A 57,671-nucleotide genomic window follows, 5' to 3' on the forward strand; every position below is an offset into this window, starting at 1 on the left:
CCGGGGGGGGGGGGTCCGGGGCGGCCGCGGGGACCACGGCGGCGCACGCGTCGGAGGCCGCCAGCGCCAGGGCGGCGAGGAGGGCGGGGATCATCGCCGCCCTCCCTGGAGCGCGGCGGGCTCGGGGCGCGCCAGCGCCGCGGTGGCCTGCGCGACGCCGTGCCGGTCCGGACGCCGGGCCCCGAGGTCGGCCGCCTCGCGGCAGTACGCGGCCGCGAGCACGCTCCGCCGCTGCGCGCGGCGCTCCTCGCACCGGGCGAGGTACCAGTTCACCGACGCGATCGACGGCACCGGCGCGAGCACCCGGTCGATCCGGGCGCGGAGCTCGCGGGCCGCCGCCGCGGTCTTCGGGCCGGCGCCGGTGAGCCGCGCGAGCAGCCGGTCGGCGCAGCCGTACAGCCGCGCGTCGTAGCACGCGAGCGCGCGGTACCAGTCGAGGAGCTCGTCGCCGCCGGGGGGCGAGGACGCGAACGCCTCGAGCGCATCCTCCGGCCGGCCGAGCTTCACGAGCGCCGCCGCCGCGTACGGCGCGGCCTCGGGGGCGCCGAGCTGCTCGGCGACGCGGAACTCGACGAGCGCGGCGTCGAAGCGACCATCGCGGAACGCGCCGGCGCCGGCGAGCAGGTGCTCGTCGGCGGCCGGCCCGGCGGAGATCGCGAGCGCGAGGACGGCGATGGGGAGAACAGTCGCGATCACCGTGGCACCCCGATCACTTCATCATCGAGCCGCCACCGTACGTGCCGGTGGTCGTGCCGCTGCCCGAGGTCATGCCCGTGCCGGTGGTCGTCCCGGTCCCGGACATCGTGCCCGTCCCCGACGTCGTGCCGCTCCCGCCCATCATCCCGCCCGAGCCGGAGGTGGAGCCGGAGCCCGGCATCATGCCGCCCGAGCCGCCGTGCATGTCGCCCGTGCGCATCATCCCCGCGCCCTGGGTGGACCCCGAGTCGCCGCCCATCATCCCGGAGCCCTGGTGCATCGCCCCGGCGTGCATCCCGCCCTGGCCGGGCAGGTCGTCCTGCGCCAGCGCGGCGTCCCGCGCGCCGTGCGCCATCGCCCGGTGGCGGGCGGCGTCGCGGACCTGCTGCATCTGGCGCGCGCGCTGGTGCGCCGCGGTGGCGTCGGCGGCGGCGGCCGCGTCGGCCGCGGCGGCGGCCCGGTCGCCCATCCCGGGCATCTGCGCGGGCGTGGGCGGCGTCGCGAGCTGCCGCTGCATGGCCTCGTGCATCGCGGCGCGGGCGGCGGTGCGGGAGGTGGTCTGCTGCTGGTCGGTCTGCTGGTGGGCGCCGGCGGCCCCGGGCTGCGCCGCCTCCTGCGCCTGCGCCGCGCCCGCCCAGAGGAGGGCGGCGGCGGTGCCGGCGTGGAGCATCTTGCTCTTCATCTCGTTCACCTTTCCTGGCCGCGTCATGCGGCTGCCCGCCCGGAGAGCAACAGCCGTGCCGCACGTATATTCGCGTACTTGCCGAGCTCACGGGGCGCCGGCCTCGTACCGGACGGAACGGGGTGTACGGATCGGTACGCGCTCGCCGAGCCGCGGGAGACTCCATCAGCCGGAGTGAGAGGACGCCCTCCTGGCTTCTCTCGACGGGGCGTGCCGCCCCGCCCCGCCGGCAGAGCCGTCGGGGCCCCACCCCTGCTGCGCGGGGCCCGTGACCGCTCGCGACCCCCGCTTCGCGGGGGATCCGCTCGCGGTCCCCGCGCGGAGGGGCTGTGCCCCTTCCCCCGCCTGCGGCGGGCGCCCGCGGCGATGCCGACGAGACGACGACGGGAACGGCCGGTGCTCGGTTCGCCGTCGCCCGGGCCGCGCCGGCGGTCAGCGGGTTCCGCTCCGAAGACCCGTGCGGTAAATAGCTTCTTCCCTCGCTCCCGGAGCCGCCATGCACGTCATCACCCCCGAGATCCGCAAGCAGATGCAGGAGGCCTCCTGGATCCGGCGCATGTTCGACGCCGGGCTCGAGCTGAAGCAGCGGGTCGGGGCGGAGAACGTCTTCGACTTCAGCCTCGGCAACCCGGACGTGCCGCCGCCGGCCGCCGCGCGCGAGGTCCTGCGCGAGCTGGCCGAGCGCGCCGTCCGGCCGATGGGCGTCGGGTACTGCCCCAACGCCGGCCTGCCGTCGGTCCGCGCGGCCGTCGCCGGCAAGGTCTCCGTGGAGCAGCAGACGGCCGTCGAGGCGCGCCACCTCGTGCTGACGTGCGGGGCCGCGGGCGGCCTCGTCGCCTTCTTCCGCGCAGTGCTGGAGCCGGGCGACGAGGTGCTCTGCCCGACGCCCTACTTCGTCGAGTACGGCGCGTACGCCGGCCACTTCGGCGGCGTGCTCCGGACGTTCCCGACGAAGGCCCCGGACTTCGGCCTCGACCTCGACGCCCTGGACCGGGCGATCGGACCGCGCACCCGCGCGATCATCGTCAACTCGCCGAACAACCCGGCGGGCTGCGTCTACGACGCCGCGACGATGCGCGCCCTGGGCGAGGTGCTCGCCCGCAGGAACGCCGGCCGCGAGCGGCCCATCTTCCTCGTCGCCGACGAGCCGTACCGCGCGCTCGCCTACGACGGCGCCACGGTTCCGCCGGCGCTCCCCGTCTCGCCGTTCTCGGTCGTGATCGGCTCCTTCTCGAAGAGCCTGTCGCTGGCCGGCGAGCGGGTCGGCTACGTCGTCGCGAACCCCGCCATGCCCGACGTCCAGCTCCTGGTGGACGCCCTGACCCTCACGAACCGGACGCTCGGGTTCGTCAACGCGCCGGTCCTCGGCCAGCAGCTCGTGGAGCGGCTCCTCGACGCGTCGGTGGACGTCGCCGTCTACGACCGTCGCCGCCAGGCCATGGCCGCCGCGCTCCGCGGCGCCGGGATCGAGTTCGCGATGCCGCGGGGCGCCTTCTACTTCTTCCCGAAGGCCCCCGGCGGCGACGATCTCCGGTTCGTGGATCTCCTGCTCGAGGAGAACGTCCTCGCGGTGCCGGGCCGCGGCTTCGGCTTCCCCGGCCACGTCCGGCTCGCGTTCTGCGTGGACGAGCGGGTGATCGCCCGCGCCGCGCCGGCGTTCGCGCGCGCGGCCGCGAAGGCGCGCTGAAGAAGGCAGACCGGCCCCGGCGGGCCGCGAAGAGCGTCGGGGGAGACGACCCCCGCCGCCCTCGCGGCCGGCGGCGCTCGAGGCCCGTCGAACAATCGACGGGCCTTGACCATCCAGGAGGGGCGGGCCGTCGCCCGCCCCGCGCGCCCGAAGTGAATTCGGGCGCTTCACCCCACCCGCCGCCCCGCTCACGCGGGTCGGCCTGAGAGCTCGTCGAACTTCTTCGACGAGCTCTCAGTTCCCGACGCGGATGACCTTCACGCCAGGGGTCGGAGCGGCGGCGGAGACGTAGCCGATCGCGCCGCGGGTGGAGCGCACGAAGGCGACGACGTCCTCGTCCGAGTGGCGCACGGCGGGCGGCGTGTCGCGCCCGGAGGCGGCGACGCGCTTCCAGAAGGTGTGGATCAGCGACCCCGGCTTGCCGTGCACCGACTGGCAGAACACCTCGTACGTGCGGCTGTCCTCGGAGAGGTTGACGGGGACCACCTTCCCGCCGCCGGGCCAGGTGGTGGTCCGCTTGAGGAAGAGGTCGGAGAGCTGGCTCCGCGACAGGGCGTCGGTGGAGACCTCGGGGTTCGCGATCACCTTGAACGGCTCCTCCGCGAGCGCGGGGGTGGCGAGGGCGAGGGAGAGGAGGGCGGCCGCGAGCTTCACGATGCGCATGACGTCTCCTCCCTAGAGGCTGAACTGCGCGCCGACGAGGTAGAGTTGGGTCGTCTCCCTGGCCTCCGGGATCGGCGACGGGACGGTGCCGTCCTCGGGGAACGGCGCGAACGCGAACCGGTTCCCGTCCACGAGGTGGTAGGAGGCCTTCAGCACGAACTCGGGCGAGAACCAGTAGTTCAGGCCGACGGCCGCCTCCCGGTGGCGGAGGTTCGGCGACGAGCCGGTGAAGCCGTCGATCTTCGACCAGCTCCCCTCGACGCGCCCGGCGAGTTGGAGGCCGCTGCCGAAGAGCCACGCGGCCTCGACGTAAGCGGCCCGGGTGGTCTCGGTGTTCTGCTCGATCATGTACGCGTACTCGGCGCGGAAGGTGAGCGACTCGCCGAGGTACTCGGTGGAGCCGGCGGCCGCGGTGTGCCGGACGCCCTCGGCCACGGTGCCGTACTCCTCCTCGACGCCAGTGTAGCCGGAGAGCCGGGCGACGAGCCCGCCGGGCATCTCGAGGCCGAGCCGCGCGCCGATCATGTCGCGGGTCTCGATCACGAACCGCTCGGCGGGGTTCAGGGCCGGGGCCGCGATCCGGGCGAGCGCGTTCGAGGTCTCCACGTCCAGCTCACCGCCGTAGAGGTCGTAGGAGAGCCCCCACCGCTCTCCGAGCCGGAAGAAGCCGGTGAGCCCGAGGCCGGTGTAGCCCTCGCCGGCGATGTTGGCGGGGCCGTACATGCTGTGCGGCACGTCGAAGAAGGGCCGCAGCGTCCCCTCCTCGAGGATCTCGCCGTAGTTCCCGAAGGCGTGCTTGCCCATGCCGGCGCGGAGCCGGAGCGCGTCGTTCACCTTCCACTCGGCGAACGCCCAGTCGATCTCGGCCCCGTCCTCCTGGCTCTCGATGTCGAACCGGCCCACGACGCTGAGCTGATCCGACACGTGGCCGATGATGGCCACGGCGAGCGAGGTGTTGTCGTACTGCCCCTCCTTGTCCCCGCGCGCGAACGTGTTGTGGTCCGTCCGGGCGTACGCGGCTCCACCCGTCAAGCCGACGTTGAGGCGTCCGTCGGCCAGCTCGAACGCCGCCGCCGGGGGCGCGACGAGCGCGATCGCCGGGATGAAGAGTGTGGTGAAGAGGAAGCGACGGATCATCGTGGATTGCCTCCGGCGCGCTGCGTGGACCTGATGACGCAGGGTGCGCGCTGAAATGCCGCAGGTCTGAATTGCCGGCCGAGACCAAGCGCGCCCCGCTCTAGCAATGATCACGCCATGAAAGATCAACAGCTGCTCGCGGGCGCGAGCACCGAGGGCGGATGACGCGGAGGGTCGAAGAGGTCCTGGAGAGATTCCGGCACGATGACCGTCGAACGATCGCCGCGAGGCGCCGCGGTCGCGATTGCGTGCGATTGGGCGCCGCACGTTCCATCGACCGCCGAATCGAGGACCTGGCCGCTCCAATTCGCGGGTTTGACGAGTGTTTGACCGTGAGGCGCTGCGTGATTGCACGCACCGACTTCACCCGTGGGGCTGCGAGTACCCCCTATGAGCGCGATTCCGGCGGCAGTAAAAGGGGCGCGCGGTGATGGAGCCGCGCGGGTTCGCCGTGGTTGCGCTCGCACGAGGCGAGCGCCCACCACCTTGCGGCCGATCCGATCGCGCTTGGAAGGGGTCGAACGTTGAAGAACCTCGCCATCGGAGTCCGGCTCGCGCTCGCCTTCGGCGCGATGCTCGTCATCACCGTCGCCGTCGCCGTCGCCGGCTACTGGGGCATCCTCTCCATCACCGACACCACTCGCGAGGCGATGGAGAACGATCTCGCGCGATCGCGGCTCGCGGCGGACGCCTACGACGGCATCAAGAGCATCCGCCGGTTCGAGAAGGACTACCTGATCAACCTCGGCCGCCCGGAGAAGCAGGACCCGGCCCTGGCCTCCTGGCGCGCGGAGATCGAGGCGCTCCGCAAGAAGCTCGACGCGCTCGAGAAGGCGACGGAGACGGCGCAGGAGCAGGCCCTGGTCGCCCAGTCGCTCACGGTGCTCGCCAACTACGAGGCCGGCTTCGCGAAGACGGAGGCGTCCGTCTCGACCGGGCTGGCAACGACCGCCGACGAGGCCAACCGCTTCATGGAGAGCTCGGACGCGGGCATCGGCGAGACCGAGGCCGCGCTTCGCGGCATGTCGGAGAAGCACGCGGGGGACGTGAACGCGGCGAGCCGCGCGGTCGAGGAGGCGGCGGCCAGGGTGCGGAACACGATGCTCCTCATCCTCGCCGTCGCCGTGGGGTTCGGCGTCCTCGTCAGCCTCTACATCACCCGCTCGATCACCGGCCCGATCGCGAAGGTCGTGGAGGTGCTGGAGCGGCTCGCGAAGGGGGACCTGCGCGCGGCCCCGGTCGTGGATCGCCGGGACGAGACCGGCCGGCTGCTCGGCGCGGCGAAGGAGATGGTGGACCGGCTCGGCGAGGTGATCGACGAGGTCCGGAGCGGCGCGGAGGCGCTCAGCGGGGCGTCCTCGCAGGTCTCCGCGACGTCGCAGACCCTGTCCGTCGGGACGGGCGAGCAGGCAGCGAGCGTCGAGGAGACCACCGCCAGCCTCGAGGAGATGACCGCCTCGATCCGCCAGAACGCCGAGAACTCGCGGGCGACGGAGCGGATGGCGACCGAGGGGGCGCGCAACGCCGACCAGAGCGGCCGCGCCGTGGAGGAGACGGTCGCGGCGATGCGCTCCATCGCGGAGAAGATCTCCGTGATCGAGGAGATCGCCTACCAGACCAACCTCCTCGCCCTGAACGCCGCGATCGAGGCGGCCCGCGCCGGCGAGCACGGGCGCGGCTTCGCGGTCGTCGCGACCGAGGTCCGCAAGCTCGCGGAGCGCTCGCAGAAGGCGGCGCGCGAGATCGGCGCGACGGCCTCGGGCAGCGTGCAGATCGCGGAGCGCACGGGAAAGCTCATCGCCCAGCTCGTGCCGGCGATTCGGAGGACCGCCGAGCTGGTGCAGGAGGTCGCGGGGGCGTCGCAGCAGCAGAGCGACGGGGTCGCCCAGGTGGGCAAGGCGATGGGGGTCGTGGATCAGGTCACCCAGCGCAACGCCTCGGCCGCGGAGGAGCTCTCGAGCACCGCGGAGGAGATGTCGGTCCAGGCCGAGAAGCTCCTGGCCGTCGTCTCCTTCTTCAAGACGACCGGCGTGGCGCACGTCGTCGTCGGGCGCGGCTCCACGGACGATCGGCGGGCGCCGCCCCTCCCCCAGCCGGAGCCGCCGCGCGCAGCTCGCGCCGTGCAGGCGGCCGGCGCGCGCTAGGCGGCTCGTCCCCGTCGAGCGCGCGCCGACGCCCTCCCTCGGCGCCGGCGCCGCTCAGCGCGAGCCGGCGCCGCGATCGGTCCCCGGCCACCGCCACCCGACGACGTCCGGCGGATCGATCCCGTGGGCGTGGGCGTACTCGCGGCAGGCGAGCTGCCGGTTCCGGAACCGCTCCTTCGCGTGGGCGCCGGCGGTGCGCAGCCGGGGGACGCGGTCGATCACGTCCATCGCGAGGCTGAAGCGGTCGATCTGGTTCGCGATGGCGAGCCCGAGCGGCGTGTCGATGCTCCCCTTCTCCTTGTACCCGCGGACGTGCAGGTTGCGGTGGTTGGCGCGGCGGTAGGCGAGGCGGTGCACGAGCCACGGGTAGCCGTGGAAGTCGAAGATGATCGGCGCGTCGGTCGTGAAGAGGGAGTCGAAGTCGCGGTCCGGCAGCCCGTGGGGATGCTCCGACTCCGGCTGGAGGCGGAAGAGATCGACCACGTTCACGAACCGGAGCTTCAGGTCCGGGAACTCCTCCCGCAGCATCGCGGTGGCGGCCAGCGCCTCCTCGGTCGGCACGTCCCCGGCGCAGGCCATCACCACGTCCGGCGCCGCGCCCTCGTCGCTGCTCGCCCAGTCCCAGATCCCGACCCCCTTCGCGCAGTGCGCGACCGCGGCCTCCATCGTCAGGTACTGACGGTGGAGCTGCTTGTCGGCCACGATCACGTTCACGTAGTCCTCGCTCCGCAGGCAGTGATCGGCCACCGAGAGCAGGCAGTTCACGTCGGGCGGGAGGTAGATCCGGGTCACCTCCGGGCTCTTGTTCAGCACCACGTCGAGGAACCCGGGATCCTGGTGGGTGAAGCCGTTGTGGTCCTGGCGCCAGACCGTGGAGGTGACGAGCAGGTTCAGCGAGGCGATCTCCGCGCGCCACGACAGCGGGCGCGCGGAGGAGAGCCACTTCGCGTGCTGGTTGAACATCGAGTCCACGATGTGGACGAACGCCTCGTACGACGAGAGCAGGCCGTGGCGCCCGGTGAGGAGGTAGCCCTCGAGCATCCCCTCCAGCGTGTGCTCCGAGAGCATCTCGAGGACGCGCCCGTCGGGCGCGAGGTGCCCGCCGTCGGCGTCCGACGGGAGCTCCTGCTCGAGCCAGAGCTTGCGGGAGGCCTCGTACACCGCGTCGAGTCGGTTCGAGGTGGTCTCGTCCGGTCCGAAGACCCGGAAGTTGTCCGGGTTCGCGCGCACGACGTCGCGCAGGAAGGCGCCGAGCGGGCGGGTGCCCTCGGCCGTCGCGTTCCCGGGCGACTCCACCGGAACGGCGTAGGCCCGGAAGTCGGGCAGGCGGAGCGCCCGCTTGCGGAGGCCGCCGTTCGCGCGCGCGCTGGCGCCCATGCGGCGCGCCCCGCGCGGCGCGACCTCGCGCACCGCCTGCACGGGCGCGCCCGCGGCGTCGAAGAGCTCCTCGGGCCGGTAGCTCCGGAGCCAGCGCTCGAGCAGCGCGAGCCGGGCGGGATCCTGTTTCACCCCGGGGATGGGGACCTGGTGCGCGCGCCAGGAGCCCTCCAGCGCGTGGCCGTCCAGCTCCGCCGGCGCGGTCCAGCCCTTGGGGGCGCGCAGCACGATCATGGGCCAGCGGGGGCGGCCCGGGACGCCGGTCCGGCGCGCCTCGGCCTGCGCGCCGCGGATCGCCTCCACGCACCGGTCGAGGGTCGCCGCCATCGCCTGGTGCATCGACGCGGGCTCGGATCCCTCGACCAGGAACGGCGTCCAGCCGAGGCCGCGCAGCAGGCTGACGAGCTCCTCCGAGGGGACGCGGGCGAGCAGGGTGGGGTTGTCGATCTTGTACCCGTTGAGCGACAGGACCGGCAGCACGGCGCCGTCGCGGATCGGGTTCAGGAACTTGTTCACGTGCCACGAGGTGGCGAGGGGGCCGGTCTCCGCCTCGCCGTCGCCCACCACCGCCGCGACGATCAGGTCCGGGTCGTCGAACGCGGCGCCGCACGCGTGCGAGAGCACGTACCCGAGCTCGCCGCCCTCGTGGATCGACCCCGGCGTCTCCGGGGTGCAGTGGCTCCCGATCCCGCCGGGGAACGAGAACTGCCGGAAGAAGCGGCGGAGCCCCTCCTCGTCGAGGCTCCGGTCCGGGTAGACCTCGGAGTAGGTGCCCTCGAGGTAGACGGGCCCGAGCACGCCGGGCGCGCCGTGGCCCGGGCCCGCCAGGAACAGCACGTCGAGGCCGCGCGCGCGGATGACCCGGTTCAGGTGCGTGTAGACGAAGGCCAGGGCCGGGCTGGCCCCCCAGTGGCCGAGGAGCCGGTTCTTCACGTGATCGGGGCGGAGCGGCTCGCGGAGGAGCGGGTTGTCCTGGAGGTAGATCATGCCGAGCGCGAGGTAGTTGCAGGCGCGCCAGAAGGCGTCGAGGCCGCGCAGCTCCTCCGGGGCGAGCGGCGATCCCTTCACGGTCGCGCGGGCGGGCCCGAACGCGGACGGCACGGCGGTGTGCTCCAGCCCGGCTTCCTTCTCGGTCATGGTCGTCCCCTCCCGCGCGGTCGGCCCGGTCGCCTCCAGGAGCCGGCAGGCCTGCCGCGCGATCGTCAGCTCCTCGTCGGCGTGGACCACCCACGCCGAGACCCGGCTCCGGGCGGCGGTGATGCGCGGGCCGCCCGCGGCGTTCGCCGCCGGGTCGAGCGCCACCCCGAGCCACGCCGCGTCCCGGCAGACGCGCTCCCGGATCGCGGCGGCGTTCTCGCCGATGCCCCCCGTGAACACGAGCGCGTCGAGCCCGCCCAGCGCGGCCGCGAGCGAGCCCAGCTCCCGGGCGATCCGGTACGTGAACAGCTCGACGGCGAGGCGCGCGCGGGGCGCGGAGGAGGCGAGGAGCGTCCGCATGTCGCCCGAGAGGCCCGAGACCCCGAGCAGGCCGGAGCGGTCGTAGAGCAGCCCCTCGACGGCGCGGGCGTCGAGCCCGCGCTCCTGGACGAGCCAGAGCACGGCCCCGGGATCGAGCGCGCCGCAGCGGGTCCCCATGCAGAGCCCGTCGAGCACGCTGAAGCTCATGGTGGTGGCGACGCTGCGCCCCGCGAGCAGCGCGCACATGCTGGCGCCGTTCCCGAGGTGCAGGGCCACCGTCCGGCCGTCCGCCGCGCCGGCGTCGAGCGAGGGCAGGACCGCCGCCACGTGCTCGTACGAGAGGCCGTGGAAGCCATAGCGGCGCAGCCCCGCCGCGTGCAGCTCCTCCGGGAGCGCGAAGCGCTGGGCCACCTCCGGCGCGGCGCGGTGGAAGGCGGTGTCGAAGCACGCGATCTGGAGGAGGTCCGGGGCGAGCTCGCGCAGGAGGCGGATCGGGCGGAGGTTGTGCGGCTGGTGGAGCGGCGCGAGGGGCACGAAGGTCTGGAGGCGCGCGAGCACCTCCTCGTCCACCGGCGTCGGCCCCGAGAACACCGCGCCGCCGTGCACCACCCGGTGGCCCACGCCGCGCAGCCGGCCGCCGTCGAGCGCGCCCCGCACGAACGCGAGCAGGACGTCGAGCGCGCCGTCGTGGCCGAGCCAGGCGTGCTCGCCCCAGCGCCGCTCCGCGACGACGGCGCCGTCGGGCCGGCGCGCCACGAAGCGGGGCTCCCCCTCGCCCGCGAGCCCCTCGAGCTGCCCGCGCACCTCGAGCGCGAGGTCCTCGCCGCGGCCGGCGAAGAGCGAGAACTTCACGGACGACGAGCCCGCGTTGAGGACGAGGAGTCGATCGGGCATGGGCGGGATCCCGGGCGGGCCTCCTCCCTCAGCGCGGCCGCAGCAGCCACCGCTTCGCCTCCGTGAGCCAGAGCACGGACGAGGCGACGGCGGTGCAGGCGAGCCAGTCGCGCGGGGCGAGCGGGACGGTGCCGAAGGCGCGCTGCAGGAAGGGCGCGTGCACCACCGCGAGCTGGAGCGCGACGGAGGTCAGCACCGCCAGCCAGAGCCAGCGGTTCGCGAGGAGCCGGTGGAAGGCGCTGCGGTCCGGGAAGCGGGCGCAGAAGGCGTTGAAGAGCTGGAACAGCACGAGCGTCGTGAACGCCATGGTCTGCGCGTGGCGGAGCCCGCCCCCGGCGCGGAGCGGGGGGACGAGCCCGCCGGGCAGCGACCCGTCGAGGACGAGGAGCGTCCCCGCCGCCATGATCGCTCCGACGAACACGATGTCGGCCCAGGCGCGCCCGCCGATCACGTGGCTGCGCGGGTCGCGGGGCGGCGCGCGCATGACGTCCCGGTCGCCCGGCTCGACCCCGAGCGCCAGCGCCGGGGCGGCGTCGGTGAGCAGGTTGATCCAGAGGATCTGGGTCGCGAGCAGCGGCGCGACGAGGGCCGATCCCTCCTCGGGCACCAGGCCGAGCGGCCCGGCCAGCATCACCCCGAGGAACATCACGAGCACCTCGCCGATGTTCGAGGAGAGCAGGTAGCGCAGGAACCGCTGGATGTTGGCGAAGATCGAGCGGCCCTCCTCGACCGCCGCGACGATCGAGCCGAAGTCGTCGTCGGTCAGGATCAGATCGGCCGCGCCCTTCGCGACGTCGGTGCCGGCGAGCCCCATGGCGACCCCGATGTCCGCCGCCTTCAGGGCCGGCGCGTCGTTCACCCCGTCGCCGGTCATCGCCACGATCTCGCCGTTCGCCTCGAGGGCCCGGACGATCCCGAGCTTGTGCTCCGGCGCGACGCGCGCGTAGACCGGGACCTCCCGGACGGCGGCGCGGAGCGCGGCGTCGTCGAGCCGGGAGAGCTGCGCCCCCGTGAGCGTCCGTCCCCCCCTCGCGGCGATCCCCAGCTCGGCCGCGATCGCCGCCCCCGTCGCGGGGTGGTCGCCGGTGATGAGGAGCACCCGCACGCCTGCGCGCCGGGCGGCGTCCACCGAGGCGCGGGCCTCGGGCCGGGGCGGGTCGATCATCCCGACGACGCCGAGGAAGACGAGCTCATGCTCCAGCTCCTCGCCGGGTGACGCGGGGAGCGCCCCGCGCGCGAGATCGCGGGACGCGACGCCGATCGTCCGCAGCGCCTGCGCCGCCAGCCGCTCGACGGTGCGCGCGAGCTCCTCGCGCCGGGCCGCGGTGAGCGGACGCGTCCCGCCGCCGATCCGCTCCTCCGTGCAGCGCGCCAGCACGACGTCCGGCGCGCCCTTCGCGAGGAGCAGCGCCCGCCCGGGGTGGTCGGCGTCGCCGTGGACGGTGCTCATCAGCTTGCGCTCCGACGAGAAGGGGATCTCGCCGAGCCGGGGGTGGCGCCGCTGGAGCTCCTCCTGCGGGAGCCCCACCTTGCGCGCCGCCACCACCAGCGCGCCCTCGGTCGGATCCCCCTGGATGGCCCAGCGCCCGTCGCGCCGCACCAGCGCCGCGTTGTTCGCCAGGCACCCGGCCGCGAGCGTCCGCCGCAGCTCCTCGAGCAGCGCCGGGTCCGTCGGCGCCGCGCCCGCGCGCCGGAGCTCGCCGGCGGGATCGTAGCCCGCACCGGTGAGCTCGACGTCGCCGCTCGCGGTGACGACCGCGCGGACCGTCATCTCGTTCCGGGTCAGCGTCCCGGTCTTGTCGGTGCAGATGGTGGTCGTCGCGCCGAGGGTCTCGACCGCCGAGAGCCGCCGCACGATGACGTGGCGCGCCGCCATGCGCTGCGTCCCGAGCGAGAGGACGATCGTCGTGACGGCGGCGAGCCCCTCGGGCACCGCGGCCACCGCGAGGGACACCGCGAGGAGCAGCACGGCGACGAGGTCGGACGGCGAGCGCAGGCGCTCGACGAGGAGGATCGTCGCGGCGATGACGACGGCGATGACGACGACCGCGAGCCCGAGCGCCCGCCCGACGCGATCGAGCTCGCGCTGCAGCGGCGTCTGCGAGGGCGCCGTCTCCTGGAGCGCGCCGGCGATCCGGCCGAGCTCGGTCGCGCGTCCGGTGGCGGTGACGACCGCCCGTCCGCGCCCCGCCGCGACCGCGGTCCCCTGGAAGACCATGTCGTCGCGATCGGCGATCCCGACCTCCGCCGCGATCGGCGCGGAGCCCTTCGAGACGGGGGTGCTCTCGCCGGTCAGGGCGGCCTCGGCGGTGCGCAGCGCGATCGCCTCGAGCACCCGGGCGTCGGCGGCGAGGGCGTCGCCCTCCTCGAGCAGCAGGACGTCGCCGGGCACGAGCTCGGCGGCCGGGACCTGCAGCGGGCGTCCGTCGCGCAGCACCCGTGCGGTCGGCGCGGCGAGCGCCTTCAGCGCGGCGGCGGCCTGCTCGGCCCGGCGCTCCTGGACGAACCCGAGCGCGGCGTCGAGGATCACGATCGCGAGGATCGTGAGCGCCTCGTACGGGATCGCGGTCTCGCGCTCCACCGCCCAGACGCCGAGCGAGATGGCGGTGGCGACGAGGAGCAGGATCGTCAGGCCGTCGCGGAGCTGGGCGAGGAGGCGGCGCCAGGCGGGCACGGGCGGCGCCGACGGCAGCTCGTTCCAGCCGTACCGGAGCAGGCGGCGCTGCACGTCGTCGGCAGACAGGCCCTCGTGCGCGTCGCCGTCCAGCGCGGCGACCACCTCGGCCGCGGGGAGCCGGTAGGGCGGGAGGAGCTCCTGTGGGGTGGTCGCCAGCACCGTGCGCCCGCGCCAACGCCGTGACGCGGATCTCCTCGTGGGAAGCGTAATCGTCGCCAGACGCGCGCCCCCCGGGAAGGCGCCACGGCGGGGCGTCGCGTCTTGTCGCGCGGAGGCGGGGCCCCTCGGGCGCCCCGCCTCCCCCGTAGAGCCCGCCTCACCCCCTCGGTTTCCCTTCGAGGTAGCCGCCCGCCGTCTGGACCCCGACCACCGCCTTCTGGTGGAGCTGCGGCAGCGTCGTCGCGCCGACGTACGTGAAGGCCGACTGCACGCCGGTGATGATGTCCACGAGGATCGCCCCGACGCTCTCCCGGCCCTCGCGGATGTAGATGCGCGACGTGGAGATCCCCTCGCGGAAGAAGCCCTTCTTCGCGCGCTCGAACGCGTCGAGGCCGGCGGTGCGATCGCTGACCGCGCGGGCGCTCGCCATGCCGTAGTTCTCCTTGTACGGTCGGCCGTCGCGATCCTCCTTGATGTCGCCGGGGCTCTCGTACGTCCCCGCGAGCGCGGTGCCGATCATGACGCGCGACGCGCCGGCCGCGAGGTAGAGCGCGACGTCCCTCGGGTCGCGCACGCCGCCGTCGGCCCAGACGTGCCGCCCGCGCTGGTGCGCCTCGCGGGCGCACGCGCGCACCGAGGAGAACGTGGGGCGGCCGGCGCCGGTCTGCATCCGGGTGGTGCACATCGCGCCGGGGCCGACGTTCACCTTCACCACGTCGGCGCCCGCGTCGAGCAGGGCGCGGGTGCCCTCCGGCGTGCAGACGTTCCCGGCGACGAGCGGCAGCGACGTCCCGATCGCGCGCCGCACCTCCCGGATCGCCTCGATCATGCGCCGCTGGTGCCCGTGCGCGGTGTCGAGCACGATCGCCGAGGCGCCCAGCTCGGCGAGGCGCGCGGCGGTGGTCGCGGCCGACGCCGAGATCCCCACGGCGGCGGCGACCATCAGCCGGCCCTGCGGGTCGAGCGACGGCTCGAGGAGCTCCAGGCGGACCGCGTCGTCGCGGGTGAGCACGCCCACCACCCGCCCGTCGGCGTCGAGGACCGGCGCGGACTTCACCCGGTGCTCCTCCATCAGGAGGAACGCGTCCCGGTTCGGCGTCCCGGCGGCGATCGTGACCAGCCGCGACGACATGAACGCGCCCACGGGCGAGTACTGATCGCGATCGCGCAGGTCGGCGCGGGTGACGATGCCGAGGGGGCGCTGGGAGTCGTCCACGACGATCACCATGTCGTGGGCGCGCTTGCGGATGATGCCGAGGACGTCGCGCAGGGTCGCGCGCGGCGTCACGAGGAGCGGCGTGTCGTAGCGCGGATCGGCCCCCTTGATGTGCTTGATGATCCGCGTCGCGGTCTCGAGGTCCATGTCCTGGGGCAGGACGCCGAGGCCGCCGAGCCGCGCCATCGTCTCGGCCATCCGCTTGCCGGTGACGGCGTTCATGTTCGCCGAGACGATCGGGTGCGAGCCGCCGGCGAAGTCCACCGGGCGGAGATCCACGTCGAGCCGCGAGCTCCCTTCGAAGTAGCCGGGGACCAGGAACACGTCGTCGAGCGAGAGCTCGAGCGCCTCGTCGTGATCGGGGTGCAGGAATCGCATGGTTCCTCCATAAGCGCCGCGCGCGAAGAGGAACCGCAAACCGCGCCGCCCCGTCACCCGGGCCCCCCGCCGCGCCGCCCGTCCAGTATCCGTCCCCTGCGCCGTCCCCGCCAACGCGCGCCCTCCCGTGGGAGCGCGGCGTCGCCCGGAGACCTCGCGGCGAGGCCCGAAGGGGCCGGGGGACGGCCACGGGACGGGCCGGCCACGCGTGTCCGCGCCACACCGGGGCGGGCCGTGCATCAGGTCCAGGGCAGCGTCGCGCGGTGTGCCCAGTAGCGCGCGGGCTCCTCGGCGAGCTCGCCGAGGCGCTCGAGGCTCTCCGCGGAGAGCGCCAGGCGCAGCGCCTTCACGTTGGAGCGGAGCTGATCGACGGTGGTCGCGCCGAGGAGCACCACGTCGGCCCACGGGTTCGCGAGCGCGGCGGCGATCGCCACCGCGTCCGGCGTGCTGCCCGCGGCGCGGCTCACCTCCGCGAGCGCGCCGGCGGCCGCGAGGTCGCCGCGCGGGGTGAGCCGGCCGTTGGCGAGCGGCTCCTTGACGATGACCAGGCGCCCCTCCGCGTGCGCCTCGCGGAGCCGGTCCCCGGCGGAGCGCTCGAGGAGGTTCCAGGTGGCCTGGATCGAGTCGAAGAGCGGCACGCCGTCTCGCTCGATCTCGAGGGCGCGGGCGATGGCGTCGGCCTGGGCCGGGCTCGTCACCGTGACGCCGATCCGGATCCCCCGGTGCTTCAGGCGCGCGAGCGTGTCGAGCACCGCCGCGTCGCGGAGGACGGGCCCGTCGGCCGTCGCGGAGTGGATCTGGTAGAGCGCGAGGTACGGCCCGAGCGCCGCCTCCGTCTCCGCCGCCTGGACCCGGAGGTTGGCGAGGGAGTGATCCTTGATCTCGTGGCGCTCCGCCTGGATCCGCCATCCGCCGACGTACCGGTAGCCCCACTTCGAGCCGATCGTCACGTCGCGCGGCGTCAGGCGGCGGGCCTCCGCCCACGACCGCACGAACTCCTCCGCCGCGCCGTAGGAGCGGGCCGCGTCCAGGTATCGGATCCCCGCCTCGAACGCCGCGTCGAGCACCTCGTGCGAGCGCCGCCGGAGCTGCTCGAGGGAGCGGCTGCCGGGGAAGTCGGCGCCGTGATCGAGGGTGTGATAGGCGGGGCGCCCCAGCGCGGCCATGCCGAGGCCGAGCCGGGACACCAGGGGACCGTCCGCTCCGAGTCTTCGGGTGTTCACGGCGCTTCCTTCTAGCAGCAGCGAGCCGTCCGCCAAAGCGGATCCGGGCGCCCCGCCGTCCGGCTCGCGCGTGGCGGGCCGGCGGCGCCGCGCCCCCCCGGTCCCCGATGCCGAGGTGACGCCGCCCGGGCGCGCGGATAGGCTGCGCCGCCATGGACGCGCCAGGCACCGCCCTCCTCCGCGCCGAGCGGCTGACGCGGGTCGTCGCCGGCCGCGCCATCGTGGACGGGATCTCCGTCGAGGTGGCCGCGGGCGACGTGCTCGCGGTGGTGGGCCCGAGCGGCTCGGGGAAGTCGTCGTTCCTGCGCCTGCTCGATCGGCTGGACGAGCCGACGGGCGGGACCGTCTACCTCGGGGGCCGGGACTACCGCGCGCTCCCCCCGCGCGAGCTGCGGCGCCGGGTCGGGATGGTGATGCAGGCGCCGGTGCTGTTCCCGGGGACGGTGGCGGAGAACGTCCGGTTCGGCCCGGCGCAGCGCGGGGAGCGGCTCCCGGACGCCGACGTCGCCCGGCTCCTCGCGCTGGTGGGGCTGCCGTCCTTCGCCGATCGCGCCGTGGACCACCTCTCCGGGGGCGAGGCGCAGCGCGTGTCGGTGGCGCGGGCGCTCGCGAACCGGCCCGAGGTGCTCCTGCTGGACGAGCCGACGTCCGCGCTCGACGACGCCTCCAAGCGCGGGATCGAGGCCCTCGTCACCGAGGTGGTGCGGGCCCGCGGCCTGACCTGCGTGGTGGTCACCCACGACCTCGCCCAGGCGGCGCGCCTCGCGCGCCGGGTGATGGTGGTCGAGGCGGGGAGGGTGAGGCGCGTCGGACCGCTCGAGGAGGTGCTGCGTGCTGAAGGGATGGATTGAGGATCCCACGCTCCTGGGGCTCGCCCAGGCCGGGGTCGCCGCGGCGCTGGCGTTCGCCGTGGTGCTCCTCGCGCGGCGGCGGCGCATCCACGTGGAGGCGGACGCGGCCGTCGCGCTGGTCCGGGGGCTCGTCCAGATCGCCCTGGTGGGCTCGGTCCTCGCCGCGCTGATGCGCGGCCCGCGGTGGACGAGCGTCCCGCTCCTCGCGGCGATGATGGCCGCCGCCGCCGCGACCTCCATGCGGCGGGCGGGGCGGATCCCCGGCGCGTTCCGCGCCTCGCTCGCCGGCGTCGTCGTCGGCTCCGGCGGGGTGATCGCGCTCATGACCCTCGCCGGCGTGATCGCCACCGACCTCGGGACCCTCGTCCCGGTGGGCAGCATGCTCGTCGCCAACGCGATGAACGCCAACGGCCTCGCCCTGGATCGCTTCCGCGGCGAGGTCCAGGCGCACGTCGCCGAGATCGAGACCGCGCTCGCCCTCGGCGCCGCCCCGGAGGAGACCGTGGCGCGCTTCGTCCGGTCGTCCTACGAGGCGAGCCTCATCCCCGCCATCGACAGCCTGCGCTCCCTCGGGATCGTCTGGATCCCCGGGCTCATGGCCGGGATGGTGCTCACCGGCGCGCCGCCGCTCGCCGCGGCGATCTACCAGTTCGTGGTCCTCGCGACGATCCTCTCGTCGTCCGCCCTGAGCTGCCTCGTCAGCACCACCCTGATCCGCAAGACCGCGTTCTCGCCCGCCGAGCAGCTCGTGCTCCGGGGGGGCGCCGCCGGCCGGGGGTGAGCGTGCGCGGCGCGACGGGGCGCGCGTCGCGCGCGCCCGGCGCGAGCGGGTGGCGCCATCACTCCGCGTCGGCGGCGTCGCGGGCCCAGGGGACCGCGGCCAGGCGCTCGTACGGGATCGGGTCGCCGGTCGTCTCGCCGATGCCGTAGGTCCCGGCGTCGAGCTTGCCGAGCGCCCGCTCGATCTCGGCGAGCAGGGCGCGCTCCCGCTCGCTCACCCCGAGCTCCTGGTCCGCGTCCGCCGCGCGCTGGGCCGACTCCTCGAGCTCCGCGGGCTCGTCGCGGGGCGGCGCGGGCAGCTCGGCGGTGTCCCGCACCACGCGGGTGAGCCGGGCGCGCTCCGCCTCGAGGCGGCCGCGGAGCGCGTCGAGCTGGGCCTTCGTGAGGTTCGACTGGACGGTGGCCACGTTCCCTCCCGTTCCGCGCCTCAGCGGCCGCGGACCTTGACGAACGTCCCGCGCTCGAGCTCGTCGAACGCGGTCCGCAGCTCCTCCTGCGTGTTCATCACGATGGGGCCGTACCAGGCGACCGGCTCGCGGATGGGCTCGCCGGAGACGAGGAGGAACCGCACCGGCGCCTCCTCCGTCGTGACGTTCACCGAGTCGCCGTCGCCGAACAGCACGAGGTGGCGCGGCCCGATGAGCCGGTCGCGCTCCATGTCGAAGTAGTTGGCGCCCTCCTCGTCGTAGCCGTACGGGTCCTTCTGCTGGCAGAACACGCCCCGGCCCTCGAAGACGTACGCGAACACGGTGTGGCCGCGGGCGGTGCGGTGGTTGAAGGAGGCGGCCGGCGGGACCGTCACGTCGAGGTACTCGGGACCCGTCACCACGTCCCGCACCGGCCCGGTCACGGCGCCGACCCGGCCGGCGACGATCCTGATCCGCGCGCCGCTCCGGTCGTCGGTCACCTCGGGGATGTGGCCGCTCGCGACGCCGCGGTAGCGCGGGTCCATCATCTTTCGCGCGGCCGGCAGGTTGGCCCAGAGCTGGAACCCCTGCAGCGCGCCCTGCGCGTCGCCCCGCGGCATCTCCTGGTGGACGATGCCGCTGCCGGCGGTCATCCACTGGACGTCGCCCGAGGCGATCACCCCGCGGTTGCCGAGGCTGTCGCCGTGCTCGACCTCGCCGCGCAGCACGTAGGTGATGGTCTCCATCCCCCGGTGCGGGTGCCACGGGAACCCCTTCACGTAGTCCGACGGCACGCTCGAGCTGAAGTCGTCGAGGAGGAGGAAGGGATCGTAGAGCTGCGGGGAGCCGAAGCCGATGGCGCGGTGCAGGCGGACGCCGGCGCCCTCGACGGTGGGCCGGCCCTTCACGACCTTTCGGATGTGCCTCGGCTCGATCACGGCGCCCCCCTGGCCGGCGAGCGCGAGCCTTGCGCTCCTGCGGCGCGGGCGACCTCCGGCGCGCCGGCCCTGCTCCGTTCCTATCTCCTCGCCGCTCGGGATGCCGGGGCGCGCGCAGGGGCGCCCCGAGCGAGTCGTCTCGATGGCTAGATCGGGGTGGCGGCCGGCCCGACCGCGGCGGTGCAGTGGGCGCACCGCCGCGCGCCGACGGGGATCTCGCTCAGGCACTCGGGGCACTTCCGCGTCGTGGGATCGGGCGGCGGCTCACGGTGCGACCGGGCGACGAGCGCGTTCACGGGCAGCACGATGAAGAAGTAGACGGCCGCGGCGATCAGGACGAACGAGAGGACGGCGTTGACGAAGTCCCCGTAGAGGAAGCGGCTGCCGTTGAGCTCGAACACGAGCGCGGAGAAGTCCGGCTTCCCGACGATCGCCGCGATGAGGGGCGTGAGCAGGTCCTTCACGAGCGCGGAGACCACGGCTCCGAAGCTCGCGCCGATCACCACGCCCACCGCCATGTCCACCACGTTGCCGCGCAGCAGGAACTGCCTGAAGCCCCTCATGACGCCTCCGGAGGGCGGACGAGCGGCGCGAGGGTAACGCCGCGCAGCGATCCTACGGCCGGCTGGTTGGGTGCGAGCACCGCCCGCACCCGCATGGACGGCGGGCGCGCTTCCTCGGCGCTCGTGCCGCGGCGCCCGGGCGGGGCGCGCCGGCGGCTCCTCGCGCTACGACCTGCGGGACGCGAGGCCGCTCCGGCCGGCCTGGCGAACCGCCATCACGGCGATCCCCGCGAGCGTCGCGCGGGCGGTGGGGCTCGACAGGATCCCGCCCGTCTCCGGCGTGGACTCGCTCGCCGCGAGGAACTGGCGGATCATCCCGCGCCGCTCGCCGTGCATGCGAGAGAGGAGGCCGGCCAGCTTCCGGGGCGCGTCGAGCCCCTCCTCGTGCACGCCGGGGTAGTTCAGATCCTGGCGCCGCCCGTTGGCCTGCATCTCGCTCACGAGGGCGCGGCGCTCCTGCGAGCTGAGCCGGTCGAGGCTGGCGAGCGCCGCCTCCTCGAACGCGGCCGGCCCGATCTCGTCCACGATCCGGTCGTACAGCGAGATCGTCTCGTCGTCCTGCAGCGTGTCCCAGGGAGCGCCCTGCTCCCACCGCCGCGCGAAGTCCTCGAACCGGTCCTTCCCGACCTCCTGGAGCAACGAACCGAGCATCTCCATCGCCGTCTCCTCTCTCTCGATCTCAATCTCGCGAGGGCCGGGGTCGGCGACAACGCTTGGTCGGGACGGGCGCGCCGGGCGCCCGAGGGGGGGACCGAGCGGGAGGGCGCACGCCGAAGCGCCCGGCCGTGCGAGCCTCGTCCGGAGCGGTCTCCCGCCTCCCGGACGAGCGGCGAAACCAAACGGCCGATCACGATTCGAGAACGGTCAGCGGGAGGGGCCCCACCGAAGGCGTTCGCGGATCGCGAACCCTCGTCTAGCGCCGCCAGGCCATCTCGAGCACCGCCGTGATGTCCGCGCCGCGCGACGGCTGGAAGACGTTCTCCACGAGCGCGAAGGTGAGGGAGGTCCGGCGCGAGGGCGCCGCGGACACGCCGGCGAGCACGTACCAGGTCGAGCCGTCGATCTGGTCGAGCCCCGTGCCGCGGAGCGCCGAGGTGTGGACGCTCCCCTGGAGCTGCGCCGAGAGCCACGAGGTGAAGCGGTGCGCGGCGCCGAGCTGGAGCGCCGCGTGGGGCCGGGTCGAGATGCGCGCGCTCGTGTACGTCCCGCGCAGCGGGACCATGAGATCGCCGGTGACGCGCAGCCTGGTGTCGCCGAGGTCCCAGGCGCCGAGGAGCCCGGCGCCGAGCTCGACCCCGCCGCTGCCGAAGGGGACGTCCGCCGTGGGGATCTTCACGGCCGCTCGCCACGAGAGCGCCGTCCCGCCGCGTCCCCCGGCGATCGGCGCCTTCACGGCGGCCCACACGTCACCCGGGCCGCCCTCGGTTCCCGTCCAATCGACCCCCCGGCCGTCGGAGCGGACGACGCGGAAGCGCGCCTCCCCGGGCGGCGGACCCGTGCGGAGCACGTTCACCGAGGCGAAGACCGACTCGACGGCCTTGATGGGCCGCCACAGGAACCCGGCGTAGTCCACGACGCCGGGGACGGCGAGCTGCAGCTCGAAACCGGGCTCGAACCCGCGCCGCACGAACAGCGCGGGCGCGGCCTCCTCGATCGAGACGTCCACCGAGAGCGCCGGGGAGCGCCCGCGCATCAAGCTGTTCGAGTACAGCGTGCGCAGGCCGATCTCGGTCCGCCCCGCCCGGAGCGGCACCGGATCGTCGAACGGGAGCTGCAGGAACGGCCGCGCGAAGGGCGACGGCTCCTGCCAGGGCACCACCCGGGGCGGCGGTGCGTCCTGTCCGGCGGCGGGGAGGGCGAGCAGCGCGGTCGAGAGCGCGCCGAGCGCGAGGACCCACCCCGGCACGCCTCGCCCCGGCTCCATGGACACGCGCACCTCCGCCTCGTCTCGAGATGTGTCGTCACGCGGCCGGTCGGCGGCGGCCCGCCGAACGTGGGAGCCCTGCTCCGCGGACGGGGTTCCCGCGGAGTCACCCGTGTCGCGGGCATCGCGCCGGAAGCCTTCCGCCGCGCGCCGGTTGCCCGCAGGGCGATGGTGAAGCGCGACGGTCGGGAGCGTGCCGCGGATCGCCGCCGGATACACGGGCGGAGACCCCCTGTGCCCCGTCAGGTAATCACTCCGGGTGCGTCTCGCCGTCGGTCGAGGTGTCGCCCGCCGAGAGACGTCGCGATCCCCGAGCGGGGCGGTGTGCGGCGCCTCGCTCGGATCGCCGCTGCCCCGCGCAGGGAGGGTGCGTCGAGGCGCCGCGACGCGAGCGGGGACGCGACGAGTCGTTGGGCCGGTCACCCTCCCGGTCCCGCGTCGCCGCGGCGCGAGGCGCCTACTCTACGTGGGATGCGCTTCACCCACCTGCGGATCCGGTACGGCCGCGCGGTCGGCACGCTCGGCGCCTCCACGTTCTCCGCGGCGTGGTCCGCGCTCTCCACGGCGGTGCCGGTGGCGGCGCCGCTGTGGCGCCCGCCGTGCGACGTGCTCGAGAGCGCCGACGCGTGGACCCTCCGCGCCGAGCTCGCCGGGCTGGCGGAGGAGGAGCTCGAGATCGCCGTCTACGAGGACTCCGTCGTCATCCAGGGGACGCGGCCGTGGCCCGGGGTGGTGCCGGGCGAGCGCGTGCACCTCGCGGAGCTGCGCTACGGCCCGTTCCGCGTCGAGCTCGCGCTGCCCGACGAGGTCGATCGGGACGCGGTGCGGGCGGGCTACGACCGCGGGCTGCTCACCGTGCTGCTCCCCAAGCTCCCGCGGCGGCTCTCGCCATGACCCCCGACCCCGGATCGCAGGCGCCCGGCGGCGCGCCGGAGATCCCGGACCTCCTCCCGGCCATCCCGGTGCGGGGCCGGGTGGTCTACCCGCTGACCTTCCACCCGCTGGCGATCGGGCAGGAGCGATCGGTCCGCGCGCTCGAGGACGTGATGCGGACGCACCGCATCTTCGCGGCGCTCACGGTGCGCGACGAGAAGGCGCCGCCCGAGGCGGGGCCCAGGGACGTGTACGAGATCGGCTGCGCCGCGCTCGTGCAGCAGCTCGCGCGCGCGCCCGATGGCACCTACCGCGTGGTGATCCAGGGGATCGAGCGGATCCGCGTGGCGAATTTCGCCCGGACCGACCCCTACCTCATCGGCCGCGTCGAGCGCCTCGCCTGGCTCGAGACGCCCGGCACCGAGACCGAGGCGCTCGTGCGCACGGTGCGCGACCTCTTCCACCGCGCGGCGGCGCTGGCCGGGCTCCCGGACGAGCTCGTCGGGAGCGTGGACGCGCTCGCGGATCCCCGGGCCGTCGCCTACCTCGTCGGCACGACGCTCCCGTTCCCGCTGCCGGCGCGGCAGGATCTGCTCGAGATCGGGGACACCGCGGGGCTGCTGCGCAAGGTCGTGGAGCTGATGCAGCAGGAGATCGCGGTCGGCGAGACCCAGGCGCGCATCGCCGACGAGACGCGGCGCGAGCTCACCCGCGCGCAGCGCGAGGCGATCCTGCGCGAGCAGCTCCGGACCATCCAGCGCGAGCTCGGCGAGGAGGCGCCCGAGGCGGAGGAGGCGCGCGCGTTCCGCGAGCGGCTCGAGAAGACGACCCTCCCGGCCGAGGCGCGTCGCGAGGTGGAGCGCGAGCTGTCCCGCCTCGAGCGGATGACGCCGGCGTCGCCCGAGTACGGGATGATCCGGACCTGGCTGGACTGGGTGCTCGCGCTGCCGTGGGGACGGACGACGGGCGGGGCCATCGACCTCGTGGAGGCCCGGGCCGTCCTCGACGCCGATCACTACGACATCGACGAGGTGAAGGAGCGGCTCCTCGATCACCTCGCCGTCCGGAAGCTGCGGGCCGAGCGCGCCGCCGCGCCCGCCCCGCCCGCGCCCTGGATGGGGCCGGCCGGCGGGCCGGCGCTCGAGGCGCCCGCGTCGCCCGGCGGGGACGGCGCCGCGACCCCCGCCCCGCTCCCGCCGCTCGGGACGGACGAGGAGAGCCGGCGCGAGCCGATCCTCTGCCTCGTGGGGCCGCCGGGCGTCGGCAAGACCTCCATCGGCCAGTCGATCGCGCGCGCGATGGGGCGGCGCTTCGTGCGCCTCAGCCTCGGCGGGGTGCACGACGAGGCGGAGATCCGCGGCCACCGGCGCACGTACATCGGGGCGATCCCGGGCCGCGTCATCCAGGCCATGCGCCGCGCCGAGGTGGCGGATCCGGTGATGATGCTCGACGAGATCGACAAGCTCTCGGCGAGCTTCCAGGGCGACCCGGCGGCGGCGCTGCTCGAGGTGCTCGACCCGGCGCAGAACCAGTCGTTCACCGACGCCTACCTCGGCATGCCCTTCGACCTCTCGAAGGTGCTCTTCATCTGCACGGGCAACACCGTCGAGACCATCGCGCCGCCGCTCCTCGACCGCATGGAGGTGGTGGCGCTCTCGGGCTACACCGAGAGCGAGAAGCTCCAGATCGCGCGGCGGCACCTCCTGCCGAAGCAGCTCCGCGCCACCGGTCTGCGCGAGGGCGAGCTCGAGATCGACGACGCGGCGCTGCGGCGCATCGCCCGCGAGTACACGCGCGAGGCCGGCGTGCGCGGCCTGGAGCGCGCGATCTCGGCGGTGGCCCGCAAGGCGGCGCGGCGGATCGGGGAGGGCGGCGCGACGCCGATCCGGGTGGGCGCCGAGGCGCTCCCGGAGCTGCTCGGGCGGCCGCGCGTCCACCCCGAGACGGCGGAGCGGATCGACCGCCCCGGGATCGCCACCGGCCTCGCCTGGACGCCGGCGGGCGGCGACGTCCTCTTCATCGAGGCGGCCATCATGCGCGGCCGCCCCGAGCTCGTCCTCACCGGCATGCTCGGCGACGTGATGCGCGAGTCGGCGATGGCGGCGCTCACCTACGTCCGCTCCAACGCCGAGCGGCTCGGCGTCGATTCCGGGGCGTTCGAGCGGCGCACCGTCCACGTGCACGTCCCCGCGGGCGCGATCCCGAAGGACGGCCCCTCCGCCGGCGTCGCGCTGATGACCGCGATCGCCTCCGCCGCCCTCGGCGTGCCGGTCCGCCACGACGTGGCGATGACCGGCGAGATCACGCTCCGCGGCAAGGTCCTCCCCGTGGGCGGGATCAAGGAGAAGGCGCTCGCCGCGTTCGGCGCCGGGGTGAAGACCGTCATCCTGCCGCGCCGGAACGAGGAGGACGTGCAGGACATCCCCGAGGAGGCCCGGCGCGGCCTGCGGATCGTCCTCGTGGACTCCGCGGAGGAGGTGCTGCCCGTCGCGCTGGTCGAGCGGCCCGCCACGCTGGCGGGGGCGAAGGCGGGCGCGCCGCCGGCGGCGTCGTGAGGGCGGTCGAAGCGCGGCGGCGGCCCTGTCCCCGTGGCCGGCTCGCCGGGTCGTGGCCCGGGAGGCCGGAGCGAGGGTCTCCTCTTATTACCCGGCGAATATTGATTTTCGAATTATGCCCGGGTATAACGCGTCTCCCATGGAGAACGACGCGACCTACCTGGTGTTCGCCGGCGCCCGTCGAATCGCCTCCGGCTCGCTCCGTGACGTCTTGCCCGTCCTGAAGCGACGGTTCGACCGGGATCGCTCGGAGCTGGTGCTGGTGTTCGAGGTCGAGACCGGGCGGCAGGTGGACTTCGATCTGCGCGGCTCGCTCGACGACGTGCTCGAGCGCGAAGCGCAGCGATCCCGGCGCGGGCCGGGACGGCCGCGGCTCGGGGTCACGAGCCGGGAGGTGTCGCTCCTGCCTCGTCACTGGGAGTGGCTCGCGGAGCAGCCCAACGGGATCTCGGGGTCCCTTCGACGCCTCGTCGAACGGGCGAGCACGACGCACCCCGGGAAGGAGCGAGCACGGCGGATTCGCACCGCGCTGAGCCGGTTCCTCTCCGCCATGGCGGGGGATCGCCCCAACTACGAGGAGGCCTGTCGCGCGCTCTTCGGCGGCGACACGAAGCGCTTCGAGGCCCTGGTCGAGCGCTGGCCGAAGGACGTCCGGGAGCACGCGCTTCACGGGGCGCGCGAGGCGGCGCGCGCGGACGAGGAGCCGCTCGAAGCCCCTGCGGGCGAGGCGGTCGTCGCGGAGCTCTACCGACTCGTCTGGAGCCAGGGCGACTACCGGGCCATCGGCAGGCTGATCGCTCCGCGCTACGCGATTCACTCCGATCCCGGCGATCCCTGGGACGGGCAGACCCTCGACCGCGAGACCTACGAGGAGCGCGTCGCGTACTCCCGGACCGCGTTCCCGGACCTGGTGTTCACGACGCACGAGCTCGTCGTGGCCGGGGATCGCGTCGCGGTGCGGTGGAGCGCCGAGGGAACCCACGCTGGAGACCTGCGGGAGCTCCCTGCGACGGGCGAGCGTCTCACCTTCGCCGGGCAGACGATGTACGAGCTGAAGGACGGCCAGGTCGCCGGCCACTGGCAGATCGTCGACCGCCTCGGTTTCGTGCGGCAGCTCCGGGGCTCGGCGCCCACGGGGCGAGCGAGCCGGTGAGGCGACACCGGCCGGGAGCCCCGATCAGCTCCGCCCGGACCCGAAGCGCGCCCGGTACTCGCGCGGGCTGAGGCCGATCCGGCGGGCGAAGGCGCGGCGGAGCACCTCGGCCGTGCCGAAGCCGGCGGCGTCGGCGACCTGCTCGACGCCGTCCGTCGTCATCTCCAGCAACCGGCGGGCGGTCTCCACGCGGACGCGCTCCACGAACGCTGCGGGCGAGACGCCCACCTCGGCGCGGAAGACGCGGCTGAAGTGGCGCACGCTCATCCCGGCGCGGCGCGCGAGCGCGGGGACGTCCAGCGCGGCGTCGGGGTGCTCGACGATCCAGGCCTGGAGATCGCGGATCGGCGCGCGCGCGGCGAGCTGGGACGCGAGCTGGGCGCTGAACTGCGACTGCCCGCCGGCGCGGCGGACGAAGACCACGAGCCACCGCGCGACGGCGAGCGCCACCTCGCGGCCGAGATCCTCCTCGACGAGGGCCAGGGCGAGGTCGATGCCCGCGGTGACACCCGCCGACGTCCAGAACCTGCCGTCGCGCACGTAGATGGGGTCGCGCTCGACGCGTACGCCGGGATGCGTCGCGGCGAGCTCGTCGCAGAACGCCCAGTGCGTCGTCGCCCGCCTCCCGTCGAGGAGGCCGGCCGCGGCCAGCACGAACGCGCCCGTGCACACGGCCGCGACGCGCCGGGCGCGGCTCGTCGCGCGCACGACGGTTCGCAAGATCGCTCGGTCCTGCGCCGCGCGTCGCGCTCCGACGCCGCCGGCCAGGATGAGCGTGTCGATCGGGGCGCGGGCCGACGCACGTGCCAGCGCGACCTCCGGGAGGATGCACAGCCCGCTCTCCGTGCGCAGGGCTCCGCTCGTCGCGCCCGCCACGATCGGCTCGTATCCGGGATCGCGCGCGCCTCGCTGCTCGAGCATCTCGCCGGCTGTCGCGAAGACGTCGAGCGGACCCACCACGTCGAGGGTCTCGCAGGCGTCGAAGGCGACGATCACCACGCGACGTCGCATCGGGCATGGAGCATGCCGCGTCGCGCCGCGTGGCGCAACGAGGGTGATCGCGCGGATCGAGCCATCGCGCTCCGCGGTCTCAGCATTCACGAACGGTCGCGACGGGCATCGCGCTGCGTAGCCGAATAGGTCCGATCGCCGTCCTTGTGCCATGCGGACGGAGCGCGCCAGCATCCGGGCGAAGCGGCGACACATGACGCGGGAACGACGACATGGGCACGACGACCACGGGATCACCGACGAGCCGCGCCAGGGCCGGCCGTAGCAGCACCCTGCGCAACGTCGTCGCCTTCTGCTTGATGCTGGCGCTGTCCGCCTTCGGGTACGAGTTCGTCTTCCTGATCCTGACGGTGCACGTCTACGACCTCACCCACCGGGCGTTCTCGGTGGGGGTGTTCACCGCGATCACGTTCCTCCCGAAGATGTTCTCGGCCGTCTACGGCGTGCTGGTGGACTGGTACGACGGACGGTGGATCCTCGCCGTCAACGCCGGGCTGGTCGGGGTCCTGGCCTTCGCGCTCGGGGTCGCGGAGCACGTGACCGCGATCTGCGTCCTCTGGTTCGTAGCCACGATCTTCATCATGTTCATCAACACGACCCGCACGGCGCTGATGGCCGTGATCATGCCCGCCGGCGACTACCCGTGGGGCAACTCGGTGATCCTCGCCATCCTGAACGCGGCGCGGATCGGGGCGCCGGCGCTGGCGGGGCTCGTCATGCGCCGGCTGGACGAGCAGGTGCTCATGCTGGTCGCGAGCGGAGGGTACGTCCTCTGCGCCGCGTCGAGCCTGGCGCTCGAGGCGCCACCCGCTTGCGTCGAGCGTTGCGAGGCAAACGACGCCGTCGCCGGGCGCGGGGTCGCGAGGCCGCGCGCGACCGCCTCCTCGCTGAAAGAGGGGCTCCGCTACATCGCGCAGAGCGGCAGCATCCGGCGCCTCGGGGCGATCGGCGTGTGCTGGCGGCTCTTCCTCGGGATGCAGCTGTCGCTCTTCGTCGTCTACGTCACGCACCACCTCGGCCGGTCCGAGGCGGAGTACGGCGTCTTCATGACCGCCGTCGCCCTCGGGAGCCTGGTCGGGAGCGTGATCGGGCCGTTCGTCGCGAGGATCTTCGACGAGAAGCGCCTCATCATGGCGGGGCTGGTGCTGCACTACGCGTCCTTCGGCGCGCTCGGCCTTGTCGCCGACTACCAGGTCGCGCTGGCGGTCGCGTTCGCGTCGTTCTGCGTCTTCTACGTGACCGTCGTCGGGATCCACTCCCTCCGCGACAGGTCCACGAGGGCGGACGTCCGGGGGAGGGTGTACGGGGCGAGCACGTCGATCTTCACGCCGCCGACCATCGTCTCGATCCTGGTGGGCGGCTACCTGGCGGATGTCGTCGGCGTGAACATCGTCTTCGCCTGCTCGGGCGCGCTCGCCGCCGCGAGCGCGATCTGGATCGTGTGGAACCTCGAGGTGCCGGCCCGCGTGCCGGCGCTCGCCGCGGCGGCGGACGAGGACCCAGAGTGAGCGGGCGAAGTCGCGGCGTGACCGTGCTCCCGGCGGACGCCGGAGCGGTCCGTCAGCCTCCGGCGGGCGGCGGCGCGGGCGCGTCGATCAGGATCGCCCGGAAGTCGTTCACGTTGGTGCGCGTCGGGCCGGTCACCACGGAGTCGCCGAGCGCGGAGAAGAAGCCGTGGGCGTCGTTGTCGTCGAGCCGCTCGCGCGGCCGGAGGCCGAGGGCCCGGGCCCGCTCGAGGGTGTCGGGCCCGAGGAGGGCCCCGGCGATCTCCTCCTGGCCGTCCACGCCGTCGGTGTCGGCGGCGATGGCGTGGATCGCGGGGTGACCGCGCAGCGCGAGGCCGAGCGCGAGCAGGAACTCGACGTTGCGCCCGCCGCGGCCGTGGCCGCGGACGGTCACGGTGGTCTCCCCGCCGGAGAGCAGCACGCACGGCGGCCGGAACGGCTGGCCGCGATCGGCCACCTGCCGCGCCACCGCGGCGAGGACCGCGCCGACGTCCCGCGCCTCCCCCTCGATGGCGTCGCCGAGGACGTGGGCCGGGATCCCGGCCGCGCGCGCCTCCGCGGCGGCCGCCTCGAGCGCGCGCTGGGGCGTCGCCACGAGCCGCGCCTCGGCGCCGGCGAGCCGCGGGTCGCCGGGCTTGACGGTCTCGCCCGCCCCGCTCTCGAGCAGGGCGCGGACCCGGTCCGGCGTCGCGACGCGGTGGCGCTCCAGCACCGCGAGCGCGTCCGCGCAGGTGGTCGGGTCGGGCACCGTCGGGCCGGAGGCGATGTCCACCGGGTCGTCGCCCGGGACGTCCGAGACGAGGAGCGACAGCACGCGGGCGGGGTGGCACGCGGCGGCGAGCCGGCCGCCCTTGATCGCCGAGAGGTGGCGCCGGACGCAGTTCGTCTCCGAGATGGTCGCGCCGCTCCGGAGCAGCGCCGCGGACACGCGCTGCTCGTCCTCCAGCGTGAGGCCGGGCGCGGGGCTCGGCAGGAGCGCCGACCCGCCCCCGGAGATCAGGCCCAGCACCAGATCGTCCGGGCCGAGGCCGGACACCTTCTCGAGGATCCGGCGGGCCGCCTCGAGCCCGGCCGCGTCGGGGACCGGGTGGGCCGCCTCCACGATCTCGACCCGCCGGCACGGGACGGCGTATCCGTAGCGCGTCACGACGAGCCCCTCGAGCGGCCCCTCCCAGTGGTCCTCGACCGCCCGGGCCATCGCCGCCGAGGCCTTCCCGGCGCCCACGACGACGAGGCGACCCCGCGGCGTCGGGGGGAGGTGCGGGGGGACGCACCGCTCCGGCGCCGCCGAGGCGATCGCCGCGTCGAGCAGGCTGCGGAGCAGCGCGCGGATCTCGGGAGAGGAGCGAGGCGTCATGGGGCGCTCGGCTCGAGCGGGGTCGTCCTCCGTCACGCCCTCGCGTCGAGCGCGCGCGGACGCAGCGATGATCGTACCTCCGCGGTAACGGGCCGCGCCACCTCCACGCGACCGGGCATCCCGTCGCGAAGACGTTCGAGCCGGACGAGGGAGCGCCTCATCCCGGCCGCGCGATCCGCTTCACCGCCTCGACGATGGCGTCCGCCCCGATGCCGGCCGCGTCGAGGAGCTGCTGCGACGTGCCCGAGTGCGGCATGCCCCGCACGCCGAGGCGCGTGATCGCCGGCGCGGGCCGGCCGGCGAACACCTCGCACACCGCGTCGGCGAGCCCGCCCTCCGGCCAGTGGTCCTCGACGACGACGAGCCGCCCGCCGCACTCGCGCGCGCACGCCTCGACCGTCGCGGCGTCCACGGGCTTCACCGAGTAGAGGTCCACCACCCGCACCGCGACGCCGCTCGCCCGGAGCAGGTCGTGCGCCCGGAGCGCCTCGTGCAGGGTGATCCCCGCGGCGAGGACGGCCGCGACGTCGGCGCCCGACCGGCGGAGGACCTTGCTGCCGCCGATGGGGAACCGCTCCTCCGGGCCGTACAGCACGGGCGTCTTCTCGCGGGTGGTCCGCAGGTACGCGACGCCGCCGCGGTCCGCGAGCTGGCGCGTGAGGTCCGCCGCGGTCGTGGCGCAGGACGGGTAGAGGACCGTGCTCTCCGCCACGGCGCGCATCATCGCGAGGTCCTCGAGCCCCATCTGCGAGGGGCCGTCCTCGCCGATGGAGACGCCCGCGTGAGAGCCGACGAGGCACAGCCTCGCCCCCGAGATCGTCGCCATCCGGACCTGGTCGTGCGCGCGGGTAAAGAAGGCCCCGAACGTGGCGGCGAACGGGACCAGCCCGAGGACCTGCATCCCCACCGCCGCCGACACCATCTGCTGCTCGGCGATGTACATCTCGAAGAAGCGCTCCGGGTGGGCCTTCGCGAACCGGTCCGTGTACGTGGAGTTGCCCACCTCGCCGTCCAGGGCCACCACGTCGTCCCGCGCGGCGCCGAGGGCGCGGAGCGCGTCGCCGAACGCCGCGCGCGTGGCGACCTGGGCGCCGAGCTCGTAGCGCGGCGGTTCGAAGGGCCCGCGGCGCGGCGCGCGGAGCGGCGGGGACGGGCGCGGCGCCACCGGCGACACGACGAGATCGCCGGGGGGGTCCCCGAGCTCCGCGAGCGCCCTCGCGGCCTCGTCCGGCGAGAGCGCCTTGCCGTGCCACCCCTCCCGGTCCTCGACGAACGAGACGCCGGCCCCCTTCCGCGTGCGGGCGACGATCAGCACCGGACGGTCGGAGCCCTCCGCCTCGGTGTACGCGCGGTCGATCGCCGGGCGATCGTGGCCGTCCACGACGAGCGCGCGCCAGCCGAAGGCCCGGGCGCGCGCGGCGTAGGCCTCGCCGTCCCACTGGAGCATGGTGGGGCCGCGCTGGCCGAGGCGGTTCATGTCGAGGATCCCGACGATCGTCCGGAGGCCGTAGTGGCTCCCGAGCTCGAAGGCCTCGTAGACGCTCCCCTCCGCCATCTCGCTGTCGCCGAGGAGCACCCAGCAGCGGAGCTCCCGTCCGAGGAGGCGCGCCGCCAGCGCGACGCCGACCGCCGTCGGCAGGCCCTGCCCGAGGGAGCCGGTGGCGATCTCCACGGGCGGGAGCGCGGGCGTCGAGTGCCCCTCGAGCCGGCTCCCGAGCTTGCGCAGCGTGAGGAGCTCCGCGTCCGAGATCACGCCCGCGGCCTTGAACATGGCGTACAGGAGCGGCGCCGCGTGCCCCTTCGAGAAGACGAGCCGGTCGTTGTCGGGGCTCCGCGCGTCCTTCCAGTCGGCGTGGAGGTGATCCGCGAGCAGCACGGCCATGAGGTCCGCGGCGGAGAGGCTGGAGGTCGGGTGTCCGGAGCCCGCGGCTGTCGTGGCGCGGATGGAGTCCGCGCGGAGCTGGGCGGCGAGGGAGGCCCAACGGTCGGTCGAGGCGGCCATCACCGCCAAGGTGGTCCCGCTCCGCCGGCGGGGCACCCTGGGAGCCTGCGCGGGGGCGGCTCGGGGAGCGGGCGGTCGGCCCCCCGTCGTGGCGTCACGCGCTCGCGGCGGCGCCTGGCGCGCCCCCGACGGTGCTCGCCCCGAGCAGCTCGCGCGCCGCGGCGATCGCCTCGTGCGTGCCGGCGAGCGCGAGGAGGTCGCCGGCGCGGAGCCGCTCGCTCGCGGTGGGCACCATGACCGACGCGCCGCCGCGCGAGATCGCGATCACGGACGCCCCGCTCCGGCCGCGGAGGCCCAGCTCGGACAGGCTCCGACCGACGGCGGGGCTGTCGGCGGAGAGGCGCACCACCACCGGCTCGCCGAGCCCGGGGAACATCGCCCGGAACGGCCCGAGCGCGTCCTCGCCCGGGCCGGCGGCCCCCGCCGCGCCCTGCTTCGCGAGCGCCTCGACGATCACCTGGGCGCCGGCGCGGACGTGCCCCTGAAGGTTGGCGGCGCTGCGCCAGAACGCGATCCCGAGCACCACGATGGCGGCGGCGAGGACGGCCGCGCCCGGCGCCCCCGGGAGGAACGGCTGGGTGAGGGCGACGATCGGGACGAGGACGAGCACCGTCGCGCCGAGCTGGACGGTGGCGACCAGGGCGCGGCGCGGGGCGGCGGCGAGGTCCGGTCGGCCGGCCGCCGCCTCGGGCAGCGCCCCCGCGGCGAGGGCGAGCCCGAGCCCGCGCGCGTTCCGGAGGAGCCCCACGCAGAACGGCACCGCGAGGAGCGCCGCGACGCTCCAGAGGGCGACGCGCGAGGCCCCCGGCGCGAGGCCGACCGTCGCGGCGATCCACCGCGACGCGGGCGCGCTCGCGACCGACGCGCCGATCACGATCGCCGCGACCCCGGCCGAGTCCACGGCGAGGGCGCGGACGATCCGCCGGACGCGTCCTCCGACGGTGCCGCGCCGCGGGGAGGCCCGGACCTGCTCCACCCAGCTCCCGTACAGGGCGACCACCGTCTGGAGCCGGCGCGGCAGCTTGCGGTCGATCCAGGCCGCCACGCGCTCCGAGCCGCCGATGAGCCAGGGCGTGGTGAGGGTGGTGAACGCGGAGACCGCCACCGCGACCGCATACAGGAAGTCGCGCGTCGCGCCGAGGGAGGTCCCGAGCGCCGCCAGGATGAACGAGAACTCGCCGATCTGCGCCAGGCTCATCCCCGCCTTCACCGACGTCCGGACGCCGTGTCCGGTGAGGAACGCGCCGACCGCGACGGCGGCGGAGTTGCCCACCATCACCAGCGCGACGAGGGCGAGGGTCGCCCCCCAGTGGCGCGCCACCAGGGCGGGGTCGATGAGCATGCCGACGGACACGAAGAAGATCGCGGCGAAGAGGTCCCGCACCGGCCGCACCAGCCCCTCGATGGCGTGGGCTTCGCCCGACTCGGCGACGAGGGAGCCGGCGATGAACGCCCCGAGCGCGACCGAGTAGCCCGCCGCCACGGCGAGGTACGCGATCCCGAAGCAGAGGCCGAGGCTCGCGACGAGGAGCGTCTCGGGGGAGCCGCGCCGGCTCACGTACCGGATCGCGCGCGGGACGACGAGCATCCCGACCACGAGGAGCGCGACGAGGAAGGCGCCGAGCTGCCCGAGGGTGGTCCCGAGCCGGCCCGCGGAGAGGCTCGCCCCCGTGGCCACGGCGGTGAGGATGGCCATGAAGAGGATCGCGAGCAGATCCTGCGAGAGGAGGATGCCGACCACGAGGTCCCGGAGCGCCCCCTTCACCCGCAGCTCGTCGAACGCCTTCGCGACGATGGTGGTGCTCGAGATCGAGACGATGGCGCCGGCGAACACGCTCTCGAGCGTGGTCCACCCGAAGGCCCGGCCGGCCACGAAGCCCAGCCAGACCATGATGCTCGCCTGGATGAGGGCCGTGAGCCCCGCGGTCGGGCCGACGCGCACGAGCTTGCGGAGGTTGAACTCCAGCCCGAGGGCGAACATGAGGAGGATGACGCCGAGTTCGGAGAGGGTCTGGATGGTGCGCTGATCCGCGACGAGCGGGACCGGGACGTGCGGGCCGACGATGAGCCCGGCGAGGATGTACCCGAGGACGACCGGCTGGCGCAGGCGCTGGAACAGCACCGTCGTGATCGCGGCCACGCAGAGCACCACCGTGAGCGCGAGCAGGAGGGCCGGGGTGCCGTGCATGCCCTACGAGTAGCATCCCTCGCCGTCGGTGGCCTCCCGGCCGACCCGGCCGAGCGCGGCGGCGGCCGCACGCGGGGCGCGAGGCCGCCGGGCCAGGCCGTGCGGGTCCCGCGGCCCCGGACGCGCCGGGCGAGCGAGGGAGCGCCGCGCCTCGGGACAACCGCACGCTGGAATGCGGCCGCGTTTTCTGCTACGTCGCCGGACCATGAGCCGGATCTACAAGTCGCTCCCCCCGAAGGGCACCGCCATCGGCATCGCGTTCAGCGGCGGCCTCGACACCCGCTGCGCCGTCGCCTGGATGTCCGAGCAGGGGATGTCCGTTCACGCGTACACCGCCGACCTGGCGCAGCCGGACGAGTCCAACCCGGCGGACATCCCGCCGATCGCGCGCCAGCACGGCGCCGTGGCGGCGCGGCTGGTGGACTGCCGCGACGCGATGGTGCGCGAGGGGATCGCCGCGATCCAGTGCGGCGCGTTCCACCTCTCGTCGGGCAGCAAGAAGTACTTCAACACCACCCCGCTCGGGCGCGCCGTGACGACCACCGCCATCGTCCGCGCCATGCGCGAGGACGACGTCCACGTCTTCGGCGACGGCTCCACGCACAAGGGGAACGACATCCAGCGGTTCTACCGCTACGGCATCCTCGTCGACCCCCAGCTGCGCATCTACAAGCCCTGGCTCGACCAGGCCTTCGTGACCGCCTTCGGCGGCCGCAAGGAGATGAGCGAGTACCTCGAGCGCCGGAAGCTGCCCTACAAGATGGGCAAGGAGAAGGCGTACTCGACCGACGCGAACGTGCTCGGCGCGACGCACGAGGCGAAGGACCTCGAGCGGCTCGACTCGAACATGCGGATCGTGGAGCCGATCATGGGCGTCGCGCACTGGCGCCCCGAGGTGCCGGTCAAGACCGAGGAGGTCACGATCGTCTGGGAGCAGGGCATGCCGGTCGAGCTGAACGGCACGCGCTTCGGCTCGCCCTACGAGCTCTTCCTCGAGGCCAACCGCGTCGGCGGGCGCCACGGCCTCGGGATGAGCGACCAGATCGAGAACCGGGTCATCGACGCGAAGAGCCGCGGGATCTACGAGGCGCCGGGCATGGCGCTCCTGCACCTCTCCTACGAGCGGCTCCTCTCGGCCATCCACAACGAGAACACGCTCGACCTGTACTTCACCCTCGGCCGGCGCCTCGGCCGGCTGCTCTACGAGGGGAAGTGGTTCGACCCCGAGGCGATGATGCTCCGGGACGGGCTGACGCGCTGGATCGCCCCGGCGGTCACCGGATCCGTCACGGTCGAGCTGCGCCGCGGCGACGACTGGACGATCCTCGCCACCAAGGCCGAGTACATGAGCTACGCCCCCGAGAAGCTCTCGATGGAGCGCGTGGCGGAGCCGGCCTTCACGCCGGAGGACCGGATCGGCGCGCTCGAGCTCCAGAACCTGAGCGTCGGCGACAACCGCGGGCTGCTCCTCCACCACCTCGACGCCGTGCGGAAGCTCGGCGCCGCGCGCGGGGGGCCCAGCCTTTCCGCGCTCCTCGGCTCCGGCGAGGAGGACGAGGAGAAGAAGTAGGAGGGGCAGGCGAGCCGCCGGAGGCTCGCCGCTACTCCTCTCGCGCGGCGGGCGCCGCGGCGGGCTCGCCGCCGGGGCCGGTGACCTCGGTGAAGAGCGGGCTCGCCGCCTCCGCGCGCGGGGCCGGGGCGGGGGCGGGCTGCGCCGCCGCGCGGACGGCGCGCCAGCAGAGGACGAGGAGCGGCAGCACGCCGCCGACGATGAACAGGGCGTCGCCGGGCAACCGCGCCCACTCGAACCACGACAGCGGCCGGCCGGCGAGGAACTCGAGCTGGCGGGCCTCGAAGTAGCCCACCGTGACGGATCGGTAGAGCTGCAGGACGCCGATCGGGAACAGCGTCGCGAAGACCATCCAGGCGAGGCCGACGTTCAGCGACCAGAAGCTCACCGCGGCGAGGCGATCCGACCACCGGTCTGCGGGGACGAGGTAGCGGATCGCGAAGAGCGCCAGCCCGACCGCGAGCATGCCGTAGACCCCCATCATCGCCGCGTGGCCGTGGTTCGCGGTGAGGGCGGTGCCGATCTGGTAGTAGGAGACGATCGGCAGGTTGATGAGGAACCCGAACACCCCCGCGCCGACGAAGTTCCAGAAGCCGACCGCCCCGAGGAACATGACCGCCCAGCGGTGCGGGAAGCGGCGCGCGCCGAGGTGCTGCGCCTGCCCGAGGGTGAGGAAGCTCCACGCCTCCACCGTGAGGAAGGTGAGGGGGATCACCTCGGCGGCCGAGAAGAACGCGCCGAGCGCCATGTGCTCCGCCGGCTCCCCCGAGAAGTACACGTGGTGCATCGTCCCGACCACGCCGCCGATCGAGTAGAGGATCGCCTCGAGGTAGACGAGCCGGAGCGCCACCCGCTCCGCGACGACGCCGAGCAGCACGAACAGGTACGCGACCATGACGGTCGTGAAGAGCTCGAGGAAGTCCTCGACCCACAGGTGAACCACCCAGAACCGCCAGAAGTCGGTGACGGTGAAGTGGCCGCGCGGACTCGCGAGCAGGCCGACCGCGTAGAACGCCGGGATCGCGAGGGCGGCGTAGAAGAACAGCCACGGCATGTTGCCGAGGTGCTCCCGCGCGAGGCGCGGGCGCAGCGTCCGGTAGAGCAGGGCGACCCAGGCGAACAGGCCGAGCACGAGCAGGACCTGCCAGAGGCGGCCGAGGTCGAGGTACTCGAACCCCTGGTTGCCGAGCCACGCGCTCCGGGTCCAGCCGTGAATGCCCGCCAGCTCGCCCACGGTGCTCCCGACGACCACGACGGCGAGGGCCGCGAGGAGCGCCAGCGCGAGGAGGTGCTGGTTGCGCGGCTCCCTGCCGGCGATCATCGGCGCGAGGAAGATCCCCGCGGCCAGGAACGAGGTCGAGACCCACAGGATCGCGAGCTGCACGTGCCAGGTGCGCACGAGGTTGAAGGGCAGCAGCGCGGCGAGGTCGATCCCGAAGAAGTTCGAGAGCTCCGCGCGGTAGTGCTGCGTCGCGCCGCCCACGAGCGTCTGCGCGAGGAAGAGGAGCGTCATCACCAGGAAGAACCAGGCGGTGACGCGCTGGGACGGGGTGAGCGAGACCTCGCCGGGCGGGCGGAAGGCGAGGGTCTGCGCCTCGCGCCCCTTCCATCCGAGGAAGCGCCAGCGGCCGAACGCCGCGAACAGGAGGCCGGTGCCGCCGAGGAGCGCCACGAGCGAGAGCACGCTCCACACGATCATCGGCCCGGTGGGGCGGTTCCGGACGAGGGGCTCGGGAGGCCAGTCGTTCGTGTACGAGTAGTCCGCGCCCGGGCGCCGGGCCGACGCGGCCCAGGCGGTCCAGCCGAAGAACGCCGTGAGCTGGCGGCGCTCGACGGGGGTGGGGAGCAGGTCCCGCGCGAGGCCGGTCCTGCTGCTCGGCTGGGCGAACAGCTCGCCGTAGGCGCGCTCCAGCTCGGGGAACGCCGCGGCCTGCCCCGCCGTGAGGCGGAGCGTCCCGGTGGTCGGGTCGTACCGGTTCACCCGAAGCTCCTCCCAGGTGCGCGGGCCGCCCTCGTCCTCGGGCTCCCCGTTCCGGCGCGCGACGATCCGCGCGGACCGGCGGAGGTAGTCCGCGGTGAAGTCCGGGCCGAGGTAGCCGCCGTGGCCGAACACCGAGCCGTACTCCATGAGCCCGCGCCGCAGGAACAGTTGCTGCCCCTCGAGCACGTCCGCGCGGGTGAAGAGGACCCGCCCGTCGGGAGCGAGCGCGCGCTCCGGGATGGGCGGGGACGCGGTGTAGGAGCGGACCGCGAGGATCCCCAGGATCCCGAACCCCACCACGAACACGAGGATCAGCGCCTGGATCCACCCGCGCGACACGAGGAGCTGGGTCCTGTGGGTCTCCATGGCCGTCCCCCGGAAATGCACCCACGATGTGGACGTCGGGCGGCCGGCACAACCGGACGGGCGCCCCGCCGCGCGCTCCGGGTTGACCCGGGGCGGCGACTCCTCTAATCCTCTCGGGCTCGAATGGTCGATCCCCTCGAACCCCTCCTCGCGGACGGTGTCATCGACGAGGTCGTCTCCCGGCTGAAGAGCGGCAAGGAGGCCGATCTCTGGCTCGTCCGCCAGGGCGGCGAGATCGTGGCCGCGAAGGTCTACAAGGCACGCGAGACGCGCAGCTTCCGCAACGACGCGAGCTACCGCGAGGGCCGGCGGGTCCGCGACACGCGCATGCAGCGGGCGATGGATCGCGGCACCCGCTTCGGCCAGAAGGCCGCCGAGGAGGCCTGGAAGTCGAAGGAGGCCGACGCGCTCTGGGCGCTCCACGCGGCCGGCGTGCGCGTCCCGAGGCCGGTCACGTACTACGAGGGCGTCCTCCTGATGGAGCTCGTCGTCGACGCGGACGGCCACCCCGCGCCCCGGCTCGTGGACGCCAGCGTCACCCGCGAGCAGGCGGCGGCGCTCTACGCCGACCTCCGCGGGCACGTCGTCCGCATGCTCGGCTGCGACCTCGTGCACGGCGATCTCTCGCCGTACAATGTCCTCCTCGGCCGGGACGGCCCGGTGATCATCGACTTCCCGCAGGTGGTCGGGGCCGCCCACAACGGTCAGGCGGAGTCCTTCCTCGTCCGCGACGTCGAGAACCTGCGCCGCTTCTTCGCGGCGCTCGACCCGGCGCTCGAGGCGGCGCGGGGCGACGCCCGCGAGATCTGGCGCGCGTACGAGCGGCGCGAGCTCACTCCGGATTTCGTGCCGTCGGGCCGGCCCCCGGAGCGCCGGACGGACGGAGCCCCGAGGCCGGGCCGGCCTCCCTCGCCGGGCCGCGATCCGCGGCGGGAGCGGCCGCAGCCGAGCGCGCAGCCTCGGCGGCATGGGGGGCCGCAGCCGCTCGCCCAGAGGTCGGACGCGCACCCGCAGCACCCCGCGCAGCGCCGGCCGGAGGCGCAGCAGGGCCAGCCGCGTGGGCAGCCGACCGCGGGTCGCCAGCCGCACGGCGGCCCCGGCCCGCGCCCCATCGGGCGGCACGAGCCGGGTCGCCGGCGCGGCGCGCCGATGCCGGAGGTGATCCGCGTGATGCGCCCTCCGCTCGCGCCGCCGGCTCCGGCGGGGAGCGGGGCGCCGGGCGCGATCGGGGCGGGGCCGCACCCGGCGTCGCAGACGCACGGGCGCGAGGGGGACGGTCGCCTCCGCCCTCGCCGTCGGCGCTGGCGGCGCTGAGGGCGCCCGCACCCGCACGCGCAGCGGTCGCCGCCGCGTCGGGAGGTGGCGCCCTCGGCGAGGCCGCGGCGCCGCGACGTTCCTCGAACCCGAGGCAGCGCCAGAAGTGGAACGTGCGGACCGTGCGGCCGCCGCGCGTCACGGGCAGCGCGCCGGCCGGCTCGCAGCGCGCGAAGGGCTCGCGCGGCGGCGCGTACCGCTGGTCGTCGCAGAAGTAGATCGCGTCCTCGCCGCGCCGCGGCCGCGCCCAGTCGTCGTACGCGTCGTCGCGCCTCCCGCCGAGGCGCGTCACCTCCAGGCCCGGCCCCGCGTGGAACGCCGCGAGGGCCGAGAGCTGCAGGCGGTGGGAGTACACGAACACGCGGCCCGGGCGCGGCATCGTACGGGCGAGCGCGCGCAGGCGCTCCCCGACCGCCCGCCAGCCGTGCAGGTCCGTGGCGAGGTCGGTCCGCGGCGGGATCGGCACCACGGGCGTCAGGGCCTGCACGTCCATCAGGAGCGTCACCGCGGCGGCGAGCACGAGGGGCGCGGCGCGGAGCGCCGGCGAGCGCCAGCGGAGGAGCAGGTCGGCGCCCGCGACGACGAGCGTCAGGAACGCCGGTGTGAACCAGTTCGGGTTCACGTACGTGAACAGCGAGGCGGCCGCGAAGAACGCCAGCATCACCGCGCTCGCGGCGGCGAGGAGCGCGTGCGCGTCGCTGCCCGCGCGGCCGAGCCGCGCGCTCCGGACCAGCCCGCCGAGGCAGACGATCCAAAGGAGCGGGGTGACGCTCTGCTGCGCGACGAGGAACCGCGGGACGGTGCGCCATGGCCGGAACGCGCCGCCGAACCGGTCCACGGACTGGAAGGCGAAGGAGGTCCAGCCGTGCGCCGCGTTCCACGCGACGACGGGCGCGAACAGGGCGAGCATGATCGCGAGGGCGATCCACGGCTCGCGGCGCGCGAGCCAGGGGCGGTGCCGGGGCTGGAGGAGGAACAGCAGGATCGCCGGCGGCAGCAGGGCGAAGGTGTACTTCGAGAGCATGCCGAGCCCGGCGGCGACGCCGGCGAGGTACCACAGGCGAGGCCGCCCGTGGACGGCGCGCCACACGAGCGCCAGCGTCGCCACCCACAGCGACAGGAGCGGCGCGTCGGGCGTGGTGAAGACGGCCCCCAGCCCGAAGAGCGGCGCCGCGTTCAGCGCGGCGACGCTCGTCCAGGCGAGCTCCGCGCGGCCGGGGAACAGGTCGAGCACCAGCCGGAACAGCACCGCGGAGGTGAGCAGCGAGAGCAGGAACGCCGGGAGGTGCACCGCGAGCGCCGTGTCGCCGAGCAGGCGCGTCGACGCCGCGAGCGCGAAGGCGACGAGCGGCGGGTGGTCGAAGTAGGCGGGGGCGAGCCGCCGTGACCACTCCCAGTAGTACGCCTCGTCGTTGAACAGCCCGAGCCACGGCAGGAGGAGGAGCCGCGCCACGACCACGATCCCGATCACCGCCGGCGCGACGAGGCCGCGCGCGCCGGCGCCCGGGGTGGCGATCTCGCGGAGCATCGAGCGCTACCTTTCGAACGCCCGGCGCCGCGCGCCACGCCCACGTCGGTCGAGCGGCGGTCCGGTCATCCGCCCGGTGTCCGGCGCGCCGCGCCGCGGCGCGGACCGCCGGACGTCCGGCCCGGCGGCCGACCCGGGAGCGCGCCGCTCACCCGCCGGAGCAGGCGCAGCTCCCGAGCGAGGCCCCCGCCTCGACGGAGCAGGTCCAGTCCTTCGCGGCCCCGCCGAGCTCCTGCGCGCACTCGCTCGCCGAGGTGCAGCCGCCGGCCGGGAGCATCCCGAGGTACTCCGCCGAGTAGGTCTCCCCCGGGTTCGCGACGCAGCCCCCCTTCGCCTCGTCGATCGCGATGCACGCCGAGGTGTCGGCCGTGAGGCAGGCGGGAGAGGCGCTCGCGTCGCTGCAGCTCACGAAGCACCACTCGGCGCCGGCCGCGCAGATGCGCCGGGTCGCGCCGTCGCCGTCGACGATCCGAAGCTGCGTGACGGCGCGCGCCGCGGGGCGCGTCGGGAGCCTCAGGGCGGCGAGGGGCCGGGCGAGATCGGCGATGGCCGAGAGCACCGGGCCGAACGAGCTCGGCGGGTACGCGTCGCATACCGTGCCCTCGACGACCCCGAACCCGCGGGCCCGGAGCGCGTCGGCCAGCGCGAGGAACCGCTCGCCCGCCGCGTACGCTCCGCCGCAGACCGGGCCGGCGTGGCAGGTCGCCGGCGGCTGGACCGGGCAGCTCGGCGTGCCCGTGCAGGAGTCGGCGGGCGCGTAGGTCCCGTCGGCGCAGCGCGCGCTCGACACGATGAACGCCGCGCCGAGATCCGCGGCGCCGCCGGGCTTCACGAGCCCCGCCAGGAAGTCCGCGTACGTCGGGACGGGGATCTCCCGCTGCGCCGTCGCGGGGCGGCGCTTGTCGAGCACGCAGCTGTCCGCGCCCGGCGTCGAGGTCACCATCGCGAGGGGCGCGGAGGTCGGGCTCGAGCAGTCGTCCTCGTCGCCGACCCAGACCACCACCAGCTTGGACCCTGGGTGCGGCCAGGTCCCCGCCGCGAGCCCGGGCTGCCGTCCCGCCAGCGCCTTCTGGAGGGCGAGGCGGGCCGCCTCGAGGTGCTGCTCCTGCCCGGAGCCGCAGCTCCCCACCCGGATGTTCTGGGTGAACTGCTGGACCAGGGCGGTGAGGGCCGGGTCCGGCGTCGCGGATCCCCAGGAGCCCCAGCCCAGCGTCTTGGGGAAGTCGAGCACCGTCGGGTTGCCCGGCGCCGCGACGAAGGTGCCCGACGGGTACGGCGCGCCCGGGACGGCGAGCCCCTCGGTGCAGAACGACGTGCTCGGCGCGGGGTTCGCGTACGCCGTCGTCATCAACGGGCACGCGTCGCCGGGCACGCAGCCGGTGCCGGCGGGGGCGCAGTCGGAGATCGCGCAGCACTGCGCCTTCTCGCCCAGGACGTAGTTCCCCGACGCGTCGAGGAGGGGCGTGGACACGCAGGCCTGGCCCGCGCCGCACCCGTCGCCGGTCCCCCGCGCGCACGTGGCGACGTCGGTGCACGAGGACGGCCGGCAGCACTGGTTCCCGCCCGTGGCCGCCACGCACGCGCGGGTGCCCGCCGCGGCGTAGAAGATCGAGGACGTCGTGACCGCCACGTGGAAGTCGATGGCCTCGAGCCCCTTCCCGGCCCGCGCGGTGTTGGTCGCGACCATCCGGCCGATGAAGTCCTTGAAGCTGTCCGCGAGCCCCTGCTGCTTGGGGTCCATGGAGGGGGAGTCGTCCACCACGAAGAGGATGTCGGCGCTCGAGACCTTGGCGAGCTGGACCTGGACCGTCCCCGGCTGGACGAGGCAGTGCCCGACGGGGCTGAACGAGTAGTCGTTGCACCCGGCGAGCACGGCGAGGAGCGCGACGACGATCGGACGACGCGTCATGCGTCGTCGTTGTGGACGCGCGCCGACTCCGGCAACGACCGGGGCGGGAGGCCTCCCCGCGGGCTCGGCCCGCTCGAGCTTCGCAGCGCCGCTCGATTGGGCTGAGCCCTGCTGCGGCGCACGCTGCCTGCCTGCGCCGGGCAGACTCCTCCGTCCGCTGCTCGACGTGCCTTCCAGGCACGCCTGCGCTGCTCCGTCGTCGTGTGCCCCGGCTCGGCGACGGCATCGTGTGCCTCGCGACGGGCTCGACCCAACCGAGAGGCGCTATCAAACCGGCTGGTACCAGCTCGACTCGCCCGAGGCGGAGTCCTCCTCGGGCTCCGTCCGCGACCGGACGAGCAGCACCGGACAGGGCGCCTGCTTCGCGACCTTCTCCGCCACGGACCCGAAGGCGAGCCGCGCGAGGCCGCGGCGGCCGTGGGTGGCGACCACGAGGAGATCCGTCCCCTCGTCGCGCGCGTGCTCGACGATCTCGGCGGCCGGAGCGCCGGTGCGGACGACGGAGCGGACCCGCCGTCCGGACCGCTCCGAGGCGCTCGCGCGCCAATCCGCGAGCGTCTGCTCGGTCTCCTCGGCCGAGAGCTCGGCGAGCCCGCCCGGCGTGACGAGCAGGTCCACCGCGGACATGGGGGTGGTCTCGTGGACGTGCAGCAGCGTCAGCTCGGCGCCCAGCGCGCGGGCCAGGTCGGCCGCGGACTCCATCGCGAGCCGCGACGCGTCCGAGAGATCGATCGCGCAGGTGATCTTCTTCCACTCCGCCATGGGCCGTACCTCCCGCGCGCCGCGCGGACGCCCGGACGGCGCGCCTCGGTGTGCCTCGACCCGATGCTAGGCTCACCGGCGGCCCCGGCGGCGCGCTCCCGATGGGGATCCCCCACGGACCGGCGCTCGCGTGCGCCCCGGACGAGAGGGCCGGGGGCGCCTCTCCGATCGTGCAGCGCCCCCCGTGAGCGCGTTCAGGGCGTGAACGTGCCGGTGAGCGTGCTCGCCCAGTCGCCCGTGGCGCCCGACCGCTCGGGGCGGGTCGCGAACGGGTCGCTCGGGAGCCCGGAGGCGGTGATCCGGGCGTAGTAGGTGCTCCCGGCCGCGAGGAGGCCGGGCGGGAGCTGCACCTGCGTCGCGCCGGTGGTCACGACGGCGACGAGGGTGGCGACGCTCGCGGACCCCGACGCGGAGAGCTGGAAGACCTCGACGGTGTAGTGGGTCGGCGCCCCGGTCGAGGGCGCGGTCCAGGACACGACCGGCGCGGACCCCACCGCCGCGGGCGTGGACAGCGAGGACAGGGCGACCCCGCCGACGAGCGGCGACTGGACCGGGCTCAGGGTGGGTGCGACGGTGCCGGCGGGGAGCGCCGACATCGGCTCGCGACGGCCCGCGGAGGCGACCGCCGTGAACGGCGTCGTCGCGCCGGGGGCGAGGAAGCTCGCCGTGGCCTCGAAGGCCACCTCCCGCCACTCGCTCCAGATCGCGTCCAGGACGTGGCCGTAGGTCGGAGCCGTGCCGAACGTGATGGACGTCTGGCCGGAGCCGCCCGGCACCTCGATGCGGAACAGGGTGGGGTGCCGGTCCGCGCGCGGCGCGGGGGCGGGGAGCGACAGCGGCTGGGCGCTGGCGCCGACCACGAAGGTGTCCCGGGAGGCCGTCGTCCCCGGCGGCCCCATCGCCGGCAGCAGCGCCTCGAAGCCGGCCACGTTCCAGTCCACGGTCACGGCGCCGGTGCTCGCCGGCGGCGCGAGCGCGGCAGGGATCGTCGACGCGGTCCCGCTCGTCAGCGTCACGCCCAGCGGCGTCGCGACGGCGGTGGCCGACAGGTACGAGGGGAGGCCGCCGCTCGCCGGCGTGGTGTGGAGCTGGAAGATCGTGAGCGGGTCGCCCGTGGCGAGGAGGTGGAGCGGGCCGCCCACCGCGCTCGCGTACCAGTCCTCGACCGAGTCCGCGGAGACCGCGCCCGCGCCCACCGAGGCCATGGGGAGCGAGTCCCACACGTCCGCGTTCGACGAGACGACCTGCACCTCGTCGCCGAGGCTCCAGGGATCGAGCCCGCTCAGGCTCAGCGTGACGGGCGTCGAGGCGGTGGGGTCGGCGGCGCCGGCGCGCCCGAGCACGTCGTAGCCGAGATCCACGGCGGTCGCGGTCGTCACCACGTCGCGCCAGACCCCGTCCAGGCCGCGGAAGACGAGGACGTAGCTGCCCGTCGGGACGTTCGGGATCGTGAAGGAGCCGTCGGCGGCGAAGGCGCCCGGGTACGTGATCCACCCGCCTGCGCCGCCGGGGACGAGCGCCTCGACCGTGGCGACGCCGACGTCCGGGGCGGCGACGGGGAGCGTCGCGCCGGCGTCGGGCCAGTAGGTCGCCGTCCTCGTGCCGGTCACGGTCGCGCTGGCGACGCAGCCGCCCGCGTTGCAGGTCAGGCCCGCGCCGCAGGCCGTGCCGTTGGCGACGGCGGTGCCGGTGTCCACGCAGGTCTGGGCGCCGGTGGAGCAGGAGGTGACGCCGGTGTCGCACGGGTTCGCGGGCGTGCAGGCGAGGCCGGCGGTGCAGGCCGTGCAAGTGCCGGCGTTGCAGACCTGGTTCGTGCCGCAGGACGTGCCGTTGGCGACCGCCGTGCCGGTGTCGAGGCAGACCTGGATGCCGGTGGAGCAGGAGGTGACACCGGTGTCGCAGACGTTGGCCGGGGTGCAGGCGACGCCGGCGGTGCAGGCCGTGCAAGTGCCGGCGTAGCAGACCTGATCCGTGCCGCAGGAGTTGCCGTCTGCGACGGCGATGCCGGTGTCCACGCAGGTCTGGGTCCCGGTCGAGCAGGAGGTGAGGCCGGTGTCGCAGACGTTGGTGGGGGTGCAGGCGGCGTTCGCGGTGCAGGCGACGCAGGCGCCGGCGTTGCAGACCTGGTTCGTGCCGCAGGTGGTGCCGTTCGCGAGGGCGGTGCCGGTGTCCACGCAGACCTGGGTGCCGGTGGAGCAGGAGGTGAGGCCGGCGTCGCAGGCGTTGGCGGGGGTGCAGGCGGCGTTGGCGGTGCAGGCGACGCAGACGCCGGCGTTGCAGACCTGGTCCGTGCCGCAGGAGGTGCCGTTCGCGACGGGGGTCCCAGTGTCCACGCAGACCGCGGTCCCGGTGTCGCAGGACCACGTGCCGGTGTCGCAGGCGTTCGCCGGCGTGCACGGCTGGCCGCAGACGGAGGACTTGAAGTCCCAGGTCGCGTGGACCGATCCCTGGGTGCCGCAGTCGATGGTGTAGCTGCCCGCCGCGCGCGCCGGACCGACGACCGGCGTGCCGTCGTAGTGGCGCGCGCAGCCGATGAGGTTGATGCCGGCGGTGTCGAACTGGGTCGAGATGATGTTGGTGGACGCCCCCGAGGGACCAGTGCAGCTCAGGGTCCAGTAGGCGTTGATCGCCCAGAGGAGCTGGGCCGGGCTCTTGATCATCTCCGCGAGCTGCACGGGCAACGTCGCGTCCGCGGCGCCGGAGGGGGAGCAGGTCGAGGAGCCGTACGGGATCTGGGAGGGGGCGGTGACGGTGCCGGGCAGGAGGTAGAAGTTCTCGTAGGCGTTCTCGCCGGCGTAGCTCAGGGTCGCCGAGCCGGTGGCGGAGAACGGCAGCGCCACGGTCTGGGTCAGCGTGAACGTGCCCGACAGGTCCCGCCCGGACGGCGTGGTGACGAGGGTCCAGTCGCTGAAGTGCGTGGTGGGGACCGTCAGCGTCCCGGCCGTCCGGTCGCGGACGATCCGGGCGGGCCGGACCCAGTACCCGGAGACGTCCTGGTACGCGACGGCGAGGTCGTCGAGATCCTGGGAGGCGAGCTCGGCGCGGAAGGTGACGGAGACCGGCGTCGAGAAGGTCGTCCCCTCCGGGCCGAGGCGGTAGGCGCCGCCCACCGCGTTGGGGGCGTAGTTCACGATCTCCTGGATCGTGAAGTCGTGCGCCTCCGCGAGGGCGCCGGGGGGCACGGTGACCGTGATCAGGCCGTCGGGCGTCGAGAGCTCGCCGCCGGCCGCGCCGATGCGAGCGCTGGTCGGCGAGCCGATCGGCACGCCCGTCGGCGTCGGCGCGGGTCGTGGGGAGCCGGAGGAGGACGCCCTGGGTCCGCCGCCGCACGCGAGGGCCGCCCAGACGGTGCAGAGCGCGAGGAGCGAGACGGCGCGGCGGGGATGGAGGGTCGTCATGTGCGGGCGAGGTCCTGGAGCGGACGACCGGTCCTGCATGGACCGCGCCGGGCGGGGCGAGGCTCCGGCCGGACCAGCCGGCGCGGCGCGCCCGGCCGAGTCCGTCCCGGCACTTCGGCGGATCGCGGCGGCGGTGTCGGTCGGTCTCGCACTTGGAGGACAAACGAGAAAGCGGCGCGAGGGCTTGGCAGCGCCCCCGGCGTTGATGAATAGTGCTCTCCACTCGGAGAGCAAGCGGTCGGCTCGCCGGCGCGTCGGGCGCCGACGACACCTCTTCGAAACTCGGAGTCGCCGGCGATTCTTCCGGGCACCGCGCCTCGGGCGCCCCGCAGATTTCGCGCCGACGAATCGGAGGGGAGATCATGAGAGCGATCGGAGTGATGGTGGCCTCGCTGGCGATGGTCCTGCCGACCGCGTGCGGTCGGCAGGCGCCGGCCGGCGGGAGCGCCGATCCGAACGGCTTCGCGGCGGCGGACGGCCCGGCGCGCCAGCCCCTCACGGCGACCGACTCCGCCTGCGGCGGGACCGGCGCGCACGACAAGCACGCCACGACCGGCATCGGGTGCGCCTCCTGCCATCCGTGCGGCGGCTCCTACGGGTTCGCGGACGCGCCCACGCTGCCGGGCGGGACGAGCGCGGTCGGCGGCGCGGTCGTGCGGAGCAGCGGGACCACGAGCTGCACCGTGGCGTGCCACTACCCGTTCGGCGCCAGCCCTCAGGCCGTCTCCTGGAGCACGCCGGGGCCGCTGGCGTGCTCGGCGTGCCACTCCAACGTCGCCTCGGCGAGCCAGACGTACCGCTCCGCGCACACCGTCGCCCAGACCGATCCCACGACGAACCGCGCGGCGTGCCAGAGCTGCCACGAGACCTCGCTCCACACCTCCGGGCACGTCCGCATCGACGTCGGGAGCGGTCAGGTCGTGGACGCGTCCGTGTCGGACCCGGTCCAGCTCAACGCGACGTGCCAGGGCTGCCACGGTGGCAGCGGGCGGACCATCTCCGGCGAGACGCCGCCCGTCCTCCCCGGCTGGTCGAGCCCGACGGGCGACTTCCACGGGGCGCGCGGGGGGGCGGGCTTCGGCGGCACCCTCGCGTCGCCGTACACGGTCGGGCAGGGGCCGCTCGCCTGCACCGAGTGCCACGACGCGCACGCGAGCCAGAACGCGTTCCTGTTCGCCTCGACGGCGGGCGGCGTCCCCGTGGTGCCGGCGACCATCGACCGGGCCGGCGTCGGGGCGGAGATGCTGTGCGCCAACTGCCACCTCGGCAATCGTCACGCCGGCTGCATGATCTCGAACTGCCACACGTCGGATCCGGCGCCCGCCGGGAAGCCGTGCTTCTTCTGCCACGGCCACGAGGGCATCGTGAACTTCACGCTGCCGACGTGGGACAACCACCCCAACGGCAACGGGAGCTACTGCAGCCACTGCCACAGCCCGGGCTGGTTCCCCGTCGTCGAGTACACGCCGCCCCGGTTCGTGAGCGGGCCCACCCTCTCCGCCTCCGCCACGGCCGCCACCGTCACCTGGACCACCGACGAGCCCGCCACGTCCTGGGTGGAGCTCGGGACCGCGAGCGACGCGCTCGGCACGACGGTCGGGGACGGCGCGCTGACCACCACGCACCAGGTGGCGCTCACCGGCCTCTCCCAGCTCACGTCCTACGCCATCCGGGTGCGGACCTCGGACGCCTTCCGGAACGTCGCGTTCTCGCCGATCACGTCGTTCACGACGTCCTCCGCGAGCGCGCCGCCCGCGCCGGCGCTCACGCCCGAGCCCGACTTCGCGTACGAGTGGGGAGGCACGCCGCCGCCGGCCTCCTACACCGCGACCTTCCAGTGGAGCGCGGTCGCGGCGCCGGACGGCCACCCGGTCCAGTACCGGTTCCAGCTCGCGACGACGTCGACGTTCGACGCGCCGCTCGTGGACGTCTGGCTGGACGGGACGACGTACCAGCGGGCGCTCGCGGTCACCCAGTACCCCGGCGTCACCTACTCCTGGCGCGTCCAGGCCCGGGACGCCGTCGAGACCGCCTCCGTCGGCCCCTGGACGCCGGCCGGCCGCTTCGCGGTGTACTGGTACATGCCGTACTAGCGGTGGCGCCTGCGGGCGCCTGACGTTGGCGTGCAAACGGGCGCCCGCTCGCCGTCGAGGGCGCGCCGTACCGTACCCGTACCCGCGTCCCGTGTCCCCTTGCCCGTATCCCCGTCGGATCACGGGGATCGGGCCACGGGCCACGGGAGGCGGCGCACGGGTCACGCAGAGCCGGTCACGGTGACGGTCACGGTGACGGTCACGGTGACGGTCCGGGGTGACGGTCCGCGGTGACGGTCCGCGGTGACGGTCCGCGGTCGCGGCGCTCCGCGTCCGAGGTCGCTCGCGCGCCGCGGCGCGGCCGGTCGGAGCGTCCAGACGCCTGCTCGGATCGCGCCTGGCGCTGGGTGCGTCAATACACCCAAGTCCGGGGAGGTCTGGGGGAACTCCCCCAACTCCTTTGGAGTCAGATCGTTGGCGTACCGACAAAATCTGGCGGCCCCGCTCCGGCCTTTTGCTTGCAAACGATTGCCGGCGTGCGTCGCTCCCCGCTCCATCGCAGCCCTCGCCTCCTCGCCGCGCTCGCCGCGGTGACCTCGGCGATCGCGGCGGCGCCCGCCGGCGCCGGGGCGGCCGAGCTCCGCGCCGCGTACCTCTTCAACCTCTCCGACGTGAACGGCGCGATCCCGATGAGCTGGGCCGGGCTCGCGTACGACCGCTCCGCCGGGGAGCTCTACGTCACCGACCGCGGCGCGGGCGAGGTGCGGGTCTTCCGCCAGAGCGGGATCGAGGTCCAGTCCTTCGGCGACGACGAGGCGCTCGGGACCGTGACGGACGTCGCGATCCGCGAGGACGGCGAGCTCTTCGTCCTCGCGCTCAAGAACGGCCGGGCGGTGCTCGAGCGGTGCAGCTACCGGGGCGAGCCCCTCGCGCCGCTCGCCCTGCGCGGAGTGCCCGCGGCCTTCGCGAAGGGCTTCGCGCCCGAGGCCATCCGGTACTCCGGCGGCAAGCTCTACCTGGCGGACAAGGCCCACCTGAAGGTGCTCGTCGCCGATACGGACGGCGGCGTGCAGGCGACGTACGACCTGCAGGCCAAGGTCGCGGCGGAGGCGAAGAACCGCGACGACGCCCGGATGACCGGGTTCGCGGTCGATCCCTCCGGGAACCTCCTCTTCACCGCCGGCCCGATGTTCCGCGCCTTCGTGGTGTCGCCCGCCGGCGAGGTGCGCGGGTTCGGGACGCGCGGGAGCACGCCGGGCAAGTTCAACGTCGTCGCCGGGATCGCCGCGGACGAGCGCGGCTACCTGTACGTCACGGATCTGCTCCGCGCGGTGGTGATGGTGTTCGACCCGTCGCTCGAGTTCGTCGGCGAGTTCGGGTACCGCGGCGAGGCGCCGGAGAACCTGATCGCCCCGATCGACGTGTCCGTCGGCAAGGGGCAGGTGTTCGTCGCGCAGGGCGCGATGCGAGGTGTCTCGGTGTTCCGGGTCGAGATCGCCGGCCCGGACGCCGCGGGGGGATGAAGCTCCGGGCGCGGTGAGCACCGCCGCGTCCGCTGATGTCGTCGTGTCGGGGCAGTCGCCGGACGATGTGTAGCAGCGCAGCAGGCAGGGATGTTTCGCGTAGCAAAGGCAGGGAACCGAAGCTCCGGGCCGACCAGGGTGGCCGGACCGGCAACGAAGGCGGAGAGACAATGAAGTTCATCAGACTCGCAGTCACGGCCGCGGCCGCGCTGAGCTTCTCCAGCGCGTACGCGTTCCACGATGGCGGCGTCGCGTACTGCGACGGGTGCCACTCGATGCACAACTCGTCGGGCAACAAGTCCATGTCCGGCGGTCGCAACACGACCCTCGCCGGCTGGAACGCCGCGGGCAAGGCGTCGCTGACCCAGTTCCAGGGCAACGCCTACCTGCTGCAGGGGTCGGACGACAGCTCGACGTGCCTCAACTGCCACGCGGCCAGCGACACGGCGCCGAGCAGCTACCACGTCATGACGTTCCCGGCGCCCACGGGCACGGCCGCTCCGGTCGAGCGGACCCCGGGCGGCGACTTCTCCTGGGTCACGATGACCTTCTCGGCGACGGCGAGCTACGGCGCGCCGGTCACCTCGAAGGGTGAGCGTCACGGCCACAACGTCGTCGCGCAGGACTACGGCCTCGTCGCCGACACCACCCTGCTCACCGCTCCGGGCGGCAGCTTCCCCGCCGCGAGCCTGAGCTGCGCGAGCTGCCACGATCCGCACAGCCGCGCCCGCGTGATCGACGCGAACGGCACGATCGCCAACTCGGCGCTCGGGGCCAAGGTGCTCCCCATCGGCTCCTCCGGCTCGTACGGCGCGGTCGCGACGCTGGACGAGGCGGTCGGCGTGTACCGCCTCCTCGCCCCGGCCAACTACTCCCAGATGTCCGTGACGAACCCGCTGCCGTTCAACGCCAACCCGCCGGTCGCCGTCGCCCCGGCCAAGTACAACCAGAGCGAGGCCACGAGCGAGGTCCGCGTCGCCTACGGTGCCGGCATGTCCGAGTGGTGCGCGAACTGCCACCGGTCGATCCACAACGCCAACACCAACACGGCCAACACCGCGCTCATCCACCCGGCCGGCAACGGCGCGCTCCTGACCGCGACGGCGAACGACCTCGCCGGCAACGCCAACGGCACGACGATCGCCGCCATCTACAACGCGTACAAGATGTCCGGTGACCTGACCGGCGTCCAGACCGCCTCCTACACCTCCCTCGTCCCGTACGAGGAGGGCACCACGACGATCGCGACCCTCGCCTCGCACGCCAGCAACACCGGCGCGTACACGGCGGGCCCGTCGGCCGGCACGGAGAACGTGATGTGCCTGTCCTGCCACCGCGCGCACGCGGGCGGCTTCGACAGCCTCTCCCGCTGGAACAACAAGGCCGAGTTCCTCACCCTCGGCGGCGCCTACGCTGGCACCGACGCGACGGGCGAGGGCGCCTACGGGCAGTACTCGATGGGCATGACGCAGGCGCAGCAGGCGGCGGCCTACTACGACCGCCCGGCGTCCACCTTCGCCTACGCCCAGCGGTCGCTCTGCAACAAGTGCCACGCGAAGGACTAGTCGGGCACTCGCAGGTGTTGTTCGGATAGTGCAGCAGGGGGCCGCACTGCGGCCCCCTGCTTTTTTGTCCGGAGGACCATGGCACCGGTCTCGCTCACCCGCCTCCGCTGGGCCCGCCTCGCCTCGCTCCTCGCCGTCGCGGCGATCGCCGCGGGCTGCCACCTGCCTGCGGGCGGGCGCGACGGCCTCCCGCGGCTGCGCGAGGAGGGCGAGCTCTGGATCTACCTGGAGCCGCTGCCGCCGGGGGCCGAGCGGCTCGACGTCGCGCTCGCGTCGGCGGCCGTGGTCAGCGGGGAGGGCAAGGCGATCCCGCTCGAGCTGCGGCTCCCCCGCATCTCGGAGGAGGCGGGCGCGAGCCAGCGCCTCCTCGCGCACGGGCGCCTGCCCGCGGGCCGCTACCAGGGGTTCCAGGTCGCGATCGGCGGCGCGACGCTCGCCACGGACGAGGGCGCGTCCCGGCTGCTCGTCCCCAGCGAGCCGACGCTCGTCCCCGCCGCGATCACGGTCCAGCCCGGGCGCGCCGCCGTCCTCTCCGTCGTCCTCCAGTACGGCGAGGCCGTCCAGAAGGGGTACGCCTTCGCGCCCGCGTTCACCGCCTTCACGCCGGCGCGGCCGGTCCCGCAGCTCGTGGCGCTCTGCTCGAACGCCGGCGGCGCGAGCGTCACCGCCTTCGACCGCCAGCGGTCGAAGGTCGGCGAGGTGCTCGCGACGGGCGCCGGACCGCGGGGGCTCGTGCTCGACACGGACGGCGCGCGCCTGTACGTCGCCGCGTCGCTGGAGGACGCCGTGGACGTCGTGGATCTCGGCTCGGGGGCGGCGCTGCCGAGCATCGCCCTCCGGCCGGGCGACCGCCCGGCGGAGATGGCCCTTGCGCGCGACGGGCGCACGCTCCTCGTGGTGGACGAGGGGGCGAACGCGCTCTCGTTCCTGGACCTGGGATCGCGCTCGGAGCTCGCGCGCGTGCCGGTCGGGGACGCGCCGCGGGGGCTCCTGCTCGACCGCGCCGGCCAGCGCGCCTACGTGCTCGATCGCGGCTCGAGCGCGATCACGGTGGTGGACGTCGCGCAGCGGGCGGTGGTGGGGACCGCCGCGACCGAGCCCGAGCCGCTCCAGGCGGCGCTGAGCCGGGACGGCTCGCGCCTGTTCGTGGTCTCCGCGGGATCGGTCTACCTGACGGTCCTCTCCGTCCCCGACCTCGCGGTCGTCTCGCGGGTGTTCGTCGGGCTCGGCGCCCGGTCCGTCCTCGTGGACACCCGCACCGACCTGGTCTACGTCGGCGGGGCGCTGGGCGGCTCCATCGCCGTGCTCGACCCGTTCTCCCTCGTCCGGGTGGACGCGCTGGACGTCGCCGGCGACGTCGGCTGGCTCGCGATCGCCGACCAGGAGAACACGCTCCTCGCGCTCCTCCCGGAGCGCCGGCAGATCGCGGTCATCGACCTGGCCAGCCGCGAGCGGCGCGCGACCCTCGACGTGGGCGACCGGCCGTACCAGCTCGTCCTCGCGGGGCAGCGGCGATGAGGTCCGCTCCGCTCGCGAGCCGCGTCGTCGGAGCGGCGGGGGGCGTGGCGGTGGCGCTCGCGCTCCTGGCCGCGGCCGGGGCGCGCGCCGACACGTGGTCGGCGCTGCTCGAGCCGCGCCTCGAGCTCACCCGCGAGCGGAAGCAGGATCAGGGGAGCCCCGAGCAGACCACGAACAGCACCACGGTCGGTCAGCGCTACGTCCTGACCCTCTCGAAGACGCTCTTCCCGAACCTCGCGCTGGACGCGGGCGGGACGTTCGACGACTCCCGGATCTGGAAGCGGACGGCCGGCGTCTCGTCGGACCAGGACACCTGGCGGGCCAACGGATACGGGCACCTGAGCCTCAACCTGGGCGCGCTGAGCGGCTCGGGCGGCTACGACCGCACCGAGGAGTCCAACACCGGCACCGACGTGAGCGCGCCCCGGCTCGTCTACGAGAGCTGGAACGCCCGCGCCCTCTGGCGGCCCGCGGATCTCCCCCAGCTCAGCGTGGTGGCCTCGCGGTCCAACACCTTCGACGTGACGCGGCGCAACCAGGACATCACGGTGGACGACGTGCTGGTCGGCGCCGAGTACCTGGGAATTCCCAAGCTCCAGCTCCGGTATTCGTTGCGTTACTCGAACCCGCTCGATCGGATCAGCGGCACGGACACCACTTCGATCATCCAGTCGGCGCAGGTGTCTTACGGAGACAAGCTGTTCAAGGGTCGGACGAGCGTCTACATGTCGGCGAACGTCTCCTCGACCATCTCGAGCACCTCGACCGTGGGCCAGGGCGGGACGGTCTCGACGCAGGTGTTGCCGTTCACGGGCCTCTCCCTCGTCGAGCAGCCGCAGGACCGGCCCACCTTCGACCATCTCGAGGCGAACCCCACGCTGGTGGATCCATCGCCCAGCGTGAGCGCGAGCGTGAACATCGGGTTCGGCGTGCCGCTCGGGGACGTCGCCTACCGTGATCTCGGCGCGCAGCTCCAGGACGCGCTCACCAAGGTGAGCATGGTCCACGTCTGGGTGAACAAGCGCCTGCCGAAGGAGATCGCCGGCGCCTTCACCTGGGAGGCCTACCGCAGCACCGACAACGCGACCTGGACCCCGGTGCCGCTCGCCGGCGCGGTGGTGTTCTCCGACTTCCAGAACCGGTTCGAGATCCCGATCGCCGTCACCCAGGCGCAGTACCTCAAGGTCGTGGTCCGCCCGCTCGGCCCGGGCGTGACGACGAACCAGGACTACGCCCAGATCCTCGTCACGAAGCTCCAGCTCTTCCTGGTGCAGCCGGCGTCGGAGGTGCGGGGGCGCACCACCACGAACAACCAGACCCTCGTCGCCACCCAGCAGACCCGCCTGTTCTCGGTGCCGAACGTCTCGTGGGACTCGTCGGCGTCCGTGAACCACGCCGGCGACCGCGACCGCCCCTCGTACACGGTCGTGAACGGCCTCTCGCTGGCGCAGCGGCTCGACCAGACGTGGAGCGTCTCCGGCCGGTTCCAGCGGCAGGACGCCGACGCGGGGTCGGGCCACACCGGCGCGTTCCTGTGGGCCGCGTCCACCTCGGCGCAGCCGATCCCCACCTTGACGCACGCCCTCACCTACAGCGGGCAGTGGTCCTCCACCCCGATCGGCGTGGCGACGAGCAACGCCCTGAACCTCTTCAACCGCGCCGAGCTGTACCGCGGCCTCAGCCTGCTCGCGAGCGGCGGGGTGAACGCGGGGACGAGCGATCTCGGCATCGACACGCGGGCGGTCTCGGCGACGGCGGTGGTGTCGGCCACGCCGCACCCGAAGCTCGCCCTCGGCGCGACGTACCTCTACGGCTCCACCTGGACCGCGCCGCTGCGGCAGCCCTGGACACGGTCCGAGACGGAGCGCGTCGAGGGGAGCGCCTCGGTCACCCCGTTCAGCGCCCTGTACCTGAGCGCGGTGGTGAGCCGGATCCTGAAGGGCGTCCGCCAGACGACCCTCGCGAACGGCTCCGTCGCCTTCTCGCCGTTCCAGGGCGGCGATCTGCAGCTCCGCGTGTCGTACGGCGAGTCCCTCGACACCGCCGCGGACGCCGTCGTGAAGACCCTCGTCTCCGGGATCCACTGGGTGCTCCGGCCGGGCGTGCTCGTGGACGTGAGCTACTCGAACATCGACAACCGCGCGGCGGCGGCCCGGACCCGCACCGACTCCCTCCTGACCGTGCTCACCCTCACGCTGTGAGCCCACCTTGGACCGGACCATGAACCTTCGAAGAACGCCGCCCGCCGCGTGCAGGAGCTCGATGCGAGTGGGGGTCGCCATGAGCCTCCTCGCGCTGTCGCTCGGCTGCGGCGGCGGCCGCGCCCGGCGGGGCTTCCAGGACTCGAACATGGACTTCGCCGCCGTCAAGACGGTGGCGGTCCTCCCGTTCTCGAACCTCTCCCGCGACGCGGCCGCGGCGGACCGGGTCCGCGAGGTCTTCTCCAGCATGCTCCTCGCCTCGGGCGCGGTGTACGTGCTCCCGCCGGGCGAGGTGGTGCGGGGGTACACGCGGCTCGCCGTCACCGACCCGCGGGCGCCCAGCGTCGAGGAGATCACGAAGCTCGGCGGGCTGCTGAAGGCCGACGCGATCATCCGCGGCGTGGTGAAGGAGTACGGCGAGGTCCGCTCCGGCAGCTCGGCCGGGAACGTGCTGTCCGTGAGCCTCGAGATGTACGAGACCTCGACCGGGAGGATCGTCTGGTCGGCGACCTCGACCAAGGGGGGCATCGGGTTCGGGGATCGCCTCCTCGGCGGCGGTGGCGAGCCGATGGAACAAGTCACCGAGCAGGTTGCGGATGACCTCCTCGACAAGCTCTTCCGCTGAGCGGCGCGCGCTCGCGCTCGCCGTCGCGCTCGCCGCGGCGGCGCTGGGCGGCTGCGCCTCGCACCGGGCGGCGGCCCCGCCCGCGGCGCTCGAGGGCGTCGGCCCCGGGGGCCCGCGCGTCGCGCTGTTCCCGCTGGAGAACCTGGCGGCGTCGTCCACGCCGGTGGGGAAGCTCTCGGCGGCGATCGAGGCCGAGCTCGGCCGGCGCGGCGTCGAGGTCGCCGCGCGCGACGACGTGGAGACGTTCCTGCGGGCGCACCGGATCCGCAACACCGCCGGGGTGGACCAGGAGACCGCCCGCGCCGCGCGCGAGGAGCTGCACGTCGACGCGATCCTCGTCTCGGCCGTCCAGGTCTACGCCGTGCGCCCGTGGCCGCGGCTCGGGCTCGCCCTGCGGCTGGTCGGCGTCCGGGGGGAGGAGCCGGTGGTCCTCTGGGTGGACCAGGTCTCGAGGTCGGGGAACGAGGCGCCGGGCCTGCTCGGGCTCGGCCTCGTCCGGAGCATGGACCGGCTCCAGGCGCAGGTCCTCGAGCGGCTCGGCGACTCGCTCGCGGGGTACCTGGCCGGCCGCGGCGCGCCCGCGCCGCTGTGCGCGGGCGACGGGCGGTTCGACCCGCGCATCAGCTACCGCGCGCCCCAGCTCGCGCAGGGGCGGCGCTACACCGTCGCGATCCTGCCGTTCGTGAACGCCTCCGAGCGGCGCCACGCGGGCGAGCTGGTCGCCCTCGAGTTCGTGCGCCAGCTCCGGGCCCGGGACCGGTTCACGGTGATCGACCCCGGCGAGGTCCGGGATCAGCTCCTCCGGTACCGGCTCATCATGGAGGGCGGGCTCTCCCTCGACTACGCGATGACGCTGCTCAAGGTGCTGCGCGCCGATCTC

At 74.4% G+C, this 57,671-nt stretch carries 38 protein-coding genes and 1 pseudogene (1 of these 39 running past the window's edge); 17 read left to right on the plus strand and 22 right to left on the minus strand.

What is annotated here, in order from left to right:
* Nucleotides 1–90: 90 nt before the first annotated feature.
* The gene (locus MNZ27_RS08530) at nt 91–696 is read right to left on the minus strand and encodes a hypothetical protein (protein ID WP_242393621.1); all 606 of its coding nucleotides are present in this window, start codon (nt 694–696) and stop codon (nt 91–93) included.
* A 13-nt stretch (nt 697–709) separates the two neighbouring features.
* Entirely contained in the window at nt 710–1,378 is a 669-nt protein-coding gene (locus tag MNZ27_RS08535) for a hypothetical protein (protein WP_242393622.1), read from the minus strand.
* A gap of 496 nt (nt 1,379–1,874) precedes the next feature.
* On the opposite strand from MNZ27_RS08535, the gene MNZ27_RS08540 reads away from it, so the two are divergent.
* Entirely contained in the window at nt 1,875–3,065 is a 1,191-nt protein-coding gene (locus MNZ27_RS08540; protein WP_242393623.1) for a pyridoxal phosphate-dependent aminotransferase, read from the plus strand.
* A 234-nt stretch (nt 3,066–3,299) separates the two neighbouring features.
* On the opposite strand, the gene MNZ27_RS08545 is transcribed toward MNZ27_RS08540, so the two are convergent.
* Together MNZ27_RS08545 and MNZ27_RS08550 are read right to left on the minus strand one after the other, a co-directional pair.
* Nucleotides 3,300–3,728: a type 2 periplasmic-binding domain-containing protein gene (locus tag MNZ27_RS08545; RefSeq protein ID WP_242393624.1), complete on the minus strand. Its 429-nt coding sequence runs from the start codon at nt 3,726–3,728 to the stop codon at nt 3,300–3,302.
* Nucleotides 3,729–3,740: 12 nt separating this feature from the next.
* Nucleotides 3,741–4,865 carry a hypothetical protein gene (locus MNZ27_RS08550; protein ID WP_242393625.1) on the minus strand — a complete coding sequence of 375 codons (1,125 nt, stop codon included), beginning with the start codon at nt 4,863–4,865 and terminating at the stop codon, nt 3,741–3,743.
* A gap of 524 nt (nt 4,866–5,389) precedes the next feature.
* Here MNZ27_RS08550 and MNZ27_RS08555 point away from each other — a divergent pair.
* Nucleotides 5,390–7,009 carry a methyl-accepting chemotaxis protein gene (locus tag MNZ27_RS08555; RefSeq protein ID WP_242393626.1) on the plus strand — a complete coding sequence of 540 codons (1,620 nt, stop codon included), beginning with the start codon at nt 5,390–5,392 and terminating at the stop codon, nt 7,007–7,009.
* 54 nt (nt 7,010–7,063) lie between these two features.
* Here the strand turns inward: MNZ27_RS08555 and MNZ27_RS08560 are convergent, their stop codons facing one another.
* The 4 genes from MNZ27_RS08560 to MNZ27_RS08575 all read right to left on the minus strand — a co-directional run bounded on the left by MNZ27_RS08560 (nt 7,064) and on the right by MNZ27_RS08575 (nt 16,391).
* Entirely contained in the window at nt 7,064–10,738 is a 3,675-nt protein-coding gene (locus tag MNZ27_RS08560) for a phosphoketolase (protein ID WP_242393627.1), read from the minus strand.
* A gap of 28 nt (nt 10,739–10,766) precedes the next feature.
* Nucleotides 10,767–13,574: a cation-translocating P-type ATPase gene (locus MNZ27_RS08565; protein WP_242393628.1), complete on the minus strand. Its 2,808-nt coding sequence runs from the start codon at nt 13,572–13,574 to the stop codon at nt 10,767–10,769.
* A 157-nt stretch (nt 13,575–13,731) separates the two neighbouring features.
* Complete coding sequence (locus MNZ27_RS08570) at nt 13,732–15,168, minus strand: GuaB1 family IMP dehydrogenase-related protein (RefSeq protein ID WP_242393629.1); 1,437 nt, start codon at nt 15,166–15,168, stop codon at nt 13,732–13,734.
* 239 nt (nt 15,169–15,407) lie between these two features.
* Nucleotides 15,408–16,391, minus strand: coding sequence for an aldo/keto reductase (locus tag MNZ27_RS08575; protein ID WP_242393630.1), 984 nt, complete (start codon nt 16,389–16,391; stop codon nt 15,408–15,410).
* Nucleotides 16,392–16,543: 152 nt separating this feature from the next.
* Here MNZ27_RS08575 and MNZ27_RS08580 point away from each other — a divergent pair, with 152 nt between their 5' ends.
* Together MNZ27_RS08580 and MNZ27_RS08585 are read left to right on the plus strand one after the other, a co-directional pair.
* The gene (locus tag MNZ27_RS08580) at nt 16,544–17,242 is read left to right on the plus strand and encodes an ABC transporter ATP-binding protein (protein WP_242393631.1); all 699 of its coding nucleotides are present in this window, start codon (nt 16,544–16,546) and stop codon (nt 17,240–17,242) included.
* Nucleotides 17,223–18,023 carry an ABC transporter permease gene (locus MNZ27_RS08585; protein WP_242393632.1) on the plus strand — a complete coding sequence of 267 codons (801 nt, stop codon included), beginning with the start codon at nt 17,223–17,225 and terminating at the stop codon, nt 18,021–18,023. Before MNZ27_RS08580 ends, MNZ27_RS08585 begins: the two co-directional genes overlap by 20 nt.
* Nucleotides 18,024–18,081: 58 nt before the next feature.
* Here the strand turns inward: MNZ27_RS08585 and MNZ27_RS08590 are convergent, their stop codons facing one another.
* From MNZ27_RS08590 to MNZ27_RS08610, 5 genes are all read right to left on the minus strand, one after another.
* The gene (locus tag MNZ27_RS08590; RefSeq protein ID WP_242393633.1) at nt 18,082–18,429 is read right to left on the minus strand and encodes a TraR/DksA family transcriptional regulator; all 348 of its coding nucleotides are present in this window, start codon (nt 18,427–18,429) and stop codon (nt 18,082–18,084) included.
* 20 nt (nt 18,430–18,449) lie between these two features.
* On the minus strand, nt 18,450–19,367 hold the full coding sequence (locus MNZ27_RS08595) for a pirin family protein (protein ID WP_242393634.1): 918 nt from the start codon (nt 19,365–19,367) through the stop codon (nt 18,450–18,452).
* A 146-nt stretch (nt 19,368–19,513) separates the two neighbouring features.
* Nucleotides 19,514–19,930 (minus strand): large conductance mechanosensitive channel protein MscL, encoded by a 417-nt coding sequence (gene mscL / locus MNZ27_RS08600; RefSeq protein WP_242393636.1) that lies wholly within the window; start codon nt 19,928–19,930, stop codon nt 19,514–19,516.
* A 165-nt stretch (nt 19,931–20,095) separates the two neighbouring features.
* Nucleotides 20,096–20,587, minus strand: coding sequence for a hypothetical protein (locus MNZ27_RS08605; protein WP_242393637.1), 492 nt, complete (start codon nt 20,585–20,587; stop codon nt 20,096–20,098).
* A gap of 256 nt (nt 20,588–20,843) precedes the next feature.
* Nucleotides 20,844–21,854: a DUF3187 family protein gene (locus MNZ27_RS08610; protein WP_242393638.1), complete on the minus strand. Its 1,011-nt coding sequence runs from the start codon at nt 21,852–21,854 to the stop codon at nt 20,844–20,846.
* A 471-nt stretch (nt 21,855–22,325) separates the two neighbouring features.
* Between MNZ27_RS08610 and MNZ27_RS08615 the strand changes: the two genes are divergently transcribed.
* From MNZ27_RS08615 to MNZ27_RS08625, 3 genes are all read left to right on the plus strand, one after another.
* Nucleotides 22,326–22,748 (plus strand): Hsp20/alpha crystallin family protein, encoded by a 423-nt coding sequence (locus tag MNZ27_RS08615; RefSeq protein WP_242393639.1) that lies wholly within the window; start codon nt 22,326–22,328, stop codon nt 22,746–22,748.
* Nucleotides 22,745–25,282 carry an endopeptidase La gene (gene lon, locus MNZ27_RS08620; RefSeq protein WP_242393640.1) on the plus strand — a complete coding sequence of 846 codons (2,538 nt, stop codon included), beginning with the start codon at nt 22,745–22,747 and terminating at the stop codon, nt 25,280–25,282. The genes MNZ27_RS08615 and lon overlap by 4 nt, the downstream gene beginning before the upstream one ends.
* 139 nt (nt 25,283–25,421) lie before the next feature.
* On the plus strand, nt 25,422–26,435 hold the full coding sequence (locus MNZ27_RS08625) for a DUF2239 family protein (protein ID WP_242393641.1): 1,014 nt from the start codon (nt 25,422–25,424) through the stop codon (nt 26,433–26,435).
* A 24-nt stretch (nt 26,436–26,459) separates the two neighbouring features.
* Here MNZ27_RS08625 and MNZ27_RS08630 read toward each other — a convergent pair whose 3' ends face one another.
* Complete coding sequence (locus MNZ27_RS08630) at nt 26,460–27,446, minus strand: GlxA family transcriptional regulator (protein ID WP_242393642.1); 987 nt, start codon at nt 27,444–27,446, stop codon at nt 26,460–26,462.
* A 212-nt stretch (nt 27,447–27,658) separates the two neighbouring features.
* On the opposite strand from MNZ27_RS08630, the gene MNZ27_RS08635 reads away from it, so the two are divergent.
* The gene (locus tag MNZ27_RS08635) at nt 27,659–28,954 is read left to right on the plus strand and encodes an MFS transporter (protein ID WP_242393643.1); all 1,296 of its coding nucleotides are present in this window, start codon (nt 27,659–27,661) and stop codon (nt 28,952–28,954) included.
* Between the two features lie 52 nt (nt 28,955–29,006).
* Here MNZ27_RS08635 and MNZ27_RS08640 read toward each other — a convergent pair whose 3' ends face one another.
* From MNZ27_RS08640 to MNZ27_RS08650, 3 genes are all read right to left on the minus strand, one after another.
* Nucleotides 29,007–30,308: a glycerate kinase type-2 family protein gene (locus MNZ27_RS08640; protein WP_242393644.1), complete on the minus strand. Its 1,302-nt coding sequence runs from the start codon at nt 30,306–30,308 to the stop codon at nt 29,007–29,009.
* Between the two features lie 157 nt (nt 30,309–30,465).
* Nucleotides 30,466–32,310 (minus strand): transketolase, encoded by a 1,845-nt coding sequence (locus MNZ27_RS08645; protein ID WP_242393645.1) that lies wholly within the window; start codon nt 32,308–32,310, stop codon nt 30,466–30,468.
* A 94-nt stretch (nt 32,311–32,404) separates the two neighbouring features.
* Nucleotides 32,405–34,498 carry a cation:proton antiporter gene (locus tag MNZ27_RS08650; protein WP_242393646.1) on the minus strand — a complete coding sequence of 698 codons (2,094 nt, stop codon included), beginning with the start codon at nt 34,496–34,498 and terminating at the stop codon, nt 32,405–32,407.
* 205 nt (nt 34,499–34,703) lie between these two features.
* Between MNZ27_RS08650 and argG the strand changes: the two genes are divergently transcribed.
* Nucleotides 34,704–36,068: an argininosuccinate synthase gene (gene argG, locus MNZ27_RS08655; RefSeq protein ID WP_242393647.1), complete on the plus strand. Its 1,365-nt coding sequence runs from the start codon at nt 34,704–34,706 to the stop codon at nt 36,066–36,068.
* Between the two features lie 31 nt (nt 36,069–36,099).
* On the opposite strand, the gene MNZ27_RS08660 is transcribed toward argG, so the two are convergent.
* The gene (locus tag MNZ27_RS08660; RefSeq protein WP_242393648.1) at nt 36,100–38,415 is read right to left on the minus strand and encodes a nitric-oxide reductase large subunit; all 2,316 of its coding nucleotides are present in this window, start codon (nt 38,413–38,415) and stop codon (nt 36,100–36,102) included.
* Nucleotides 38,416–38,538: 123 nt separating this feature from the next.
* Between MNZ27_RS08660 and MNZ27_RS08665 the strand changes: the two are divergent.
* Nucleotides 38,539–39,114, plus strand: a pseudogene (locus MNZ27_RS08665) (RIO1 family regulatory kinase/ATPase domain-containing protein); the annotation flags it as partial.
* Nucleotides 39,115–39,247: 133 nt separating this feature from the next.
* Here MNZ27_RS08665 and MNZ27_RS08670 read toward each other — a convergent pair.
* From MNZ27_RS08670 to MNZ27_RS08685, 4 genes are all read right to left on the minus strand, one after another.
* Nucleotides 39,248–41,257 (minus strand): glycosyltransferase family 39 protein, encoded by a 2,010-nt coding sequence (locus MNZ27_RS08670; protein ID WP_242393649.1) that lies wholly within the window; start codon nt 41,255–41,257, stop codon nt 39,248–39,250.
* A gap of 148 nt (nt 41,258–41,405) precedes the next feature.
* Nucleotides 41,406–43,166 carry a hypothetical protein gene (locus MNZ27_RS08675; protein WP_242393650.1) on the minus strand — a complete coding sequence of 587 codons (1,761 nt, stop codon included), beginning with the start codon at nt 43,164–43,166 and terminating at the stop codon, nt 41,406–41,408.
* A 267-nt stretch (nt 43,167–43,433) separates the two neighbouring features.
* A complete protein-coding gene (locus MNZ27_RS08680; protein ID WP_242393651.1) occupies nt 43,434–43,928 on the minus strand; it encodes a universal stress protein in 495 nt (164 codons plus the stop codon).
* A 194-nt stretch (nt 43,929–44,122) separates the two neighbouring features.
* Nucleotides 44,123–47,326: a hypothetical protein gene (locus tag MNZ27_RS08685; protein WP_242393652.1), complete on the minus strand. Its 3,204-nt coding sequence runs from the start codon at nt 47,324–47,326 to the stop codon at nt 44,123–44,125.
* Nucleotides 47,327–47,688: 362 nt separating this feature from the next.
* Here MNZ27_RS08685 and MNZ27_RS08690 point away from each other — a divergent pair, with 362 nt between their 5' ends.
* The 7 genes from MNZ27_RS08690 to MNZ27_RS08720 form a co-directional block, all read left to right on the plus strand.
* Nucleotides 47,689–49,419 carry a fibronectin type III domain-containing protein gene (locus MNZ27_RS08690; RefSeq protein WP_242393653.1) on the plus strand — a complete coding sequence of 577 codons (1,731 nt, stop codon included), beginning with the start codon at nt 47,689–47,691 and terminating at the stop codon, nt 49,417–49,419.
* A gap of 476 nt (nt 49,420–49,895) precedes the next feature.
* Nucleotides 49,896–50,882: an NHL repeat-containing protein gene (locus tag MNZ27_RS08695; protein WP_242393654.1), complete on the plus strand. Its 987-nt coding sequence runs from the start codon at nt 49,896–49,898 to the stop codon at nt 50,880–50,882.
* A 170-nt stretch (nt 50,883–51,052) separates the two neighbouring features.
* Nucleotides 51,053–52,447, plus strand: coding sequence for a cytochrome C (locus tag MNZ27_RS08700; protein WP_242393655.1), 1,395 nt, complete (start codon nt 51,053–51,055; stop codon nt 52,445–52,447).
* A gap of 78 nt (nt 52,448–52,525) precedes the next feature.
* The gene (locus MNZ27_RS08705; RefSeq protein ID WP_242393656.1) at nt 52,526–53,965 is read left to right on the plus strand and encodes a YVTN family beta-propeller repeat protein; all 1,440 of its coding nucleotides are present in this window, start codon (nt 52,526–52,528) and stop codon (nt 53,963–53,965) included.
* The gene (locus MNZ27_RS08710; protein WP_242393657.1) at nt 53,962–56,166 is read left to right on the plus strand and encodes a hypothetical protein; all 2,205 of its coding nucleotides are present in this window, start codon (nt 53,962–53,964) and stop codon (nt 56,164–56,166) included. The genes MNZ27_RS08705 and MNZ27_RS08710 overlap by 4 nt, the downstream gene beginning before the upstream one ends.
* Nucleotides 56,167–56,227: 61 nt before the next feature.
* Nucleotides 56,228–56,791, plus strand: coding sequence for a GNA1162 family protein (locus MNZ27_RS08715; protein WP_242393658.1), 564 nt, complete (start codon nt 56,228–56,230; stop codon nt 56,789–56,791).
* On the plus strand, nt 56,763–57,671 hold the 5' portion of the coding sequence (locus tag MNZ27_RS08720) for a hypothetical protein (protein WP_242393659.1). Its footprint extends 393 nt past the window's final position; 909 of the gene's 1,302 nt are visible here — the first part of the coding sequence; the start codon lies at nt 56,763–56,765; its stop codon lies off the right edge, out of view. Before MNZ27_RS08715 ends, MNZ27_RS08720 begins: the two co-directional genes overlap by 29 nt.

Origin of the sequence: Anaeromyxobacter oryzisoli (assembly GCF_022690765.1) — a bacterium.
GTDB classification, from domain to species: Bacteria; Myxococcota; Myxococcia; order Myxococcales; family Anaeromyxobacteraceae; genus Anaeromyxobacter; species Anaeromyxobacter oryzisoli.

Coding starts and splice junctions, on each gene's coding strand:
- MNZ27_RS08630 (WP_242393642.1), bottom strand. CDS start 27,446: ATGCGACGTCGCGTGGTGATCGTCGCCTTCGACGCCTGCGAGACCCTC.
- MNZ27_RS08650 (WP_242393646.1), bottom strand. CDS start 34,498: ATGCACGGCACCCCGGCCCTCCTGCTCGCGCTCACGGTGGTGCTCTGC.
- MNZ27_RS08670 (WP_242393649.1), bottom strand. CDS start 41,257: ATGCTCCGCGAGATCGCCACCCCGGGCGCCGGCGCGCGCGGCCTCGTC.
- MNZ27_RS08715 (WP_242393658.1), top strand. CDS start 56,228: ATGCGAGTGGGGGTCGCCATGAGCCTCCTCGCGCTGTCGCTCGGCTGC.
- MNZ27_RS08570 (WP_242393629.1), bottom strand. CDS start 15,168: ATGCGATTCCTGCACCCCGATCACGACGAGGCGCTCGAGCTCTCGCTC.
- MNZ27_RS08640 (WP_242393644.1), bottom strand. CDS start 30,308: ATGACGCCTCGCTCCTCTCCCGAGATCCGCGCGCTGCTCCGCAGCCTG.
- MNZ27_RS08580 (WP_242393631.1), top strand. CDS start 16,544: ATGGACGCGCCAGGCACCGCCCTCCTCCGCGCCGAGCGGCTGACGCGG.
- MNZ27_RS08675 (WP_242393650.1), bottom strand. CDS start 43,166: ATGACGCGTCGTCCGATCGTCGTCGCGCTCCTCGCCGTGCTCGCCGGG.
- argG (WP_242393647.1), top strand. CDS start 34,704: ATGAGCCGGATCTACAAGTCGCTCCCCCCGAAGGGCACCGCCATCGGC.
- MNZ27_RS08605 (WP_242393637.1), bottom strand. CDS start 20,587: ATGGAGATGCTCGGTTCGTTGCTCCAGGAGGTCGGGAAGGACCGGTTC.
- MNZ27_RS08535 (WP_242393622.1), bottom strand. CDS start 1,378: ATGAAGAGCAAGATGCTCCACGCCGGCACCGCCGCCGCCCTCCTCTGG.
- MNZ27_RS08545 (WP_242393624.1), bottom strand. CDS start 3,728: ATGCGCATCGTGAAGCTCGCGGCCGCCCTCCTCTCCCTCGCCCTCGCC.
- MNZ27_RS08610 (WP_242393638.1), bottom strand. CDS start 21,854: ATGGAGCCGGGGCGAGGCGTGCCGGGGTGGGTCCTCGCGCTCGGCGCG.
- mscL (WP_242393636.1), bottom strand. CDS start 19,930: ATGAGGGGCTTCAGGCAGTTCCTGCTGCGCGGCAACGTGGTGGACATG.
- MNZ27_RS08560 (WP_242393627.1), bottom strand. CDS start 10,738: ATGCCCGATCGACTCCTCGTCCTCAACGCGGGCTCGTCGTCCGTGAAG.
- MNZ27_RS08625 (WP_242393641.1), top strand. CDS start 25,422: ATGGAGAACGACGCGACCTACCTGGTGTTCGCCGGCGCCCGTCGAATC.
- MNZ27_RS08635 (WP_242393643.1), top strand. CDS start 27,659: ATGGGCACGACGACCACGGGATCACCGACGAGCCGCGCCAGGGCCGGC.
- MNZ27_RS08690 (WP_242393653.1), top strand. CDS start 47,689: ATGAGAGCGATCGGAGTGATGGTGGCCTCGCTGGCGATGGTCCTGCCG.
- MNZ27_RS08645 (WP_242393645.1), bottom strand. CDS start 32,310: ATGGCCGCCTCGACCGACCGTTGGGCCTCCCTCGCCGCCCAGCTCCGC.
- MNZ27_RS08710 (WP_242393657.1), top strand. CDS start 53,962: ATGAGGTCCGCTCCGCTCGCGAGCCGCGTCGTCGGAGCGGCGGGGGGC.
- MNZ27_RS08705 (WP_242393656.1), top strand. CDS start 52,526: ATGGCACCGGTCTCGCTCACCCGCCTCCGCTGGGCCCGCCTCGCCTCG.
- MNZ27_RS08680 (WP_242393651.1), bottom strand. CDS start 43,928: ATGGCGGAGTGGAAGAAGATCACCTGCGCGATCGATCTCTCGGACGCG.
- MNZ27_RS08700 (WP_242393655.1), top strand. CDS start 51,053: ATGAAGTTCATCAGACTCGCAGTCACGGCCGCGGCCGCGCTGAGCTTC.
- MNZ27_RS08550 (WP_242393625.1), bottom strand. CDS start 4,865: ATGATCCGTCGCTTCCTCTTCACCACACTCTTCATCCCGGCGATCGCG.
- lon (WP_242393640.1), top strand. CDS start 22,745: ATGACCCCCGACCCCGGATCGCAGGCGCCCGGCGGCGCGCCGGAGATC.
- MNZ27_RS08615 (WP_242393639.1), top strand. CDS start 22,326: ATGCGCTTCACCCACCTGCGGATCCGGTACGGCCGCGCGGTCGGCACG.
- MNZ27_RS08540 (WP_242393623.1), top strand. CDS start 1,875: ATGCACGTCATCACCCCCGAGATCCGCAAGCAGATGCAGGAGGCCTCC.
- MNZ27_RS08685 (WP_242393652.1), bottom strand. CDS start 47,326: ATGACGACCCTCCATCCCCGCCGCGCCGTCTCGCTCCTCGCGCTCTGC.
- MNZ27_RS08660 (WP_242393648.1), bottom strand. CDS start 38,415: ATGGAGACCCACAGGACCCAGCTCCTCGTGTCGCGCGGGTGGATCCAG.